Here is a 44,822-nt window from a genome sequence, read left to right as displayed (position 1 = left end):
GGTGGCGCGGGCCGGGGGGGATTTCGAGGTCATCGATGACGCGGGGGCGACGTTCCAGCGCAACCTGCCGCAGGTGGGACGGGCCGTGTCCACCTGGCTCCAGCGGCTCTCCGGCGGATGACCGATGCGCTGCAACCCACCGGACTCCTTCACATTTCTTCAGCCTCCCGCACTTGCACGCCGGGAGAGCGGACGTACAGACTGTCTGTGCAGACCCAATCGTTTCGCCGTTCGTTCGTAGGGTCTTCCGGAAGCGTGCCTCGTTCCTCAAGGAGTAGCCCGATGCGGATGGTGCGATGGACCCTGGGTGGCGCCGCGCTGGCCCTGGCCGTGACGGTAGCCCCTGCGTGCAAGTCCGCGGAGAGCGACGCCGAGCGTGCGCCCGCGCCTCCCGCCTCGCTCGAGAACCTGGCGGACGACGTGGATGTCGTCCCGCACGCCATCCTCGTGGACTTCAAGGACGGCACCACGCAGGCCCAGTTTGACGCCTGGGAGGCCGACTGGGGCGTGGACCTGGAGCTCAACTCCGTGGAGAGCGCCGACGAGGCCCTCACCCTGGCGGTGGGCGTGGATGACGTGCAGGGCGTGCTGGAGCGCATCCGCCAGCATCCCAGCGTCGAGGCCGCCGAGCCGCTGATGGAGGTCCGCGCCAGCTTCACTCCGAATGATCCGGAGTACGCGCAGCAGTGGAACCTCAAGATGATCGACATGCCCAAGGCGTGGGAGCGCAGCCGGGGCAAGGGCGTGGTGGTGGCGGTGCTCGACACCGGCATCGCGTACGAGGACCACGACGACTTCAAGCAGGTGCCGGACCTGAAGGGCGTGAAGTTCGTTCCGGGCTACGACTTCGTGAACGACGACGAGCACGCCAACGATGACCACGGGCACGGCACGCACGTGGCGGGCACCATCGCCCAGGCCACCAACAACGGCGAGGGCGTGGCGGGTGTGGCCTTCGAGGCGACGCTGATGCCGGTGAAGGTGCTCAACCACTTCGGTGGCGGCACCACGGCGGACATCGCGGACGCCATCCGCTTCGCGGCGGACAAGGGCGCCAACGTCATCAACATGTCGCTGGGCGGTGGCGGCTACTCGCAGGTGATGGCCAACGCGGTGGAGTACGCGCGCAAGAAGGGCGTCACCGTGGTGGCCGCGGCCGGCAACGGTGGGCGCGCGCGCGTGGAGTTCCCCGCGGCCTATCCCGGCGCGGTGGCGGTGTCGGCGGTGGGGCCCGAGGGCTCGCTCGCGCCGTACTCGTCCTACGGCAAGGAGCTGGATATCGCGGCGCCCGGTGGTGACAAGCGCAAGGGCGACCAGGGCGGCATCCTCCAGAACACCATCGACCCGAGAGACCCCTCGCGCTCCGTCTACGCGTCGTACCAGGGCACCAGCATGGCCACCCCGCACGTGGCCGCGGTGGCCGCGATGCTGTACGCGGCTGGCGCGAAGACTCCGGACGCGGTGGAGAAGGCGCTGTACGCCGGCGCGGCGAAGGTCGCGGACCAGGCATGGACCGAGCAGTACGGCCACGGTCTGCTCAACGCGGAGGCGTCGCTCGCGTCGCTGGGTGGCGGGATGTCGCGCTGGCCGCCGCTGTACTGGGCGCTGGGCCTGCTGGCCTTCGTGCTGCTGACCCTGCGGGGCCGCGAGCGTCCGGGCTACCTCAACGCGCTCCTGCGTCCGGCCTTCCTGGTGCCGCTGCTGCTGTCCACGGTGGGCGTGTACTTCGTGCGCACGTGGTTCGTGAGCTCCGCGGACGTGACGGGGAGCGTGGTGGAGATGGCGTCGCTGCCCATCCCCGACTGGGAGCGCATCATCTTCGGCCGTCGCACGGTGAGCCCGCTGTTCTACAGCGCGCTCATTCCCGTCCTGCTGTCGCTGCCGGCCATCGGCTGGAAGGGGCTGCGTCCGGCGGTGGGCGGGCTCGCGCTGGGCTTCGCGGGCTTCCTGGCGTACTCGGCGTGGGCCGGCGCTCCCGCGCTGTCGTGGATGCCCTTCACGTTCCTGGCGAAGCCGTGGCTGGGCTTCAACACCGTCCTCTGCATCGTCGTCGCCCGGGCCATGCTCAAGAAGGAGGATGTGCCTTGAAGCTGTCCGGGCGCGTGGTCTTCCGGGACGTCGAGACGGGCGTCTGGGTGCTGGAAGGCGACGACGGCACCACCTACCAACTGGCGGGTGGCGACCGGAAGATCAAGAAGGACGGCCAGCGCATCGAGGCCGAGGGCGACGTGGACCGTGACGTGCTCACCAGCGCCATGGTGGGCCCCGTGTTCCACGTCAGCTCGTATCGCTTCGTCTGAGGTGTGAGGGGCCGTGCTGCCCCTCTCGCCCGTCAGGGCTGCTTGGGGCCGCCCGCGCTCTTGTGGGCGCGGGCCTGACGCAGCCGCTCCTCGTGGTACGCCTCCATGGGGGCCGCGCCTCGACGAGCGGCGGCCCGCAGCTCCTCCAACGCCTCTCGCTCCGCCTGCAGCCCGGGCTCCGCGTCCTTCTTGAGCGGTGTCAGCGGATTGGCCACGTCGAAGAGGTTGAGGGAGATGCCTCGCCTGTCCACGACGCCCAGCAGGACGAGGGACACCGTCGCGGCCGTCACCCAGGGAAACAGCAGCGTCGGCAGGGATGGCACCGGCCGAGTCTCCCGGGCGCTCTCGTCGCTGTGTGGCGCGCCCACGCCCCAGACCGACGCGTGGTGGCGCGCGAAGGTCATCAGCCCCAGCAGCCCCACCCAGCCCAGTCCCGCCAGGGAGAGCACGGCCAGCGGCGAGGTGTCCGTGTCCGTCGCCCCCTGGTCCATCGCCTTGGCCGCGAGGAACAGCACGGAGGACACCAGGTTGTTGGCCGCGTGCGCGCCGATGCCTGGCCACAGCGAGCCGGTGCGCAGATAGAGCCAGCCGAACAGCAGGCCCAGCTCCACGCGCGCCACGAAGCCCACCGGGTCCAGATGGAACGCGCTGAACACCACGGCGGAAATCACCAGGGCCTTCACCGGTGATGCCGGAGGCCGAGGCGTGATTCCCCGCTGGAAGACGCCCCGGAAGAACAGCTCCTCGCAGAAGGGAGCGGCGACTGTCACGCCCGCGAGGATGACGGCCAGCTCCACGGGCGTCTGCTGATCGAAGAGGCGCGAGCCGTCGAACATCTCCGTCAGCCATTCGGGCGCGAGCTTCTGGGCAACGAACTGGATGGGCACCACCAGCGCGAAGAAGTTGGCCACGCCCAGCAGGAAGCCGAAGAGGGTGGGCAGCGCGGGCAGCGGCGTCAGCCCGGTGTACAGCGCGGGCTTCCATCCGCCCATCCGCGGCAGCAACCAGCCCAGGCCCAGGAAGATGAACACCTCGGTGAACCAGATTCCGAAGGCCGCGTTGAGGAACTGGACCGAACCTCCCACCGCGATGAACAGCACCAACGCCAGCGCCGCCCCCGCCAGCGCGAGCCTCCGTGGGCTCCCTGGCTCAGGGCGCTCCGGGGGTGGCGGCTCGGAGGGACCCGTCGGCTCATGAGGCCGGGCGTCGCTGGGAGCGGAATCTTCCAATTTGGCGTCTCCTTGGAGCGAAAAGCTGAACTGTCCGCACTTCGACTTCTCTATACTGTGCGCACCTTGACGTCCTTCATCCTGGCTCGAACGGCGCAGCGGACGTGTTGGAAGCTCTCACAATCCCTGGGTGTGTGGTGTGCCCTGGGCGTGGGGCTGGGAGCGGCGACGTCGCACGCGTCGGCGTTCTTGGTGGAAGCGCGAACCGAGGCGCAGGCGTACCAGATTCGTGCGTGGCGTGGCAGTACGCCGGACGACCCGGTGCTGCTTCCTCGGCGGCGAATCGTCCAGTACCTGGGCCTCAGCGCCTTCGAAATCGCCACCGGGCAGGACCTGGGCTTCGAGTCCAACCTGCGCATCTGGGCGGACTTCGGATTGCCCAAGGGCGAGGCCGAGCGCGTCGACGGCCTGAAGTCCGAAGACGCAGAGCTGTTGCATGCGTACGTGCGCTACGCGAAGGGCGGCTTCGAGGGGCGCCTGGGCCGACAGCTCTACACGGACGTTTCGGACATCCTCGCGTTCGACGGCTTGCGCGTGCGGTACATGAGCCGCCTGGGATTGGGCGCGGAGGTGTACGGCGGGCTGTGGGTGAAGGGCACGAGCTTCCTGGGCTCCTCCGTGTACCAGTTGGAGGGGACGCGGGAGAGCGACGCGCGGCGCCTGGACGCGGGCGTGACGGGCGCGGACTCGACGCTCGATGCGATGGAGCCCCTCATCGGCGCGAAGCTGCTGATGGAGGACGTGAAGGGCTTCCACGCGTCGGTCGGCTATCGCAAGGCGCTGGTGGAGGGGAAGACGAACCTGGAGCGCGCCACGGTGGAGGCGCGCTACGGCCGCGGGCTGGGGCTCAACGCGCTGGCGGGCGTGGACTACGACGTGCTGATGGGCAAGGTGGCGCAGGTGCGCACGCAGCTGCGCTGGGATGCCACGCGCTTCGCGGCCACTGCGGAGGTGATGCGGCTGTCGCCCGTGCTGGCCGCGGACTCCATCTGGTACTACTTCGCGTGGGCGCCCCGTGACGAGGCGCGGCTGCGCGTGGACCTGTTCACCCCTGGCGCGCTGCGCTTCTACGTGCAGGGCCTTGGCAGCAAGTACAACGAGAACGTCAACCCGGACCTCGCCATCGCCGCCCAGGTAGACGCCGAGGGTGCTCCCGAGTCCACCAGCGTCGGTGGCTCCGCGGGCGCGGCGTGGCGCTCGGGGTCCTTCCGGTCGGCGTTGGATGTGACGTACCGCACGGGCTACGGCGGCGACCAACTCTGGGGGGACCTCACCGGCGGCTACACGTTCGACCGGGAGCGCTTCACCCTGGACGCGCGGGTGTCCTTCGCGCGCATCTTCGACAGCTTCAACGCGCGCCTGGGTGGCAACTTCTACGGCGCCCAGGTGTGGGCCAGTCGAGCGCTGACGCGGGCGACGCGGCTCTCCCTGGTGGTGGAGCAGAACTTCAACCCGTTCACCGACTCGGACACGAAGGGCTTCCTGCTCTTCGACCTGAAGGCGAGCCTGTAGATGCTGCCGCACCGCCAGAACCGAAACGCGCTGCTCGCCCTGGCCGCGCTCGCCACCATGGTGGGCGCCGGCGTCGCCTGGGCCGCCACGGCTCGCGAGCGCAGCCTCGCCGTGTATCCCGCGCAGCATGTGCCCCTGCGCTTCGACCATGCGCAGCACCTGGAGGCCGGGGCTGAGTGCGCCACGTGCCACGACGCGGCCCGCGCCAGTCAGTCCCCCAAGGACGTCAACCTCCCGGGGCACGAGGAATGCGAGACGTGCCACGACATCGAGGCGGGGCGGAAGGGCAAGCCCACGGACCCGAAGTCGAGCTGCAACACGTGTCACCCGGGTTTCGACGCCACGGTGCGCAAGGAGCCCGCGAAGCTGTCCATGCCCACCGCCAACCTCATCTTCAGCCACCAGCAGCACGTGGACAAGAAGGTGGAGTGCTCGGTGTGCCACGGCGAGATGACGGACGTGAAGCTCGCCACGCGCAACCAGTTGCCGAAGATGGCCACGTGCTTCAAGTGCCATGACGGCAACGTGGCCTCCAACACCTGCGCCACGTGCCATCCGACGGAGCCCTCTGGGCGACTGAAGCTCGTCTTTGATTCGGGCCTGCTGCGTCCCATGCAGGGCAACCCGCTGGGCCTGGACCACGGGCCGCGCTACGAGTTCAACCACGGGGCGCGCGCGTCGACGGACCGGTTGACGTGCATGCAGTGCCACAGCGAGAGCTATTGCCAGACGTGCCACGACGGCATGCAGAAGCCGCTGTCCATCCACCCGAACGACTACATCACGCTGCACCCGGTGCAGGCGCGAGCGGGCTCGCCCCGGTGCGAGAGCTGCCACCGTGCGCAGTCCTTCTGCGCCGCGTGTCATGAACGGGTGGGCGTGGGCATGGACGCGGACAAGTCGCTGCGTCCGCGCAACCAGAAGGTGCACCCGGACTACAGGGCCTGGGTGGAGCTGCCTGGCCCGCAGCACCACGGCATCGCCGCGTCGCGGGATTTGACGAGCTGCATCTCCTGCCACCGTGAGGAGTCCTGCATGAGCTGCCACTCCGAGTTGTCGTCGCGGCGGCAGATCAACCCGCACCCGGCGGGCTTCGCGCAGACGTGCAAGAAGCTGGCGTCCGCGAATGACCGGGCCTGCCTCAAGTGCCACTCGGCGGAGAGCCTGGCGCAGAAGGGGTGCCGGTGATGCGCGCGCGCCAGACTTTCGTGAGGGGCACGCTGCTGGTGGCCTTGTCGGTGGCGTCGCTCTCGGGGTGTCTGGAGCCAGGGGACGCCATCTACGACCGACGCGACACGGTGCCGCCCAGAGTCATCTCCACCGACCCGGGGGGCGGCGGGGTGCTGGCGACGGATGGCACGCTGCGCATCACCTTCTCGGAGGCGATGGACGTGCGCAGCCTGCGTCCCGGTATCGCCGTGTTCGCCGCGCGCGATGAAGTCCCGCTCACCGTCCTCGCGCCGGAAGTTCCGGAGCTGGACCAGGACGTGGAGCGGGGCGACGTGGAGTACACCGTGGAGGCCAGGGTCGCCGAGGGCTCCACGCTGTCGCCGAACACGCAGTACACGCTGGTGCTGCGCGACGTCCTCACGGACTACGAGGGCAACCCGTTGGCCACCGAGGTGCGGGTGGTGTTCCGCACCGCTCCGTGAGCCGAGCGGGCTCGGCTACATCCGCGTGAAGTCGAAGTCCTGGGCCACGGCCTTGCCGTTCTCGTTGCCTTCGATTCGCGCGGTGAGGCGGCCTGCCGAGGGGCGCTGGTAGAAGATGCGCTTGGGGTGGTCGTTCTGGGGGTTCTCGAAGAGCGCGCCGTTGCTGTTGCAGCGCACCAGCTTGAAGTCCGTGCCCGGGCGGCCCATGGGCTGGGCGACGTAGTAGAGGCCGTCGGCGCGGGCTTCGATGCGCATGTACTCGAAGAACACCGTCTTGTTGCGGACGATGGCGCGGCTCACCCCGAAGAGCGTGCCGGCGTCCGCGTGCGTCCAGTGCTCCTCCACCGTGCTGCCTGCCTTGTCCTGACGCCAGCTCCCCGACATCCAGGCGAGGTCATGGATGGAGTCCCCGCAGGTGCGCGAGGGCGTCTCGCGCTCGGGTGGTGTCGACTTGCAGCCGAGGAGGGGGGCACCACAGAGTGCGAGGGCGAGGAGGGCAGGGCGGACGAGCATGTCCGCATCCTCACATGCCTCGCTGACGGGCCGCACCGCCGATGGCGACAGTGCGGCCCGCGTGAGTGAGGGTCAGCGCTTGAGGTACTCGCGGATGGCGTCGGCGAGCTGCCGGCGTGCCTCCGCGTCCGTGGCCTGCGGCCCCAGCTTGAGCTTCTTGTCCTCTTCGACGAGGAGCTTCTGGTCCTGCAGGTACGTGACTGCGTTCTCCAGCGTCACCTTGGCCAGGGACTCGGCGGCGGTGATGCGGCCGGCGTGGTACTCCGCGCGGCCCGTCTCCAGAGCCAGGCGGATGAAGGCCTTGCGGTCCTCGGCGACGCCGTTGGCCACGTCGTTGAGTGTCATGGCCGCCAGGAGGTAGGCCTCCAGGTAGTCGCGCAGCAGGTCGGCCAGGAACTCCAGCTCCGGCTGGGCGTGGGGCTCGGGGGCCACGCGCAGGGACTCGCCCTCGTTGATGACCAGGCCCATGCGGACCAGCCGCTCCACCGTCTCCGCGAAGATGGTGTCGAACGTCGTGTTCACCCGGTAGATGAACTCGACCTTGAACAGGCGCGAGAGGAACAGGGCGCGGGCCTTCACCGCGTCGTAGGGCGCGGGCGAACCGGCGGCCAGCATGGCGTTGGCCACGAGGCTGCGCGCCGAGACGAGGTTCATCAGCGTGTTCTTGTAGAAGGACATCTCCGGGCGGCGGTTGTCCTCCACCTGGTAGATGACGTCGCCCTTCGCCTCCTGCGTGCGCACCATCTCGTCGTCGATGAAGGTGCGCATCGCGTCCTGGATGGGGCCCATCGTCTCCGGGTTGCTGGGGGCGTTGCCCAGCTCGCGAGACTGGGGCGCGCCGTCTTCCTGGGCGATGCGGCGCAGGATGCTGATGCGGTCCGCCAGCTCCCGCTGCGTCAGGCCGCGGCGGCGGTGCGCCAGGAGGGACGTGCTCACCAGGGCATGGGGCGTCACGGTGGACACCTTGCTGATGCCGTACATGACGCGGTTGCCGAGCGCGCGGACCAGGCCCTTCTTCTGCTCGTCCGTCACGGGCTCGTCGGGGTTGAGGCCGCGCTCCTTCATGAACTCCAGGAGGGAGATGGGCTCATCGAAGCCCAGGTGGATGCGGCCGTAGCGCGCCGCGAGCACCTTGGGCGTGCTCAACAGGGCCTTGAGGTCCTCGGGCTTCTTCTCTCCGCCCGCCAGCTCCTTCGAGTAGCTGCCCGACTCGACGACCTTCTCGTAGTCGATGGCCACCGGCACGAAGAGCAGGTCATTGCGCGCGCCCTCGAGCACGGACTCCACCTGCCAGGTGAACATGCCCAGCTTGGGCGCCAGCAGCTTGCCCGTGCGCGAGCGGCCGCCCTCGGGGAAGAACTCCTGGTGGATGCCGTCATGCACCAGCTTGCGCACGTACGCCTTGAAGGACGCGGCGTAGACCTTGTCGCCCTTGAACGAGCGCCGCAGGAAGAAGGCGCCGCAGCGGCGGAAGATGCTGCCCAGGGGCCAGAAGGACAGGTTGGCGCCCGCGGCGACCAGGGGCACCGCGTAGCCCCGGTTCCAGAGCACCCAGCTCATCACCAGGTAGTCCACGTGGCTCTTGTGGCTGGGGCACAGGACGATGGGGGCGCGCGTCGCGGCCTTGAGCGCGCGGTGCAGGCCCGCCTCGTCCACGTGCATGCCGTCGTAGATGCGGTTGAACACCCACTCCAGCACGGGCGCGACGAAGGCCAGCGTCGTGGGGCTGGGCTTCGCGGCGATGGCCTCCAGATTGCGGCGAGCCTCGCGCAGCACGCTCTCCGGCTTGCGGTTGGACTCGACGGCCTGCTCGTCCACCACCTTGCGCAGCTGCCTGTCACGCAGCGTCTCGTCGATGACGCGCTCGTGGGGCTTGGCCGGAGGGCCGAACACCGCGCGAGTCTCCCGCGACAGGTGCACGTGCAGCGTGCTGCGCACCTTGCGCGCGAGCACCTCCACCGAGTCTTTCGGGTTCTCCTCGGCGAAGGCCCGCAGGTCGATGGGCTCTCCCACGCGGAACTGGGCGCGCTTGTAGTTGCGGAAGAAGGCCAGCATCGAGTGCAGGAAGCCCGGTGCCTCCGGGCTGCCGAACACCACGTCCACCCAGTTGGGCTTGAGCCGGGCGCTGCTCTTCTCCCAGACGAACAGCTCCGGCACCAGGTACACGGGCCGGTCCGACTTGCGCGCCAGCTCCACCAGCGCGGGGAAGGGGTCCTCGTGGGTCTCCTTCCCCGACGCGTGCATGAGCGCGGTGCGGCGCAGGAAGACCAGACCGCTGCCCCCGTTCTGCTGCGCGTACTCGAAGCGCTCCTGGAAGGCGCCGGACTGCTTCGTCTGGCGCCAGGGCTTGGTGAACCACGGGCGCAGGTTGGACACCGCGCGGATGGGCGGCAGCGTCCTGCGCACCATGGCCCAGGTCAGATAGAGGAAGTTCACCCAGGCCGTGGAGCGCATCACATGCACCACGAAACCCTTGGCGTGCAGGTTGCGCAGCTCATCCTCGGCCTCGGGCGGGAAGTGGACGCTCTCCAGATAGCGAGCACCCAATGCCCGGCCCATCGGGCCGAACTCGGCCTTCAGCAAGGACTCTCCCTGATTCGCAGACGGCGACAGCGCGGTTTCCAAGGCAGCCCCCGGGGCTACATGTTCTCGGGCGTTGGAATGCCCAGAAGTGTCAGACCCGCCGCGAGAGTAACCCGGGCCGCGTCCGTGAGGGCGAGTCGTGCGAAACGCAGCGCGTCATCGTTCTCGACGAGGATGCGCTTGTCCCGCTCCTGATTGCCCAGCGTGTAGTAGCGACTGAGGGCCGCGGCCACGTCCAGCAGCAGGCGCGCGACGAGGCTCGGCTCGTACTGCTCGGCCGCGTCCTTGACGACCTCGGGCAGCCGCATGATTTCGCGCACCAGGGCCTGCTCCTCGGGGAGCGTCAGCAGGCTCGCGTCGTAGCTCGCGGGCACGCCTCCACCCTTGCGCAGCACGTTGACGACGCGTGCGTGGGCGTACTGGAGGTACGGGCCCGTGTGGCCCTCGAAGCTGAGGACCTCGTCCCAGTCGAAGGTGTAGTCGCTGGCGCGCTTGTGCTTGAGGTCGCCGAAGGCGATGGCGCCCAGGCCGATCTGCTCGGCCAGCAGGTCCGGGTCATTCGACTGGAGCCGACCGGCCTCCTGGTTCTCCTTCACCTTGACGGAGGCGCGCTCCTTGGCCTCGTCCAGCACGTCGTTGAGCTGCACCACCAGGCCCTTGCGCGTGCTCATGCCGTGAATGCGGCCGAAGGCCACGTGAACGCAGCGGTCCGCCCACGGCTGGCCCATCGCGCTCAGCGTGCGGAACACCTGGCGGAAGTGCAGCGCCTGGTCCTGCGCGACGACGTAGAGCGCCTTGTCGTAGTGGAACCGCTCGTACCGGTCCTCGGCGGCGGCCAGGTCTCGTGTGGCGTAGAGCGTGGTGCCGTCGTTCTTCTTGAGGAGGATGGGCGGCTCGTTCTCCGCGTAGGGCAGGTCGACGATGAGCGCGCCCTGCGACTCCTTCACGCCGGGCTTCTTGGCGATCTGCTCGATGACCGCGTCCATCTTCCCCTGGTAGCGGCTCTCTCCTTCGATGTGCTCGAACTCGATGCCCATCCGCGCGTAGATGGTCTTGAAGCCGCGGATGCTCGTCTCGCGGAACTGGTTCCACACCTTGAGGGCCTCGGCGTCACCGGCCTCCATGCGGCGGAAGAAGTCGCGGGCCTTCGCGTCGAACTCGGGCTCTTTTTCGGCGCGCGTGTTCGCCTTGACGTAGACCTCCACCAGGTGGCCCATGTCGTCGATGCGAGCGGGGTCTCCGTACTCCTGGAAGCCCACGGCCACGAGGCCGAACTGCTTGCCCCAGTCGCCCAGGTAGTTGATGCCCTCCACCCGCCAGCCGAGCGCCCGGTAGATGTTGGCGATGCAGTGGCCCAGGAACGTGGTGCGGATGTGGTGGAACGCGATGGGCTTGGCGATGTTCGGCGACGAGTAGTCGACGGTCACCGTCTTGCCGCGTCCCGCGTCCGCGTCACCGCCGTAGGCCAGGCCCGCCGAGCGAGCGGCGTCGAGGACCTCCGCCGTGAAGGGCATGAGGGCGAAGCGGGCATTCACGTAGGGGCCCACCGCCTTGATTTCGAGCCCCGGCACGCTGAGCGTCTGGGCGAGTCCGGCGGCGATGGCGGGAGGCGCCTTCTTCTGGGCCTTGGCGAGAGGGAAGGTGGCGAAGCTCAAGTCACCGTGCGCGGCTTCCGCGGGCTTGACCTGGGGTTCGATGTCTGCGGCCGGCACGCCCAGGGCGCTGGCAAGGGCCTGGGCGAATGCGGCGCGGTGGCGGGAATAGACGGAAGAGCTCATGGGACGGCGCGGATACTAGCCAAGCAGAGGCGGCTTACGGCCACCTCTTGTTCGTTCCGCGGTCCATTCCTCCCCGTTAGGGGACAGCCGGAGCCCGGCGGCTGGGCCGCACCACCGCCGCCACGGTGTCCAGCAGCTTGGGCAACTGGAGTGGCTTCTCAAAGAAGCCGTCGATGCGCTCCAGGCCCTGTCCGGACGTGAGCGAGGCCACCTCGCTGGCACCCGAGATGATGTACACGACGATGTCCGACAGCGACTCGTTACCTCGGATGAAGCGGAGCACCGACTGCCCGTCCTCTTCGCTCAGCCTCAGGTCCAGCAGCACCATGGCCGGCCGGATGTGCGAGAGGATGGAGCGGGCCTCGGAGGCTCCCGAGGTGGCCATCACCCGGTAGCCCTCCTGCTCCAGGACCTGCTGAAGGACCTCCCGGCAGTCCGCGTCGTCCTCCACGAGCAGGATGCCGCCCGCCTTGGGGGCCGCCTGGTTCAGGTCCGGCGAGCTCACCGCCCCGGCGAACATGGGCAGCACCATCTCGAAGGTGCTCCCATCGCCCAGCACGCTCTTCGCCTCCACGCGCCCCCCGTGCAGCGCGATGATTTTCCCCACCAGGGGGATTCCCAGTCCCGCGCCCGGCGGCCGAGGCACGCCCGGCTGCGCCCGGTAGAAGGCATCGAACACGTGCTCCAGCGCCTCGGCGGACATGCCGGGGCCGCTGTCCTTCACCCTGAGTGTGGCGAGCCCATCCTCGGCGGAGACGCTGACCTCGACGGTGTCATCCGCCTCGCTGTGGTGGATGCCGTTCTCGACGAGGTTGTGGATGGCCTCGGCGATGCGCTCGCGGTCTCCGCGGACGAAGACCTCGGGGCAGGGTGGAATCGACACGCTGACCTTGCCGTGCTCGGCGAGGACGCCCAGGGAGCGGACCACTTCCTCGGCCACGGCCTTGAGGCCGAAGGGGCGCTGGTTGAGCTGCATCTTCCCGGACTGGAGCCGGGACATGAGCAGCAGGTCATTCACCATGCGCAGCATGCGGTCGGAGTTCCGGTCGCAGATCTGCACCGCGCGGCGCTGGGAGTCAGTGAGGGCTCCCAGCTTCTCGCGCCCCATCATCGCCAGATAGGACTTGATGGTGGTGAGCGGGTTCTTCAAGTCATGGGAGACGTTGCCGAGCAGCTCCTCGCGGTTCTGCTCCAGGCTCTTGAGGCCCGCGATGGCCGTCTGGAGGTCCTTGTTCCGGCGGGCGCTGTCGTCGCGGAGGCGAGCCACCTCGTACGCGGCGGCGAGCTGCGCGGCCAGTGACTGGAGCACCGTGTCGGAGACGGTGCGGCGCGCGCCGAGGACGACGAGGACACCCGTGACGCCGTGGGGGCTCTCGAGCGGCACGGCGAGCGTGTCCGCCTCGTGCAGCAGCTTTTTCTCGGCGAAGGCGCGTCCCACCACGCCCTCGCCCGGGACGGCGGCGACGACGCGGCTGTCGTAGCGACCGCGCACGTGCTCGACGTGGAGCTGCTCCCGGGAGGGGAAGTAGCGGGCCACGTAGCAGACCTTGGGTTTGAGCAGTGCGTGGAGCGTCTGGAGATGGGAGCGCAGCGCCTCGGTGGGGCCGGCGTTGTCGGTGAGGTGACGCGCCATCTCCAGGAGGGCGCGCGCGGTGGCGTCGGAGTCCGCCGGAGGAGGCGGTTTCACGGCGCGACGGGTGGACTTCTTCGAGGTGTTGGGGCGCAGCGGCACGACCTCTGCCAGGGCCCCTTTCTTCTTCGAGCGCACGGGAGAATCCTGCTTCAAGTTCCGAGCGCCTGGGAACGGCCCTGATGTGCAGGGCCATCCGGAGGACAGTGGCCGTGTCGGCTGCCCGACAGCCCGGCCTCAGGCGCGGCGCTGGATGCGGCCGTCCTTGTCCAGGACGAACGGTTCCACCAGGAGCGACTCCACCTTCGCCCGATGGCTCGCCACGCTGAAGCCCGAGTCCGCCAGGGCGGCAATCGCGGAGGTCTGCACCCGGCGGGCCGTCTCGTCGGCCGTCAGCAGCTTGAGCATGGGCTCGAGCGCCGGCTCGTACTTGAAGGAGGCGAGCGCCTTGAGGGCGGCGATCTTCACGTCGTCCGACATGTCCTCGAGGAAGGGGAGCACGGCGGGCGGCACGCGCGCGTCCTCGCGACCGGTGACGTGGTGGAGGAGGACGACCTTCTTCTCCGGGTTCTTCGTATAGGTGGCGGAAAGGTGCTGGAGCGCATTCACGCAAGCGCCCGTGGCTTCTTCCTCGGTGACCAGCTCTCCCAGGAGCCGGAGGGCCCAGGACGTGGCCTGCTCCGTCTTGCTGAGGAACTCGACGATGGGCGGGACGGCGGCGTCCTTGCCGAAGGCCTTCACCAGCTCGAACGTGTGCTCCTTCTCGTCCGCGTCCGTGGTGAGCGGGTCCACGGTGATGGTGAAGCGGGCGAGCAGCACGGAGACGGCTTCGGGATACTTCATCTCCCCCAGCTGCTGGATGGCCTTCTGCCGTGTCGCCGGGTCGCCGTACTTCTGGGTGACCTTGGGCTTGAGCTTGAGGGCTTTCTCGGGCCCCGAGCCGCCCGTGAAGATGTCGAAGAGGCCCATGTGCGCGTGTGCTCCGTTTCCTGCGGCGACGTGTAAGGAGGAAGAAGGTAGAGGGGCCGTCTATGACGGGGCGGCGCCCAGGACAAGAGACAAGACGGTCAGAGCGTCAGCTCGCGACGGACATCATCGCGGTAGGCCTTGGAAAGGGTCTCCGCGGCGGCCCGCGTCTCCGGGGTGTCGGTATCCGGCACCTTGACCTGGAGGTGAAGGTACAGGTCGCCCGGGGTTCCGCCCTTGAGGGATGGTACCCCGCGCCCCTTGAGCCGCATCTGCCGACCGGACTGGGAGGCTGACGGAACCTTGACGGTGACCTCGCCCTGGAAGGTGGGGACGCGCACCTCCGCGCCGAACATCGCCTCGGACACCGTCACGGGGAGGTCCACGTGCAGGTCGTCGCCCTCGCGGCGGACCAGGGGGTGCTCGAGCACCTCCGTTTCGATGAAGAGGTCCCCTGGTGGGCCGCCGCGCAGGCCGGGTGCGCCCTGGCCCGCGAGCCGCACCTTGGAGCCTGTCTGGACGCCAGCGGGAATCTTCACCGTCAGGCGGCTGGGCTCGTCCGGGCCGGTCCCTCCCCGTCCTGGCCGGGTGACGGACAGTGACCGCTCCGCGCCGTTGACGGCTTCCCCCAGTGTGACGCGAACCTGGGTGGACAAATCGTTGCCCCGCTCGGGGCCCATGGGGGGGCGTCGCCTGCCTCGGCCGAACACCTCTCCGGGGTCGAAGCCTCCGGGGCTGGAGCCTCCGGCGCCTCTGCGTCCCCCGAAGAGGTCGTTGAAGAGGTCGCCCAGGTCGAAGTCCTCACCCTCGTAGGGGATGCCGCCCGCCCCGCCACGAGAGGCGGCGGCCCGGTACTGGCGATAGGCCTCCGCCTTCTTCTCGTCGAAGCCGATCTTCTCCGCGTCCTCGCCGAACTCGTCGTAGAGCTTGCGCTTCTTCGGGTCCGACAGCACCTCGAAGGCGTTGCCGAGTTGCTTGAATTTCTCCTCGGCGCCCTTGTTGTTGGGGTTGACGTCGGGGTGGTACTTCCGAGCCAGCTTCCGGTACGACTTCTTGATGGCCTCCTCCGAGGCCGTCCGATCAACGCCGAGGATCTGGTAGTAGTCGTCCGCCATTTGTTCCCGCCGGGCTGTACGTGAATGAAAGTAACCAGTCGGTGGGAGTGCGCCAGCAAGGACTGTTCGGCTGGTCTCGGATGTATAAAGTCGCCGAAAGATGAGGGAGGCCATGGCAGTGCCGCGCCGAGCAGGAGCGGGGACCTTGTGGTTGGCGGGCTGGCTCCTGGTGCTGCCCGTCTCCGAGGCTCGGGCCCAGGGTGCCTCCAAGGAGGCGCAGGGCAGGGTGGTGGACCGGGTCGTCGCCATCATCGAAGGTCGGGTCCTGTCCTTGAGCGAACTGGAGTTCGAGGCCCGGGTGGCCCTCGTCCAGCGAGGCGGCGTCCAGGCTCTCGATGCCCCTCTTGACGAGGAGACCCTTCGAGGCGCCCTGGAGTTGGTGATCAACCAGCGGGTCCAGGTGCTCAACGCCGACCGGCTCCAGGCGTTCCCCGCCGAGCCCGCCGAGGTGGAGGCGCGGTTGGAGTCCTTCCGCGCACGCATCGGTGGCCCCGCGGCGCTGGCGCGGTTCCTGGCGCGCGGTGACGTGGACCTGGAGGGGCTCAAGGCGGTCCTGGCTCGGGGGCTGCGGGCCGAGCGCGTCCTGGACAGCCGCATCCGGCTGAGGGCCCAGGTGGGTGAGACGGAGATTCGCCGCTACTACGAGCAACACTCGGCGGACTACCCCGCGGACTACGAGACGGTGCGAGACGTCATCCGGGAGAAGCTCTTCCGCGAGCGGTATGCCGCCCTGGCGGTGGAGGAACTCGCTCAGGTCCGGGCCTCGGCGCAGGTGCGTCGGGTGGCGCCCTTCACGCGGGAGGTGAAGCGATGAGGCGGCTGCGGGAGGATGGCGCGCCCCATGGCTTCCTGATCCGTCAGATGACGGTGGACGACCTGGCCGCGGTGATGGCGCTGGAGCAGGCGGCCTTCAAGAATCCGTGGTCGCAGGAGTTGCTCAAGCGCGAGCTCCAGCACGAGTGGTCCACCATCCTCCTGGTCGAAGAGGCCCAGGAGTCCGGGCCACCGCTGCTCCTGGGCCTGGCCATCTTCTGGATCGTCCACGACGAGGTTCACGTGCTCAACGTCGCCACCGCGCCCCAGCATCGGCGGCGGGGCGTGGCGAGGGCGGTGATGGAAGAGGTGCTCGAGCGGGGCAAGGGGCGGCGCTGTTGCCTCGCCACGCTGGAGGTCCGCAAGAGCAACGAGGCGGCCATCCAGCTCTACCGCGCGTTCGGTTTCCGGCCGGTGGGCATCCGTCCGAACTACTACGCGGACGAGGGCGAGGACGCGGTGGTGATGGTCCTCGACTTCTGAGCGCACGCGGAGTAGAGGAGCGGCCTGTTGTACCCTGGGTTGTCGAGTCACTGGGAATGACCTCGCTGGCGCTGACCTGTTCGGGTCTGCGTCATGCCGTGCTTGACACGGTGGGGTCGGTCCCTATACTCGCGGCCCTTTTCAGTAGTCTGTAGGTAGATATGCGCCGCCCCGTGTCGTTGGGGGGAGGCCAACCCGAGGAAGAGGTATCAGTGCCGACCATTAGCCAGCTGGTCCGCAAGGGCCGCGAGAAGCTGAACATCAAGGGCAAGAGCCCCGCGCTCAAGGAGTGCCCCCAGAAGCGCGGCGTTTGCACCCGCGTGTACACCACGACTCCGAAGAAGCCGAACTCGGCCCTCCGCAAGGTGGCGCGTGTTCGTCTGACCAACGGAATCGAAGTGACGTCCTACATCCCCGGCGTGGGCCATAACCTCCAGGAGCACTCGGTGGTGATGATCCGTGGCGGTCGTGTGAAGGACCTCCCGGGTGTGCGCTACCACATCGTTCGTGGAACGCTCGACTCCGTGGGCGTGGCGGGCCGCAAGCAGAGCCGCTCCAAGTACGGCGCCAAGCGCCCGAGCTGAGAGCAGCAGACCACCTTCGTTGTTTCAGAGTTTGGACGTTGAGCCCCGCACCCTGGGGAGCGTCCTGGTTGTTTCCTTCAGCAGATCAAGAAGCCCCGGTTGCAGCGACTCTCCAAGGAGAGTGGGGCGTAAGGGAAGAGAGAAGAGATGCCTCGTCGTCGCGTAGTCGCCAAGCGCAAGATTCTTCCGGATCCGAAGTTCCAGGACCGGCTCGTCACCAAGTTCGTCAACGACCTGATGCGGAAGGGCAAGAAGTCCATCGCGGAAGGCGTCTGCTACGGAGCCTTTGCCCTCATCGAAGAGCGCGCGAAGGAAGACCCCCTCAAGACGTTCAAGAAGGCCCTCGACAACGTCAAGCCGGTGCTTGAGGTCAAGAGCCGCCGCGTCGGTGGCGCCACCTACCAGGTGCCCGTCGAGGTCCGTCAGGACCGTCGTGTTGCCCTCGGGATGCGTTGGATCATCACGTACTCCAAGGCGCGTGGCGAGAAGACCATGCAGGAGAAGTTGGCCGGCGAGATCATGGACGCCGCCAACAACCGCGGTAACGCGGTGAAGAAGCGTGAAGACACGCACAAGATGGCGGAAGCCAACAAGGCCTTCGCGCACTACCGCTGGTAGGTCTTTCGGCCTCGCGGTATCCCGCCCGGATGCAGAGGTTGCATCCGGGCGGTTTCTTTAGGTGAAGCAGGTTCTCTGAAATCGTCCGGGTGGGTACGTGAGACGGGGCCCTGTGCCCTCCCGCCCTCATGGAGAGGTACCGACGCAATGGCTCGCGAGCATCCCCTGGAGCGCTACCGCAACATCGGCATCATGGCGCACATCGATGCCGGCAAGACGACCACCACCGAGCGGATCCTCTTCTACACCGGCGCCATCCACAGGATGGGCGAGGTGCACGAGGGGAACACCACCACGGACTGGATGGTCCAGGAGCGCGAGCGCGGCATCACGATTACGTCGGCCGCCATCACCGCCTTCTGGAGTCGCGGTGAGCATCGCTACCGCGTCAACATCATCGACACCCCGGGGCACGTCGACTTCACCATCGAGGTGGAGCGTTCGCTGCGCGTGCTGGACGGCGCCATCACCGTGTTCGACGCGGTGAACGGCGTGGAGCCGCAGTCGGAGACCGTCTGGCGTCAGGCGGATAAGTACAAGGTCCCCCGCATCTGCTTCATCAACAAGATGGACCGGGTGGGCGCGGACTTCGAGATGTCCGTGAGCACCATCCGCGAGAAGCTGGGCGCGCGAGCGGTGCGGATGCAGCTGCCGCTGGGGGCCGAGGACAAGCACCGCGGCGTCATCGACCTGCTGACGATGAAGGCGCTGGTGTTCGTCGACTCGGAGCAGGGCAGTCGCTACGACGTGGCGGAGATTCCGGAAGACTACCGCGAGCAGGCGGAGGCGGCGCGCGCGGAGCTGCTCGAGGCGGCGGCGGAGCAGGACGACGCGCTGACGGAGAAGTTCCTGGAGGGCCTGGAGCTGACCGAGCAGGAGGTCCGCGCGGCCATCCGCAAGGGCTGTGTGGCGCTGAAGCTGTTCCCAGTGTTCTGCGGCTCGGCGTTCCGCCACAAGGGCGTGCAGCCGCTGCTGGACGCGGTCATCGACTATCTGCCGAGCCCGCTGGATATCCCCCCGGTGCATGGCAAGACGCCCAAGGGCGAGGATGCCATCCGCGAGACGCGGGACGATGCGCCCTTCAGCGCGCTCGCGTTCAAGATCATGAACGACCCGGCGTTCCAGTCCCAGACGCTGACGTTCCTTCGCGTGTACTCCGGGAAGCTGGAGGCGGGGACGGCGGTGTGGAACTCGGTGAAGGGCAAGCGCGAGCGCGTCAGCCGCCTGGTGCAGATGCGCGCGGACAAGAAGGACGAGCTCACCGAGTGCTACGCCGGTGACATCTGCGCGGTGGTGGGGCTGAAGCTGGCCAGCACCGGCGACACGCTCTGCGACGACAAGCAGCCCATCATCCTGGAGCGGATGGAGTTCCCCGAGCCGGTCATCGACATCGCGATTGAGCCGAAGTCCACGGCGGACCAGGACAAGATCATCCAGTCGCTCCAGCGCCTGGCGATGGAGGACCCGTCGTTCCGCGTGAAGACGAACGAGGAGACGGGGCAGACCATCATCGCCGGCATGGGTGAGCTGCACCTGGAGATCATCGTCGACAGACTGCTGCGCGAGTTCAAGGTCGACGCGAACATCGGCAAGCCGCAGGTGGCGTATCGCGAGACCATCACCACCCAGACGGAGTCCGAGGGGAAGTTCATCCGTCAGACGGGCGGCCGGGGCCAGTACGGCCACATCTGGCTTCGGGTGATGCCCAACGAGCCCGGCAAGGGCTTCGCCTTCGAGAACAAGGTGACGGGCGGCGCGGTGACCAAGGAGTTCGTGGACGCGGTCCGCGACGGCGTCGCCGAGGCCCTGCAGAACGGCCCGGTGGCGGGCTACCCCATGGTCGACGTGAAGGTGGAGGCCTACGACGGCTCCATGCACGACGTGGACTCCAGCGAGATGGCGTTCAAGATCGCCGGCTCCCTGGCCTTCAAGGACGCGGTGCGCGCGGCCTCCCCGGTGTTGCTCGAGCCCATCATGAGCTGTGAAATCGTCACGCCTGACGACTTCATGGGCGACGTGATTGGCGACCTCAACGGCCGCCGCGGCAAGGTGATGGGCATGGCGCCCCGGCCCGGCCGGTTGCAGGCCATCCAGGCGCAGGTCCCCCTGGCCGCCATGTTCGGGTACTCGACAGACCTGCGCAGCCGCAGCCAGGGAAGGGCGACGTACACGATGCAGTTCAGTCACTACGCGCCGGCGCCCAAGACGGCGCTGAACCGGTACTGACGGCCACGGCAGGTGGCCCTGCGGGCGATTTCAGTTGACGTTGTGGCGGGTTTGGAGCAGGACGCAGCACCTTCGCAGTGAGTTTTGCGGGATTCGAGACGCGCCGGGTGGTTGACCGGCTCAGCCCCGGTTGAGGAGTTGTCATGGCCAAGGAAAAGTTCGAGCGTAACAAGCCCCACGTGAACATCGGCACGATCGGACACGTGGACCACGGCAAGACGTCGCTGACGGCGGCCATCACGAAGGTGCTGGCGAAGACCGGCGGCGCCACGTTCCTGGCGTACGACCAGATCGACAAGGCGCCGGAAGAGCGTGAGCGCGGCATCACCATCTCCACGGCGCACGTGGAGTATCAGACGAAGAACCGGCACTACGCGCACGTGGATTGCCCGGGTCACGCCGACTACGTGAAGAACATGATCACGGGCGCGGCGCAGATGGACGGCGCCATCCTGGTGGTGTCGGCCGCGGACGGCCCGATGCCCCAGACGCGTGAGCACATCCTGCTGGCGCGCCAGGTCGGTGTCCCGTATATCGTGGTCTTCCTGAACAAGGTGGACCTGCTGGACGACCCCGAGCTGCGCGAGCTCGTGGAGATGGAAGTCCGGGACCTGCTGAAGAAGTACGACTTCCCCGGCGACTCGATTCCCATCGTCCCTGGCTCCGCCATGAAGGCGCTCGAGGGTGATACGAGCGAGGTCGGCGAGGGCGCCATCCTGAAGCTGATGGAGGCGGTGGACAGCTACATCCCGACGCCGCAGCGCGCGACGGACAAGCCCTTCCTGATGCCGGTGGAAGACGTGTTCTCCATCGCCGGCCGTGGAACGGTGGCGACGGGCCGCGTGGAACGTGGCATCATCAAGGTTGGCGAGGAAGTTGAAGTCGTCGGTCTGCGCGATACGCAGAAGACCGTCGTCACGGGCGTGGAGATGTTCCGCAAGCTGCTGGACGAGGGCCGGGCGGGAGACAACATCGGCGCGCTGGTGCGTGGTCTGAAGCGCGAGGACATGGAGCGCGGGCAGGTGCTGGCCAAGCCGGGCAGCATCAAGCCGCACACCAAGTTCAAGGCGCAGATCTACGTGCTGTCGAAGGAAGAGGGTGGTCGCCACACCCCGTTCTTCAAGGGATACCGTCCCCAGTTCTACTTCCGCACGACGGACGTGACGGGAACGGTGAAGCTGCCTGAGAACGTGGAAATGGTGATGCCGGGCGACAACATCGCAATCGAGGTGGAGCTCATCACCCCGGTGGCGATGGACAAGGAGCTGCGCTTCGCTGTTCGCGAGGGTGGCCGCACGGTGGGCGCCGGCGTCGTGGCGGAAGTGATCGAGTAGCAGGCCTCCTCCCGGCTCCCATGGACATCCCCTCGGGGAATTTCCAGGGAGCCGGAGGAAATCCAGTTGCATACACCGGGGCGGGATGGTAATCACCGCGCCCCTTCGTTCTGAAGAAACGGCTCTGTGACAACCAGGGGACGTCGGTCGTAGCGCCTCCCGGGGCGTTGGCACAAAGTTCGTTCTAAGAGGTTCTTGCGAATGGCGACACAGAAGATCCGCATCCGGCTGAAGGCATACGACTCGAAGCTCCTGGACCAGAGCGCGGGTGAGATCGTCGAGACGGCCAAGCGCACGGGCGCGAAGGTGGCCGGTCCGATCCCCCTTCCTACGCGCATCAACAAGTTCACGGTGCTGCGTTCGCCGCACGTGGACAAGAAGAGCCGCGAGCAGTTCGAGATCCGCACGCACAAGCGCCTGCTCGATATTCTCGAGCCCACGCAGCAGACGCTGGATGCGCTCATGAAGCTGGATCTGTCGGCCGGCGTTGACGTCGAGATCAAGTCCTAGGAAGCGGGTGGGCGTCCGAGTGGTTTCACTCCGACCCCCGCGAGGAAAGTGCCATGGCGAAGTTTGACGTTGTCGACCTCGATTTGAAGAAGGTGTCGGAGATTGAGCTCTCCGACGACATCTTCGGCGCTGAGCCGAACGCGCACCTCTTTTACGAGGTCGCGAAGATGCAGCAGATCAACCGGCGTCGCGGCACGGTGGGTGTGAAGAACACCTCGCTGGTCAGCGGCGGCGGCAAGAAGCCCTGGAAGCAGAAGGGCACCGGCCGCGCCCGCCAGGGTTCCATCCGCGCTTCCCACTGGGTGGGCGGCGGCAAGGCGATGGCTCCCAAGGCTCGCGACTACTTCTACCGCCCGCCCCGCAAGGTGCGTCGCGGCGCGCTGAAGTCGGCGCTGTCCCTGCGCGCCAAGGAGAAGACGCTCATCATCCTGAGCGGGTTCTCCCTGGACGCCCCCAAGAGCAAGCAGGCCTTCGAGGCGCTCACCAAGCGTCTGAAGCTGCAGAACGCCCTGGTGGTGGACGAGAAGAGCAACACCAACCTGCACCGCAGCGTGCGGAACCTGGCGAAGTTCGACGTGCTTCCTCCCGAGGGTCTCAACCTCGAGGCCGTTCTGAAGCACTCGCACCTCGTGCTCACCTCCGCGGCCGCGAAGACCCTCGAGGGGGCGCTCTCATGAATCTCAGCGACGTCATCAAGGGCCCGCTCATCACCGAGAAGCTGGACAAGGCCCGCGAGAAGTTCCGCCAGTACTCGTTCATCGTGGACCGCAAGGCCACCAAGCACGACGTGGCTCGCGCGGTGGAGACGCTGTTCAAGGTCACCGTCGAGGGCGTCAACACGAACGTCGTTCGCGGCAAGATCAAGCGCGTGGGTCGGAGCATCGGCAAGCGGCCCAACTTCAAGAAGGCGGTCGTCACCCTCAAGGAAGGCGACTCGATCGAACTCTTCGAGGGAGGGGCGGCCTGACGCTACGGCGTTGAGGTCAGCCTGAGGAACACACCATGGGCATCAAGAAGTACAAGCCGACAAGCGCCGCCCGCCGTCACATGACGGTGTCCGATTTCGCGGACATCACCAAGGACGCGCCCGAGAAGAAGCTGACCGAGCCGCTGAAGCGCTCGGGTGGCCGCAACGTGCACGGACACATCACCCGGCGTCACCAGGGTGGTGGTCACAAGCGCCGCTACCGCGTCATCGACTTCAAGCGTCGTGACAAGGACGGCGTGCCGGCCAAGGTCACCGCGGTGGAGTACGACCCGAACCGCACCGCCAACATCGCCCTGCTGACGTACGCGGACGGTGAGAAGCGCTACATCCTGGCCCCGGTGGGCCTGAATGTGGGCGACACGGTGTTCGCCGGCGAGACCGCCGACATCCGTCCGGGCAACTCCCTGCCGCTGCAGAACATCCCGGTGGGTACCATCATCCACAACGTGGAGCTGAAGCCGGGCCGTGGCGCCCAGGTCATCCGCTCCGCGGGAACCTCCGGACAGCTGATGGCGAAGGAGGGCCGCTACGCGCAGGTGCGTATGCCTTCTGGAACCGTTCGCATGGTCCTCATCGAGTGCCGCGCCACCGTGGGCCAGGTGGGTAACATCGAGCACGAGATCATCCGCATCGGTAAGGCGGGTAAGAGCCGCTGGCTGGGCATCCGCCCGACGGTTCGTGGTCTCGCGATGAACCCCGTGGACCACCCGCACGGTGGTGGTGAGGGTAAGTCCGGTCAGGGCAACCCGCACCCGGTGTCGCCGTGGGGCAAGAAGACCAAGGGTCTGACCACGCGCACCAACAAGCGTACTGACAAGTTCATCGTGAGCGGCCGCCGCCAGGGCGCGCGCAGCCAGTAAGAGGATTCGCAAGCCATGGCTCGTTCGATCAAGAAGGGTCCGTTCGTCGACGACTTCCTCGTCAAGAAGATCGAGGACATGATCAAGACGAACAAGAAGACTGTCGTGAAGACGTGGTCCCGCCGCTCCACCATCCTTCCGGAGTTCGTGGGTCACACCTTCGCGGTGCACAACGGGAAGAAGTTCATCCCGGTGTTCGTCACGGAGAACATGGTGGGCCACAAGCTCGGCGAGTTCGCCCCGACGCGTACGTTCGGTGGACACTCGGCGGAGAAGAAGGTCGCCAAGGCCCCGGGCAAGTAGCCTGGCGCATTGCCTGAGAGCCTGAGGAGATGACCATGGAGTCGACTGCACATCTGCGTTTCCTGCGCATGAGCCCCCGCAAGCTGTCCGTCGTTGCGGCGCTCATCCGGGGCAAGCCCGTCGAGGCTGCCCTCAACATCCTGAAGTTCACCAAGCGCGCCGCGGCCCTGCCGGTGGAGAAGCTCATCAAGAGCGCCGTGGCCAACGCGACGGACCTGTCCAAGGGTCAGGTCGACGTGGACACGCTCTACGTCAAGACCATCTCGGTGGACCAGGGTCCTACCCAGCGCCGGTTCATGCCGCGCGCCATGGGTCGGGCCACCCCGATCAAGAAGAAGACCGCCCACGTCCATGTGGTGCTGGCCGAGGCCAAGAAGTAGGACCCGTCGGGCCCAGCCCGGACGTTCAAGGAGATTCACGTTGGGACAGAAAGTTCATCCGATCGGGTTCCGGCTTGGCGTCATCAAGACCTGGGACTCCAAGTGGTTCGAGCACAAGAACTACGCGCAGTGGCTCCATGAAGACATCCGCATCCGCGAGTTCGTGAAGAAGTCGCTGAACCACGCGGGCGTGTCCAAGGTGGAGATCGAGCGCGCAGCCAACAAGGTGAAGGTCAACGTCCACACCGCGCGTCCGGGTATCGTCATCGGCAAGCGCGGCGCGGGCATCGAGACGGTGAAGAAGGACCTCCAGCAGTTCACGAAGAACGAGGTCTTCCTCAACATCGTCGAGGTCCGCAAGGCGGAGACCGACGCGCAGCTGGTGGCGGAGAACATCGCCACGCAGCTTGAGCGTCGCATCGCGTTCCGTCGCGCCATGAAGAAGGCGCTTCAGACTGCGATGAAGTTCGGAGCCAAGGGCATCCGCGTGGCCTGCTCGGGCCGCCTGGGTGGCGCCGAGATGGCCCGCTACGAGTGGTACCGCGAGGGCCGCGTGCCCCTGCACACCCTCCGCGCGGACATCGACTATGGCTTCGCCGAGGCCAAGACGACCTACGGCAAGATCGGCTGCAAGGTCTGGGTCTGCAAGGGCGAGGTTCTCCCGGGCAAGGGCGGCCAGGCCCCCATGCCTTCCAACCGCTAAGAGCCCTCCCGCTTTGGGCGCTCTCGAGAGAGGTCGCCCGGGGCAGGGCAGTGAAGGACAGCGACGATGCTTCAGCCTGCACGTACGAAGTACCGCAAGATGCACAAGGGCCGCACGCCCGGCGCCGCGCACCGTGGCAGCGACTTGACCTACGGTGAGTTCGGCCTGATGAGCCTGCAGCCGGGGTGGATTACGTCCCGGCAGATCGAGGCGGCTCGTATCGCGATGACCCGCCACGTGAAGCGCGGCGGCAAGATCTGGATCCGAATCTTCCCGGACAAGCCCATCACCAAGAAGCCCGCCGAGACCCGAATGGGTACCGGTAAGGGTGGCGTGGAGTACTACGTCGCGGTGGTGAAGCCCGGCCGCATCCTCTACGAGATGGAGGGGATGACGACCGAGGTGGCCACGGGGGCGCTGAAGCTGGCGCAGGCGAAGCTGCCGGTGCTCACGCGTATCGTGACGCGCACGGACCTGAGCCTCTAGGCACCGCGGCGGGAGCCGCCTTCGGGTGGGCTCCCGCACGCATGTGGAGATAGCAATGGCGACTGCGAAGGAACTGAGGGAGCTGTCGGCGGACGACCTGCAGCGGCGGGCGACGGAACTGCGTGAGACGCTGTTCCAGGACCAGCTCAAGCGGCGGACCGGCTCGCTGGACAGCCCGGCGGAGCGAACCCTGCACCGGCGTGACCTGGCCCGGGTGCTGGCGGTTCTCGGCGAGAAGAAGAAGGCGGCGAAGGCCTAAGGCCGACGTCGCGATTCCTCCAAGCGCGCTCGCCCGGAAGCGGGTGCGTGCGGCCATCCGGGACGCGAGAGCGCCCGGGTGCATGAGAGACAGTGAGAACAAAGATGGCTGAAACGACTGAAGCGCCCAAGGCAGAGACCTCCTCCCGCGGCCGTCCAAAGACGCGCGTGGGAATCGTCACCTCCAACAAGATGCAGAAGACGGTCGTGGTCACCGTCCAGCGCCGGGCTCCCCACCCGAAGTACGGGAAGATCATGAGCCTGCGCGAGAAGTACAAGGCGCACGTGGAGGACCACGACTATCCGAAGAAGATCACCATCAACGAGGGTGATCGGGTCCGGATCGCCGAGACCAAGCCTGCCTCGAAGGACAAGCGGTGGCGTGTGGTCGAGGTGCTGGAGAAGAGCAAGAACGTCTAGCACGCACCTCCACCTGCGCGGCCGTGAGGCGGTGTGGTGGAGTCACCGGCGATAGGAGATTCTCAGATGATTCAGATGACGAGCGTGCTCGACGTGGCGGACAACTCGGGCGCGAAGAAGGTGTTCTGCATCAAGGTGCTCGGCGGTTCGAAGCGCAAGTACGCGTCCATCGGCGACGTCATCGTCGTGTCGATCCGCGAGGCGCTGCCCAACTCGAAGGTGAAGAAGGGTGACGTGGCCAAGGCCGTCATCGTCCGCACCAAGCGCGAGGTGGGTCGTCCCGACGGCAGCTTCATCAAGTTCGATGGCAACTCCGCGGTCCTCATCAACAAGGACATGGAGCCCATTGGTACGCGCATCTTCGGGCCGGTGGCCCGTGAGCTCCGCGCCCGCAAGTTCATGAAGATCATCTCGCTGGCGCCCGAAGTCCTCTGAGAGGACCGCAGGCCGGACGGCGAGCAGCCAGAGAGACGAGGAAGCCATGCAGAAGATGAAAGTGGGAGACACGGTCCAGGTCATGGCCGGGGCCGAAGCCTCCGAGAAGAGTCCCGCGACGAAGCGCGGCAAGGTGCTGAAGATCGACCGCGAGGCGGGTCGCGTGACCGTTGAGGGTCTGCGCCTGGTCAAGCGTCACCAGAAGAAGACGCCCCAGAATCCCGAGGGTGGCATTGTCGAGAAGCCCGGCACCATCGCCCTGGCGAATGTCCAGGTCGTGTGCGCCAAGTGCGACAAGCCGACCCGCGTGGGGGTCAAGACCGAGGGCGAGAAGCTCCAGCGGTTCTGCAAGAACTGCGACGCGCTGATTGACTAGGAGTCCCTGTTGGGGCATGTATGCGCGCCCTTCTGCCCGCCCTGGTGGGCGGGTAGGGGGGCGTGCAGGCAACGAGGGCCTGGGTGGTTCCGGGGCCCTCGCGGTGTTTTCAGTTTCCAGATGAAGGACTGATCGGACGCGCTGGGTCCACAACGGCGCCCCGAAGCAGAGGATACGACGATGGCTGACGAGAAGAAGCCGGACCAGAAGGAAAAGAAGGCGAAGCGGGGCAAGAAGGAAGAGGCCAAGAAGGTTGGCTTCGCGGCGAACATCGAGGAAGGCCTCGAGAGCAAGCCGGCCCGCATGAAGGAGCGCTTCCGCAAGGAAGGGGTGCCCGCCCTGATGAAGGAGCTGGGCCTCAAGAACCCGATGGAGGTTCCGCGTCTCCAGAAGATCGTCGTCAACATGGGTCTCGGCGAGGCGCTCGCCAACAACAAGATCCTGGAGTCGGCGGTGGACCAGCTCGCGGCGATCACGGGTCAGAAGCCCATCGTCACGCGCGCTCGCAAGTCCATCGCGAACTTCAAGCTGCGTCAGGGCCAGGCCATCGGTGCCGCCGTGACGCTGCGTGGTACTCGCATGTACGAGTTCATGGACCGCCTCATCACCGTGGCGCTGCCGCGCGTGCGTGACTTCAAGGGCGTGTCCCCGAAGGCTTTCGACGGGAAGGGCAATTACACGCTCGGCGTGCGCGAGCAGATCATCTTCCCTGAGATCAACTACGACCAGATCGAGAAGGTGAAGGGGCTCAACATCAGCTTCGTCACCACCGCCGCGAACGACGAGCAGGGGTTGGCGCTGATGCGTCACTTCGGCCTGCCGTTCCGTCAGTAAGCCCTCGAGCCAAGGACCTCAAGACAATGGCCAAGCTCTCCAAGATCGCCCAGGCGAAGCGCAAGCCGAAGTTCGCCGTGCGCCAGTACAACCGCTGCCCGCTGTGCGGTCGGCCGCGCGCCTTCCTTCGCAAGTTCAAGATGTGCCGTATCTGCCTGCGCAACCGTGCGCTGCGCGGCGAGATCACCGGCGTCACCAAGTCGTCCTGGTAGCCGGAAGGGCAGGGTGCTGAGGGGCTCGGAAGGGCTCATCGGCACCCTGGGCGCGCTCCGGGAGGAGCTCGCTCAATCGAAGTTTCAACCTCAGCAGTGGCGGTCGGCGCGAACCCCCGGGATGGGCCCGGCAGGCGCGGCGGCCGCGAACGCGAGATGCTCGATGAGGGCTCTTGCTTGGAAGGTAGCTCATGCCGGTCAATGATCCTGTTGGCGACATGCTGACCCGCCTGCGCAATGCTTCGCGCGCGCGTCACGACAAGGTCGTCATTCCCCACTCGAAGCTCAAGCTCGAGATCATCAAGGTCCTCAAGGATGAGGGCTACATCGGGGAGTTCGCCGTCGCCACCCCCGAGGGCTCGCCGCAGAGCGAGATCACCGTGCAGCTCAAGTACGGTCCGGACCGCAGCCCCGCCATCACCGGCATCCGCCGCGTGTCCAAGCCGGGCCTACGCCGCTACTGCGGCGTGAGCGACATCCCGCAGGTGCTGGGTGGAATGGGTATCTCCATCCTGTCCACGTCCCGCGGCATCCTGGTGGACTCCGAGGCCCGCAAGCAGAAGGCGGGCGGCGAGCTGCTCTGCACCGTCTACTAGCCAGCTGCCTGGCGGCCGCGCCTCGCGAGAGTGCGCGCCCCGGGCATACAGGACCGAGGCAACCATGAGTCGGATTGGAAAACTGGCGATCAAGCTCGGCGACAAGACGAAGGCCATCGTCGCCGGCCAGCAGGTGAATTTCGAGGGCCCCAAGGGCAAGCTGTCCGTGAAGCTGCCCGCCCGGGTCAAGGTGGAGATCAAGGACGGCCAGGTCAGCGTGCTGCGCGAGGATGATTCTCGCGAGGCGCGCAGCCTGCACGGCCTGACCCGCACCATCCTCGCGAACGCGGCGAAGGGCGTGTCCACCGGCTTCGAGCGGAAGCTGGACATCCGCGGCGTTGGTTTCCGCGCCGAGGTGAAGGGCAAGGCCATCCACTTCGCGCTAGGCTACTCGCACCCGGTGGTGTTCAACCTGCCGGAGGGTGTGACGGCTGAAGTCGACAAGGCGGCCCGCACCGAGGACAGCCTCCCCACCGTGGGGCTGACGCTCCGCTCGGCGGACAAGGAAGCGCTTGGCGCAACGGCGGTGAACATCCGCTCGTTGCGTCCGCCCGAGCCTTACAAGGGCAAGGGCATCAAGTATTCCGAGGAGCGCATCCGTCGTAAGGAGGGCAAGACCGGAACGACCTAGTCGTTTCGTCTGTCCTGAGGGTTCCCAATCCCGTCGGGCCCGTGGGGTCCGACGGCATCATCCGGCGGCGGAAGTCCGCATCGCCGCCGGAAGGACAAGGAAGCAGCCATGCCGACGAAGATCGATTCGCGTCTCAAGAGGAAGAACCGCATCCGCAAGAAGCTCTCGGGCACCACCGAGCGGCCGCGGCTTTCCGTTTACAAGAGCCTCAAGCACATCTACGCGCAGGTGGTGGACGACACCACTGGCAAGACCCTCGCGTTTGCCTCGTCGCTGTCCAAGGACCTGAAGGGCCAGGACGAAGGCGACAAGAAGGCGGACGCGAAGCGGGTGGGTGCCCTGATCGCGCAGAAGTGCAAGGCTGCCAACGTCGAGGCGGTGGTGTTCGACCGCAACGGCTTCCCCTATCACGGGCGCATCGCCGCCGTGGCTGACGCCGCGCGCGAGGCCGGGCTGAAGTTCTAGCTTTCGAAAGGATTTCCAAGTGGCAACTCCGATCAATCCGAACGATCTGGACCTCACCGACCGCGTGGTGAACATCAACCGCGTGGCCAAGGTCGTGAAGGGCGGCCGCCGGTTCTCGTTCGCCGCCCTGGTGGTGGTGGGCGACGGCGCTGGACACGTGGGCGTCGGCCTGGGCAAGGCCAACGAGGTCCCCGAGGCCATCCGCAAGGGTGGCGAGAACGCGAAGAAGAATCTCTTCCGCGTCCCGCTCATGGGTCACACGATTCCGCACGAGGTGCTTGGGCACTTCGGCGCCGGCTGGGTGCTGTTGAAGCCGGCCAGCGAAGGTACGGGCGTCATCGCCGGTGGCGCGGTGCGCGCGGTTCTTGAGGCGGCGGGCATCCGCAACATCCTGACGAAGAGCCAGGGTTCGCGGAATCCGCACAACGTGCTGAAGGCCACGGTTGCTGGCCTGAAGCTGCTGCGGAGCGCGGCGCAGGTGTCGCGGCTGCGTGGCAAGGACGTCGAGTCGGCGAAGCTCGCCGGGGAGCAGAGGGGCTAGTCATGGCGCTCAAGGTGAAGCTGACGAAGAGCTACGCGGGCGCTTCCGAGGACATGCTGGCCACCATCCGTGGCCTGGGTCTGAAGAAGTTTGGTCAAGAGCGCCTGCTCAAGGACACCCCTGCCATCCGTGGGATGGCGTTCAAGGTGAAGCACCTGGTCTCCCTGGAGACGGTGAGCACCGAGGCGCCGGCGCCGAAGCGCCGCAAGCCGCGCAAGATCGCCCTGCGGGATCGCGCGCGCGCCTACCAGGCCAAGCAGACCAAGGCCTGAGCACGAGAGGACTGAGACAATGAGCACTCTGCACGATTTGAAGCGTCCCTCGCGCTCGTGGCACCGCAAGAAGCGGGTGGGTCGCGGCCAGGGTTCTGGCCTGGGCAAGACGGCCGGCCGCGGTGGCAAGGGTCAGAAGGCCCGTTCCGGCAACATGCGGTTCGAGGGCTTCGAGGGCGGTCAGAGCCCTCTGCAGCGCCGCCTTCCGAAGTTTGGTTTCAACTCCCCCAACCGCACGGTGTACGCGGTGGTGAACCTGTCGGATGTGGACACCCACTTCGACGCGGGCTCCACGGTGGATGAGGCCTCTCTGAAGAAGGTCGGTCTGGTCAAGGGTCGTTACCACGGCGTGAAGCTGCTGGGACACGGCGCGCTGACCAAGAAGGTCACCATCCGTGTCCACAAGGCCTCCGAGGCCGCGAAGTCCGCGGTCGAGAAGGCGGGCGGCGCGGTGGATGTCCTTCCGCTGATGGCCCACAAGCCCGAAGCGGCCGCGAAGGCCCATGCTGGCAAGGGCGTCAAGGCCCCTCGGCAGCCCAAGGCTTGAGCATGTTCGGCGCGCATCACTTGACGGTGGTGCGCGCCATTTCGCTTGTGTAGGCTTCTGCGCCCCTTTCCCGTCCGTGGAACAGGGGCGTTTTGTCGTCCTGGCAGAACCCTCACGAAGAGGATGGCTACCCCGTGGCTCTCAATGCCTTCGCCAACGTCTTCCGCATCGCGGAGCTGCGCAGCCGGCTTGCGTATACGCTAGCCCTGCTGGCCGTCTACCGCATCGGCATCTTCATCAATACGCCCGGCGTGGATCGGGCGGCGATGAACGCCTTCATGGACGCCCAGAAGCAGTCGGGCGGACTGGTGTCGCTGTTCAACCTCTTCTCCGGCGGCGCGCTGGAGCAGATGTCCATCTTCGGATTGGGCATCATGCCTTACGTCAGCGCCTCCATCATCATGCAGCTGCTGGCGGTGGTCATCCCCAGCCTGGAGCGGCTGCAGAAGGAGGGCGCCGCGGGGCGGCAGAAGATCAATCAGTACACCCGCTACGGCACCATCGTCCTCTCTGTCATCCAGGGTATCGGAATCTCCCGGTGGCTGGCGTCCCTCGGGCGCTCCGACGGGGGCCAGAGTGGTTTCAACCAGGTGGTGGTTCCGGACGACAGCGTCTGGTTCACCTTCATGACGGTCATCAGCCTGACGGCCGGTACGGCGTTCATCATGTGGCTGGGTGAGCGCATCACCGAGCGTGGCATCGGCAACGGCATCTCGCTCATCATCTTCGCGGGCATCGTCGCTGGCGTGCTCCCGGGTGCCAAGTCGCTGCTGGACCTGACGCGGCAGGAAGTCATCGCGGTGGCCGAGGTCCTGGCGCTGCTGGTCTTCATGCTCCTCATCATCGCGGTGGTGGTCTATGTGGAGCGCGGCATGCGCCGCATCCCCATCCAGTACGCCAAGCGCATGGCGGGGCGCCGGATGTTCGCGGGCCAGGCCACGTACTTCCCGATGAAGGTCAACACCGCCGGCGTCATCCCTCCCATCTTCGCGGGCGCGGTGCTGTCGTTCCCGGCCACGCTGGGCACGTGGTTCCCGTTCCTGCAGGACCTGCAGCGCGCCATCGAAGGCAACCTGTGGATCTACAACGGCCTCTTCGTGCTGATGGTCATCTTCTTCGCCTACTTCTACACGGCGCTGACCTTCCGGCCGGATGACGTGGCGGACAACATCAAGAAGCAGGGCGGCTACATCCCGGGCATTCGTCCGGGTCGTCAGACGGCGGAGTTCATCGAGCGAGTGCTGAACCGGCTCACGTTCGGTGGTGCGCTGTACCTGGCGGTCATCTGTGTGATTCCATCCGTCATCAGCGGCATGCTCAACGTTCGCTTCACCTTTGGCGGCACCGCGCTGCTGATCGTGGTGGGCGTGGCGCTGGACACGGTGCAGCAGATCGAGGGTCACCTCATCAGCCGCAACTACGAAGGCTTCGCCGGGCCGCGTGGCCCCCGCATCCGCGGCCGGGTGCGCGTGGCGGCCTGAGTCACGACGTTCCACGTCCCGGGCGCCTCTCCCCGTCGTGGGGAGGGGCGCCTCGTCGTTCCGGGATGGAGTCGTTCAAGGTATTCGGTGGTGCACATGGGGGGCGCTTGGAAGCTTCGTGGCCGACGACTTCCGTGCCTTCCTTGGGAGCTGAGAGGAGCACATGAACCTGATCCTGTTGGGACCGCCGAACGCGGGGAAGGGTACCCAGGCGAAGAAGCTCTTCGCCGACTTCCACATCCCGCAGATCTCCACCGGTGACATTCTCCGCAAGGCAGTGGCGGAGGGGACGGAGCTGGGGAAGGTCGCGGGTCCGTTGATGGCGGCGGGCCAGTACGTGCCGGACGAAGTCGTCATCGGTATCGTCGAGGAGCGTTTGAAGCAGTCAGACGTGGCCCAGGGCTTCGTGCTGGATGGCTTCCCGCGCACGCCGGGCCAGGCTGACGCGCTGGAAAGGATGCTGGGGCGGCTGGGCAAGCAGCTCGACGCGGTCGTCTCGCTCGAGGTGCCGCACAAGACGCTGGTGGAGCGTGGCTCCGGCCGGCGCGTCTGCCCCGTGGACGGAAGCGTCTACCACGTGGATCAGAGCCCGCCGAAGCGCGCGGGGTACTGTGACAAGTGCGGCACGGGGCTGGTGCAGCGTCCGGATGACATGCCAGACGTCATCGAGAAGCGCCTCCAGAAGTACGACGCGGAGACGGCCCCGCTGAAGGCCTTCTACGCGAAGAAGGGCGTGCTCAAGAGCGTGGACGGTGTGGGCTCGCCAGACGGCATCTACGAGGAGATCAAGAGCGCCGCGGGTCGGGGCAAGGTCTGATGCCCGGACGGGCCGGCGAGCGGACGTTGGGCGCTTGCGGCGCCCATTGCCGCTTGCCACCCGTTCTCCGTGCGCGGATGGCGCGCACGGAGCGCTGATGAGCCAGGTGGCGATCAAATCCCGGGACGAGATAGCCCTCATGCGCCAGGCGGGTCGGATTGTCTCCGACGTCCTGGATGCGCTGGAGAAGGCGGTCGCTCCGGGAATCACCACCTGGGACTTGGATGCCCTGGCGGAGAGGCTGACGGCGGAGCGGGGCGCCAGGCCGGCGTTCAAGGGCTACCTCGGCTTTCCGTGTGTGCTATGTGCCTCCATCAACGATGAGGTGGTCCACGGCATCCCCAGCAAGCGGCGGAAGCTGGCCGAGGGCGACCTCATGAAGCTCGACTTCGGGGTGTCGTACCGGGGGTGGTTCGGGGATGCGGCCAGGACGGTGGCGGTGGGAAAGGTGTCGGCCGAGGCGAGGTCCCTGTTGGACACGACGCGTGAGTCCCTCCACAAGGCCATCCAGGCCATGAAGCCGGGCAACCGGTTGGGGGATATCGGGCACGCCGTCCAGCGGCACGTGGAGGCTCGGGGGTACTCTGTCGTCCGGGATTTTACCGGCCATGGGATTGGCCGGAAGCTCCATGAGTTCCCCCACGTGCCCAACCATGGGCAGGCGGGGGCGGGGATGAAGCTCCGTCGGGGATGGTCCTCGCGGTGGAGCCGATGGTGAACCAGGGAACCCACGAGGTGGAACTCCTGGACGATGACTGGACGGCGGTGACGGCGGACCGGAAGTTGTCCGCCCACTTCGAGCACACCATCCTCATCACGGATGGCGGAGCCGAGGTGCTCACCCGAGGGGCGTGAAGGGGCCGGGACTGCGGGTGAAATATGAGGGTGTTATGGTGGGTTGGTAGGAATCCGAGTTTTCCCGCGCGGGACGCTTGCCACTTGCGGACCAAAGTGATAATCCGCCGCGCTTCCAGAAGGTTCGTGGTCCGGGAAGAGGGTTTGACGCTTGCCGAAGGATGATTCCATCGAAGTTGAGGGGACGGTGATGGAGCCCCTCCCCAACGCGATGTTCCGCGTGGTGCTGGATAATGGCCACAAGGTGCTCGCGCACATCTCGGGCAAGATGAGGATGCACTTCATCCGCATCCTCCCGGGAGACAAGGTGAAGGTCGAACTGTCTCCGTACGACCTGACGCGCGGACGGATCACGTACCGGGCGAAGTAGAAAAGGGCGCCGCTCTGGGACTAGGGTGGCGACCCTCATGACTTTTCATCTGTTCGAAGGAAGGAAGTTCGCTCCATGAAGGTTCGGGCGTCCGTCAAGAAGATCTGCGACAAGTGCAAGGTTGTTCGCCGCAAGGGCATCGTGCGCGTGATTTGCGCTTCCAACCCCCGGCACAAGCAGCGCCAGGGCTAACCGCCGACAGGCTGTTGGCTCCAGACCAACTCCACTCCAGAAGGAAGACCGAAGATGGCTCGTATCGCCGGCATCGACCTGCCGCCCAACAAGCGCGCCGTGATCTCGCTTCAGTACATCTACGGGATCGGCAACAAGTCCGCGCAAGACATCATCGAGGCGGCGGGCATCGATCCCACCACCCGGACCAAGGACCTCACCGAGGACCAGGCTCGCAAGATCCGTGAGATCATCGAGGCCAGCTACAAGGTCGAGGGTGACCTCCGGCGTGAAGTGACGATGAACATCAAGCGCCTGATGGATCTGGGCTGCTACCGAGGTCTCCGTCACCGCAAGGGCCTGCCTGTCCGTGGCCAGCGCACCCACACCAACGCGCGTACCCGCAAGGGTCCCAAGCGCGGCATCGTTCGGGCGAAGCCGGCCGCTCCGGCTCGGTAAACCGCAGCGCCGGCCCGTGAGGTGCCGGCGTCGATCACCTCCTCTCAGGAGCAGCAACTCACATGGCTGACGAGACCAATACTTCGGCTGCGGCGCCCACGGGCGCCGAGGGCGAGGCCCCTGCCGCGAAGAAGGCCAAGCGCAAGGGCAAGAAGAGCATTCTCAATGGCGTGGTCCACATCCAGTCCACGTTCAACAACACCATCATCACGATCACGGACGTGTCCGGGAACGTGATCTCCTGGTCCTCGGCCGGGGCGCGTGGCTTCAAGGGAAGCCGCAAGTCCACCCCGTTCGCCGCTCAGGTGGCCGCCGGTGATGCCGCGGCGAAGGCGATGGAGCACGGGCTGAAGAACGTGTCCGTGTTCGTGAAGGGTCCGGGCGCGGGCCGTGAGTCGGCGCTGCGCGCGCTGGCCGCCGCCGGTCTGAAGATCAACCTCATCCGCGACGTGACGCCCATCCCGCACAACGGGTGCCGTCAGGCCAAGCGCCGCCGCGTCTAACCCCTTCGTCCGGGCCGCCCTTCGCGCCACCGGCGTGGGGGCGGCTCCAGATCACCTTTAAGGAGAAGTCTGTGGCCCGTTACACCGCGAGCGCTTGCCGTATCTGCCGGCGCGAAAACCTCAAGATGTACCTGAAGGGCGACCGCTGCTACACGGACAAGTGTGCCATCGAGCGCCGCCCGTATCCCCCCGGCCAGCACGGCCAGGGCCGCGTGAAGTTCTCTGGTTACGGCGTGCAGCTGCGCGAGAAGCAGAAGGTCAAGCGCATGTACGGCCTGCTGGAGAACCAGTTCCGCGGCTACTACCACCGCGCGTCCGCCGCCAAGGGCAAGACGGGTGAGAACCTCCTGCAGCAGCTGGAGCTCCGCCTGGACAACGTGGTGTTCCGCATGGGCTTCGCGGATACCCGCAACGAGGCGCGCCAGCTGGTCCGCCACGGCCACTTCCAGGTGAACGGCCGCAAGGTCAACATCCCCTCGTTCTCCATCAAGCCCGGCACGTCCGTCGAGGTCGTGGAGAAGAGCCGCAAGGTGCTCCGCATCTCCGAGGCGCTGGAGACGGTGGACCGCCGTGGCGTTCCGCAGTGGATCGACCTGGACAAGAAGTCGTTCAAGGGCACGGTGCGCACGGTCCCCAACCGCGAGGACCTGACCATGCCCATCCAGGAGCAGCTCATCGTGGAGCTCTACTCCAAGTAATCGCCGCGCCAGGCCCATTCGGGCCTGGACGACGTAGTCAACGCCCTGGCCGACGAGGCCGGGGCGTCGTGCTTTATCGCAGTCCCCTACGTGGCCATCCTCCCGCCCTTCCGGTGGGTAAGTCGGTGGTGGCGCACGTCTCGAGGAGTCGTACACCATGGCTGATACGTACATTGCGAAGAACTGGCGTGACCTCATCAAGCCGCGCCGCATGGAGGTGGACCAGGACAGCCTGACGCCCACCTACGGGAAGTTCATCGCGGAGCCGCTGGAGCGTGGCTTCGGTACCACCCTGGGCAACTCGCTGCGCCGGGTGCTCCTGTCGTCGCTGCAGGGCGCGGCCATCACCTCGGTGAAGATCGAGGGCGTGGACCACGAGTTCACCACCATCCCCGAGGTGTCCGAGGACGTCACGGACGTCGTGCTGAACCTGAAGGAAGTCCTCCTTCGGATGCACACGAACGAGCCGAAGACGCTGCGCATCGAGGCGGAAGGGCCCAAGGAAGTGAAGGCGGGTGACCTCATCACCGACGCCGACGTGGAGATCCTCAACCCAGGTCACCACATCTGCACCATCTCCGAGGGTGGCAAGCTCCGCATGGAGCTGACGTGCCGCCGCGGCCGTGGCTACGTGCCGGCCAACTCGAACAAGGTGATCGGCGCGCCCATCGGCACCATCCCCATCGACTCGCTGTTCTCGCCCACCCGCAAGGTGAACTACCAGGTCACCAACGCGCGCGTCGGTCAGGTCACCGACTTCGACAAGCTGTCGCTCGAGGTCTGGACGGACGGCTCGGTGTCCCCTCAGGACGCGGTGGCGTACGCGGCGAAGATCATCAAGGAGCAGCTCACCGTCTTCGTGAACTTCGACGAGACGGAGGAGCCGGTCATCGCCGAGGCGCCGAAGGAAGAGGCGAAGCTGAACGAGAACCTGTTCCGCTCGGTGGATGAGCTGGAGCTGTCGGTGCGTTCCGCCAACTGCCTGCAGCAGGCGAACATCAAGACCATCGGCGACCTGGTGCAGCGCACCGAGGCCGAGATGCTCAAGACGAAGAACTTCGGCCGCAAGTCGCTGAAGGAGATCAAGGAGATCCTCGCGGAGATGGGCCTGTCGCTCGGCATGAAGCTCGAGAACTGGCCCCCGAAGCAGGCTCCGGCCCCGGCGGCGCCGAAGGCGTAGAGTCTTCGTGGTACTTTCCTCCGTGCCCGCGACACGGCAGCACGCGGCGCGGAGGGAAGGGGTCTGGTGCGGTTGACCCGGCTCAACCAGCAGTGGCGAGCCTCGTGTCGGGGTCGCCCTTCCCACCCGGTACCTGATACGGCCGGAGTGGTGGCCCCCACGCGGGGACCCGGAGCACGACGATGCGTCACAAGGTCGGACAACGAAAGCTGCACCGCACCACGAGCCACCGGCTCGCGATGCTCAACAACATGGTCACCTCGCTGCTCGAGCACCAGGCCATCCGCACCACGGTTCCCAAGGCCAAGGAGGCCCGGAAGCTGGCGGAGCGCATCATCACGCTGGGTAAGCGCGGTGGGCTCTCCAACGTGCGTCTGGCGGCTCGGACGGTGAAGGACCGCGACGTGCTGCAGAAGGTCTTCAGCGAGTACAAGGACCGCTACGCCACGCGTCCCGGCGGCTACACCCGCATCATCCGCCTCGGCTTCCGCCGGGGTGATGCCGCGGAGATGGCGCTGCTGGAGCTGGTGGACCGGCCCGAGAAGAAGGCCGCGCCCGCCGCCGACGCTCCCGCCGAAGAGACCAAGGCCGAGTAAGGCCCGTCTCCATGCCCCTTCGTGAGGAGGGGCTGGTGGAAACGCAGAGGGCGCTCTTCCCGTGGGGAAGGGCGCCCTTCGTGTTTGCGGGGCTCCTGGAAGCTACTTCGGCCCGAGCAGGCGCTTCCACTCGTTGAGCAGGTCCTCGGTGAGGTTCGCGCTGTCGTCGCTGCTGCGCATCTCCAGCGTGTTGAAGCGCAGGTCCGCGGGGGCGGCGCCGCTGGTGCCCATGAGCTGCTTGGGGGTGATGGTGATGAACTCACCAGCGCCCACCGAAGGCACGGCCGCGCGGTACTGGCCGTTGACGATGAGGGTGACGTCCTTCCACGCCTCCTTGCTCTCGTTCCAGATGGTGATGGAGGGCCGGTCCAGTTTGTCGCTGAGCACCAGCCGCGCGTCCATGTCCCCTGTCTGAACGGAGCTGCCGGGGCAGGCGATGGCGAAGCTCGCCACAGTCAACGCCAGCCACCCGGCGACGATGGACGCCTTGTACTTGAAGAAGCGATCCCGCTGACGGAAGTCGCCCGCGAACTCCTTCAGGATGGAGAGCGCATTGAGGGCCTGATTGGACGCCTCGCCCGCGAGCCGCTGTCCGAGGGCGCCGTCCTGCTTGCCCTTCTGGAGCGGCGCGGTGCGCGCGGCGGACATCACCCGCAGGGTGCCCGGATCCGTCGGCGTGCGAGGCATGCCTGGACTGCTCGGCGTCCGGGGCTGCGTGCCGGGATTGGTTGCCGTGCGCGGAGACTTGCGGCCATCACTCATCAAGCGCGAAGTGTAGAGGGCACGACCCGTTGGTGGCTACTGGCCCTTGAGGGATTGCAGCGCACGCGAGGCGATGGCGTTCTCCGGCTGCGCCTCCAGCACCTTGGAGAGCCAGCGCTCGGCCTCCTCGGCCGCCGTCTTCCTCACCTGCGGACGCGTGGACTTCATCGACTGTTCGGTGAAGAGCAGCCCCAGCCGCAGCGAGAACTCCACATTCTCCGGGTCCTTTTCGACCACGTAGCGCAGCTCACGTTCCGCGGCGGGGTAGTCGCCGTCGAGCTGGTACACGAGCGCGAGCTTTCCCCGTGCGGGGATGGAGTCGGGCGACAGGGACACCGCCACGATGAAGGCCTCGCGGGCCGCCGCCAGGTCCCTGCGATCGAGATGCAGGTCACCCAACCGGAACCAGGCCGCGTCCAGCAGCGGATGCAGCGCGACAGCCTTCTCGAACGACGCACGGGCCGCGTCCGGACGCTGACGGGAGGCGTAAAGCTCCCCCAGGTAGAGGTGGTTCTTCCCGTCGCGAGGAGCGCTTTCGATGGCCTGCTTGAACTCGTCCACCGCGCGGCCCGCGTCGTCCAGGCGCTGATAGGCGAGGCCCAGCAGCGAGTGCAGCACCGCCAGGTCCGGGTAGTCGTGCAGCACCTCCTCGAAGGCGAGGATGGCGTGCTGGGGGGCATCCAGGTCGTTCAGGTAGCGCAGGCCCTCTTCGAGCTTGGCCTCGGCTGCCTTGGGGATGCCACCGAAGGGGTCGCTGATCTGCTCCATCAGCGCGCGCGCCGTGGCCACGTCGGACGGGGCGGGCCGGCCTCGGACCACCACGCCCAGGGCCTCCACCGCACCCGCCGGGTCTCCCGTGCGGTGCAGCGCCTTGGCCAGGGGCAGGCGCCAGGCGGTGCGCTCGGGGGCCAACGCCGCCGCGCGACGCAGGGGCTCCACGGCGGCGGCGTACTGTTCGGACTCCAGGCGGGCGACACCCAGGCGGTGGTGGTACTCGGCGGTGTCCGGAGAGAGGGTGATGGCTCGCTCGAAGGCGGTGACGGCCGGCGCGCCGGCGTCCTTCGCCCGGGAGAACAGGGCCAGCCCGAGCATGTACTGGTCCACCGCCCGCTCGCTCGCGGCGATGCGCGCCTGGAGCTCCTCGATCCACGCGTCGGTGCGGCCCGCCTTCACCTGGGCCTCCGTGAGGGTGCGGGCCACGTCCAGGTCCTCGGGGGCCTTCGCGTGCAGGTCCTTCAGGAGCCCGAGCGCCTTCTGCGGCTGGTTCTCCTCCAGGTACGCCCGCGCCCGGGAGCGCTCGTCGGTGGGCAGGGGGGCGCCCGTCGTGGCCGAGGTGGTGTGGCCGCAGCCGGCGGCGAGCAGACCCAGGCCCAGTACGGCGGCGCGGGCCCAGGGGCGAAAGCGGAAGGCGGGAGTCGTCGTCACGGGAGAACGTCTCAGGGAGTGGAGGTGGCGCGGGCGGCGCTGATGCCTTCGAGGCCCGCGGCGGCGACGGAGTCCTCGGGGTCGCCACCCTTGCCGCCCAGCGCGAGGCTGTCGGCGATGATGACCTCTCGCACGGCGCGGGCGAGGCCCTCCCGGTCATTCTCCGCGAAGCCCGTGGTGTCGATGGGCTTGCCAATCTTCACGCGGATGGGGCCGGGAGTGATGTTCCAGCTGTCCTTGGGCATCAGGCTGCCGGAGCCCTCGATGGTGACGGGGCAGATGGGGACGCGGGCCTTGAGCGCGAGCGCGAAGGGGCCCTTCTTGAAGGGCAGGATGTGGCCGTCCGGGGAGCGAGTGCCCTCGGGGTACAGGAAGATGCTCGTCCCGCCGCGAATCTTGGCCGCCGCCGCGTCCAGCGAGGCGATGGCCTTGGAGCGGTTGCTCCGGTTGACGAAGACGTGACCGGCGAGCGCGAGATACCAGCCGATGAACGGCACCCACTTGAGCTGGTCCTTCGCCACGTAACGGAACGGCACGGGCACGGCCATGAAGTGCGCCGGGATGTCGATGGTGGACTGGTGGTTGGCCACGTAGATGGTGGCCCGCCGCGGGTCCACGTTCTCCTGGCCCAGGACCTCCAGCTTCGCGCCACCGGCCCAGAGCAACACCGGAGACCAGATCCTGCGAGCCACCCAGACGGAGTTGGCCGGCCTCAGCGTCAACACCATCGCCAGGATGGCCAGGACGAAGCTGATGGGGGTCCACACGCCCGCCGTCACGACACAGAAGAGCTTACGCATCCCTCAGCCCCCTCCTCGGGGCCGGTTCGTCGGGCCGACGGAAGTCGCGGCCCGAGGGCAGCCCCGCGGCCAGATGTCCTGTCCCGGACGGCCGGACAGGCGGCCGCACCCCGGGAGGTGGCGGCGCCCAGGGGCGCGGCGAGAGGGACGGCTCGGGGGCATGCACTTCTTCTACCACGAGCCTTCCTTACCTTGTTGCTGGTGCGCGCAGCTTGGCGGGGTTACAAGCAGGGGTGGCGTGGCCAGGAAAAAGTTTATCGCCATCGCGGGCAACATCGGCGCCGGGAAGACGGAGCTCACGTCGTTCCTCTGCCGGAAGTACGGGTTGACCCCGTCCTTCGAGCCCAATGACCAAAACCCCTACCTCGCGGACTTCTACAAGGACATGAAGACGTGGGCCTTCCGCTCACAGCTCTTCTTCCTGACGCATAAGTTCCGCCTCCACCGGGAGTTGGAGCGCACGCCCGGTACCGTGCTGCAGGACCGCACCCTCTACGAGGACGCGGAGATCTTCGCCAAGAACCTCCACCGCCAGCGGCTCATCGACAAGCGGGACTGGAAGACGTACTGCGAGCTCTACGAGACCATCTCCGAGTCGCTGCGTCCGCCCGACCTGATGATCTACTTGCGCTGCCCCGTGCAGACGCTGAAGGAGCGTATCGCCCTGCGCGGCCGCTCCATGGAGAAGGACATCCCCACCCGCTACCTCCAGCGCCTCAATGCCCTGTATGAGGAATGGTTCGGTGCCTACCGGTTGTCTCCAGTCCTGGTGCTGGCCACCGACAAGCTCGACTACCTGACCGACCTGGTGGACCGCGTGGACCTCTTTCAGCAAATCGAGAAGCACCTGTGATGGAGGTCTACCTCCTGGCGACCGAGCAAGAAGGGCCCGCACCGCTGGATGCCCTGCGAGCCTCTTTCGCGACGGACGAGGTGGAGTTCACGCCAGCCGAGGACGGCCAGGGCTTCGTGCTCCGGGCGGACAGCTCGGAGGTGCATGTCCGGCTGACGGTGGGCCCCGAGGGCCTGCCCAAGTTCAACAAGGCCGCGTACAGCGGCAGTCCAGAGGCCTTCACTCGACTGAGCAAGGCGAAGGCCTACTACCACCTGGCGCTGGAGCCGGGTGGGGCGCAGCCCACGCTGCCCGTGTTCGAGGCGCTGTGGGCCGTGCGCACCCTGCTGGAGCATGTGCCCGGGGTGCTCGTGGACCTGGCGGCCTTCAAGCTGCACGAGCCCGAGGACGTGGTGGAGATCACCGAGCTGGACTTCGACATCCGGGACCACGTCCACCTGCACGCGGTGGAGGTGACGGAGGGCGACACGCCGCTGTGGGTGCACTCGCACGGCATGGAGAAGTTCGGCGCCCGGGATTTGGAGATCTTCCACCTCGCGGAGCAGGACCTGTTGCCCGCGGAGAGCTTCCTGCACGAGCTGTGCACGGACCTGGCCTTCGGTCAGGGGCCCGCGCTGCGCTCCCAAGTGGGCACCAGCGAGGGGCAGGCGTTCATGGTGGTGCCCTCCGAGGAGGCGCGCGCCAACCTGCTGGGCGTGCCGCTGGAGACCTTCGAGGGGCATGAAGGCCTCTTCCTCACGGTGGTGTCCCCCCTGGGGCGCCACAACACGTCCCAGCTCCTGGCGCCGTACCGCGAGCGCTTCACCCAGGAGCCCGAGGAGCAGACGGAGTCCATGCGCCGTGAGGCCCAGGCGCTCTTGCCCTCCTTCCTCGCGCGCTTCCAGCGCCGGGGGCTGATGGAGCCGCTCACCTTCCTCGTCCGGGCCCCCTTCGACACCCACCCGGATGGAAACACGGTGGTGGAGAACCTCTGGCTGGAGCTCATGGCCCGGGACGACGGCACCCTCGTCGGCAAGCTCGTGGATGGCGCGGTGCACACCACCGAGTGGCGCAAGGGCGCTCACGTCGAGGTCGAAGAGACCCAGGTCAACGCCCTGGCGCTCAGCCGCGAGGGCCGGGCCCTGGATGAAGGGGAGATTCGGACCCTGTTGAACGCCGAAAGGCCGATGTAGGGCGACATGGCGGCGCTTGCCCGCGTCCTCGGGGACGCTAGGCTCCGCGCCCCATGCCCGCACTCCTGCTGCTCACTGGCCCGTCCGCGGGGCGCCGCTTCGAGGTGCTCTCGGACATGGCCATTGGCCGCAGCCCGTCCTGCGAAATCCCCCTGCGCGATGACCAGGTCTCCCGCAAGCACGCCCAGCTGACCGTCCACGAGGGAGAGGTCCGACTGACGGACCTGGGCTCTCGCAACGGGACGCTGCTGAACGGCGCGCGCATCAGCGGCGAGGTGGTGCTGCATCCCGGCGACCGCGTCCGGGTGGGTTTGACGGTGGCTGTCTTCGAGCCGCCCCCAGTGACGCTCGTGGAAGGCGGGCCGACGTCACCTGGCCACGTCCCGATTGAAGAGGTGCTGCCTCACGTGGGCGCCGCCGCGGCGCTGTACTCGGCGGGCACGGCGCTGCTGGGGGCCACCAGCGAGGCCATGGTGTTGCGGCGGCTGGCGGATGAAGTCGCTCGAGCCCTCAGCGCCGACCGGGCCGCGGCGCTGCTGGGAAGCAACACGGGGCTGCTCACCGCGGCGGTGTCGGGCGCGGAGTCCATGTCCGTGCCTCGCTCGCTGGCGCAGGTGGCGCTGGAGCGCAAGGAGCTGGTCCAGTCGGAGACGGAGATGTGCGCGCCGCTCGTGGCCTCCGGAGGGATGCCCTTCGGCGTGCTCTATGCGACGCGCTCGGACTCCTCGTTCACCGGTGGCGAGGGGCAGCTGCTCGCGGCGCTCGGGCGGCTGGGGGGCGAGGCCTATACGGCGGTGCGCTCCCGGATGGAGGCGGAGTCGCCCGCGCCCGTGCTCATCGGGACGTCCAGGCCGCTGCGCGCGCTGATGGACGGTGCTCGGCGGGCGGCGAACAGCGCCGCGCCCGTGGTGCTCCATGGCGAGTCCGGGACGGGCAAGACGATGTTGGGGCGGGTCGTCCATGCTCGATCGCCCCGGGCGCTGGAGCCGCTGGTGGTGGTGGACTGCCGTCAGCCCACCGAAGTCGTCGAGGAGGCCCTCTTCGGCCGCGCCAGCGCGCCTGGACAGCCTCCCGTGGCGTCCGCGTTGCTTCGCGCGGACCGGGGCTCGCTGCTGCTCCAGCACGTCGAGGCGCTGCCTCGGAGCGCCGCTGAGCGGCTGGCTCGACTGCTGGCTCGAAGGGTGGCGCCAGCGCGGCAGGGCGGCGAGGAGCCCGTGGACGTGCGGTTGCTCGTCACCGCGTCGGTTCCCGTGACACTGCTGGGGACCCACGGGGAGGTGGACGCGTCGCTCGCTCGGAGTTTGATGGGCTTCGAGCTGGAGGTGCCTCCCTTGCGCGAGCGCCGGGCGGATGTGCTGGTGTTGTTCGAGGGCTTCCTCGCGCGTGCCGCGCGCCGGGTGCGGCGGGAGCCTCCGGTGCTGGGCGCGGATGCCCGGCGCCTGCTGGCGGACTACCCGTGGCCCCACAACGTGCGGGAGCTGGAGCTGGTGGGGGAGCGGTTGGGGTTGCTCTACGCCGGTGGAAGGG

At 67.2% G+C, this 44,822-nt stretch carries 55 protein-coding genes; 45 read left to right on the top strand and 10 right to left on the bottom strand.

Features of this window, described 5'->3' with window-relative positions; all coding sequences use genetic code 11:
• Positions 1-282 precede the first annotated feature (282 nt).
• Together HR086_RS10450 and HR086_RS10445 are read left to right on the top strand one after the other, a co-directional pair.
• On the top strand, positions 283-2,088 hold the full coding sequence (locus tag HR086_RS10450) for a S8 family serine peptidase (RefSeq protein ID WP_174458673.1): 1,806 nt from the start codon (positions 283-285) through the stop codon (positions 2,086-2,088).
• The gene (locus tag HR086_RS10445) at positions 2,085-2,300 is read left to right on the top strand and encodes a DUF5818 domain-containing protein (RefSeq protein ID WP_141643979.1); all 216 of its coding nucleotides are present in this window, start codon (positions 2,085-2,087) and stop codon (positions 2,298-2,300) included. Before HR086_RS10450 ends, HR086_RS10445 begins: the two co-directional genes overlap by 4 nt.
• Positions 2,301-2,332: 32 nt before the next feature.
• Here HR086_RS10445 and HR086_RS10440 read toward each other — a convergent pair whose 3' ends face one another.
• Positions 2,333-3,529 (bottom strand): type II CAAX endopeptidase family protein, encoded by a 1,197-nt coding sequence (locus HR086_RS10440; RefSeq protein WP_254614551.1) that lies wholly within the window; start codon positions 3,527-3,529, stop codon positions 2,333-2,335.
• Between the two features lie 192 nt (positions 3,530-3,721).
• Here HR086_RS10440 and HR086_RS10435 point away from each other — a divergent pair, with 192 nt between their 5' ends.
• The 3 genes from HR086_RS10435 to HR086_RS10425 are packed head-to-tail and all read left to right on the top strand — an operon-like array spanning position 3,722 to position 6,693.
• Positions 3,722-5,041, top strand: coding sequence for a hypothetical protein (locus HR086_RS10435; protein ID WP_371817380.1), 1,320 nt, complete (start codon positions 3,722-3,724; stop codon positions 5,039-5,041).
• On the top strand, positions 5,042-6,229 hold the full coding sequence (locus HR086_RS10430; RefSeq protein WP_174465500.1) for a cytochrome c3 family protein: 1,188 nt from the start codon (positions 5,042-5,044) through the stop codon (positions 6,227-6,229).
• A complete protein-coding gene (locus tag HR086_RS10425; protein WP_174465499.1) occupies positions 6,229-6,693 on the top strand; it encodes an Ig-like domain-containing protein in 465 nt (154 codons plus the stop codon). The genes HR086_RS10430 and HR086_RS10425 overlap by 1 nt, the downstream gene beginning before the upstream one ends.
• Before the next feature lie 15 nt (positions 6,694-6,708).
• On the opposite strand, the gene HR086_RS10420 is transcribed toward HR086_RS10425, so the two are convergent.
• The 6 genes from HR086_RS10420 to HR086_RS10395 all read right to left on the bottom strand — a co-directional run bounded on the left by HR086_RS10420 (position 6,709) and on the right by HR086_RS10395 (position 15,278).
• Complete coding sequence (locus HR086_RS10420; RefSeq protein WP_174465498.1) at positions 6,709-7,206, bottom strand: DUF6265 family protein; 498 nt, start codon at positions 7,204-7,206, stop codon at positions 6,709-6,711.
• 72 nt (positions 7,207-7,278) lie between these two features.
• Positions 7,279-9,831 (bottom strand): 1-acyl-sn-glycerol-3-phosphate acyltransferase, encoded by a 2,553-nt coding sequence (locus HR086_RS10415; protein ID WP_174458676.1) that lies wholly within the window; start codon positions 9,829-9,831, stop codon positions 7,279-7,281.
• A gap of 14 nt (positions 9,832-9,845) precedes the next feature.
• A complete protein-coding gene (gene argS, locus HR086_RS10410) occupies positions 9,846-11,567 on the bottom strand; it encodes an arginine--tRNA ligase (RefSeq protein ID WP_174458677.1) in 1,722 nt (573 codons plus the stop codon).
• A gap of 76 nt (positions 11,568-11,643) precedes the next feature.
• Positions 11,644-13,335, bottom strand: a complete 1,692-nt coding sequence (locus tag HR086_RS10405; protein WP_174465497.1) for a hybrid sensor histidine kinase/response regulator — start codon at positions 13,333-13,335, stop codon at positions 11,644-11,646.
• Positions 13,336-13,434: 99 nt separating this feature from the next.
• Complete coding sequence (locus HR086_RS10400; protein WP_141643985.1) at positions 13,435-14,166, bottom strand: HEAT repeat domain-containing protein; 732 nt, start codon at positions 14,164-14,166, stop codon at positions 13,435-13,437.
• A 98-nt stretch (positions 14,167-14,264) separates the two neighbouring features.
• On the bottom strand, positions 14,265-15,278 hold the full coding sequence (locus tag HR086_RS10395) for a DnaJ C-terminal domain-containing protein (protein ID WP_174465496.1): 1,014 nt from the start codon (positions 15,276-15,278) through the stop codon (positions 14,265-14,267).
• Positions 15,279-15,390: 112 nt separating this feature from the next.
• Between HR086_RS10395 and HR086_RS10390 the strand changes: the two genes are divergently transcribed.
• From HR086_RS10390 to rplQ, 37 genes are all read left to right on the top strand, one after another.
• Positions 15,391-16,092 carry a hypothetical protein gene (locus HR086_RS10390; protein WP_174465495.1) on the top strand — a complete coding sequence of 234 codons (702 nt, stop codon included), beginning with the start codon at positions 15,391-15,393 and terminating at the stop codon, positions 16,090-16,092.
• Complete coding sequence (gene rimI / locus HR086_RS10385; protein ID WP_141643988.1) at positions 16,089-16,574, top strand: ribosomal protein S18-alanine N-acetyltransferase; 486 nt, start codon at positions 16,089-16,091, stop codon at positions 16,572-16,574. The genes HR086_RS10390 and rimI overlap by 4 nt, the downstream gene beginning before the upstream one ends.
• A 212-nt stretch (positions 16,575-16,786) precedes the next feature.
• Positions 16,787-17,158, top strand: a complete 372-nt coding sequence (rpsL, locus tag HR086_RS10380) for a 30S ribosomal protein S12 (RefSeq protein WP_043408969.1) — start codon at positions 16,787-16,789, stop codon at positions 17,156-17,158.
• 147 nt (positions 17,159-17,305) lie between these two features.
• A complete protein-coding gene (gene rpsG / locus HR086_RS10375) occupies positions 17,306-17,776 on the top strand; it encodes a 30S ribosomal protein S7 (protein ID WP_011553340.1) in 471 nt (156 codons plus the stop codon).
• Positions 17,777-17,923: 147 nt separating this feature from the next.
• On the top strand, positions 17,924-20,002 hold the full coding sequence (gene fusA / locus HR086_RS10370) for an elongation factor G (protein WP_141643989.1): 2,079 nt from the start codon (positions 17,924-17,926) through the stop codon (positions 20,000-20,002).
• A gap of 143 nt (positions 20,003-20,145) precedes the next feature.
• Positions 20,146-21,336 carry an elongation factor Tu gene (gene tuf, locus HR086_RS10365; RefSeq protein WP_141643990.1) on the top strand — a complete coding sequence of 397 codons (1,191 nt, stop codon included), beginning with the start codon at positions 20,146-20,148 and terminating at the stop codon, positions 21,334-21,336.
• Positions 21,337-21,537: 201 nt separating this feature from the next.
• Positions 21,538-21,846: a 30S ribosomal protein S10 gene (gene rpsJ / locus HR086_RS10360; protein ID WP_002633608.1), complete on the top strand. Its 309-nt coding sequence runs from the start codon at positions 21,538-21,540 to the stop codon at positions 21,844-21,846.
• A gap of 53 nt (positions 21,847-21,899) precedes the next feature.
• On the top strand, positions 21,900-22,523 hold the full coding sequence (gene rplD / locus HR086_RS10355) for a 50S ribosomal protein L4 (protein WP_141643991.1): 624 nt from the start codon (positions 21,900-21,902) through the stop codon (positions 22,521-22,523).
• Positions 22,520-22,813: a 50S ribosomal protein L23 gene (locus HR086_RS10350; protein ID WP_141643992.1), complete on the top strand. Its 294-nt coding sequence runs from the start codon at positions 22,520-22,522 to the stop codon at positions 22,811-22,813. The genes rplD and HR086_RS10350 overlap by 4 nt, the downstream gene beginning before the upstream one ends.
• A 35-nt stretch (positions 22,814-22,848) precedes the next feature.
• Complete coding sequence (rplB, locus tag HR086_RS10345; RefSeq protein WP_141643993.1) at positions 22,849-23,694, top strand: 50S ribosomal protein L2; 846 nt, start codon at positions 22,849-22,851, stop codon at positions 23,692-23,694.
• A 15-nt stretch (positions 23,695-23,709) separates the two neighbouring features.
• Positions 23,710-23,997, top strand: coding sequence for a 30S ribosomal protein S19 (rpsS, locus tag HR086_RS10340; protein ID WP_046714300.1), 288 nt, complete (start codon positions 23,710-23,712; stop codon positions 23,995-23,997).
• A 35-nt stretch (positions 23,998-24,032) separates the two neighbouring features.
• Positions 24,033-24,377, top strand: coding sequence for a 50S ribosomal protein L22 (rplV, locus tag HR086_RS10335; protein WP_141643994.1), 345 nt, complete (start codon positions 24,033-24,035; stop codon positions 24,375-24,377).
• 40 nt (positions 24,378-24,417) lie between these two features.
• Positions 24,418-25,080 carry a 30S ribosomal protein S3 gene (gene rpsC / locus HR086_RS10330; protein WP_002633602.1) on the top strand — a complete coding sequence of 221 codons (663 nt, stop codon included), beginning with the start codon at positions 24,418-24,420 and terminating at the stop codon, positions 25,078-25,080.
• A gap of 66 nt (positions 25,081-25,146) precedes the next feature.
• Complete coding sequence (rplP, locus tag HR086_RS10325; RefSeq protein WP_141643995.1) at positions 25,147-25,566, top strand: 50S ribosomal protein L16; 420 nt, start codon at positions 25,147-25,149, stop codon at positions 25,564-25,566.
• Between the two features lie 43 nt (positions 25,567-25,609).
• Positions 25,610-25,825 (top strand): 50S ribosomal protein L29, encoded by a 216-nt coding sequence (gene rpmC, locus HR086_RS10320; RefSeq protein WP_174459337.1) that lies wholly within the window; start codon positions 25,610-25,612, stop codon positions 25,823-25,825.
• Between the two features lie 92 nt (positions 25,826-25,917).
• Positions 25,918-26,244 (top strand): 30S ribosomal protein S17, encoded by a 327-nt coding sequence (gene rpsQ, locus HR086_RS10315; RefSeq protein ID WP_174459322.1) that lies wholly within the window; start codon positions 25,918-25,920, stop codon positions 26,242-26,244.
• 66 nt (positions 26,245-26,310) lie between these two features.
• Positions 26,311-26,679, top strand: coding sequence for a 50S ribosomal protein L14 (rplN, locus tag HR086_RS10310; RefSeq protein WP_046714296.1), 369 nt, complete (start codon positions 26,311-26,313; stop codon positions 26,677-26,679).
• 46 nt (positions 26,680-26,725) lie between these two features.
• Complete coding sequence (gene rplX / locus HR086_RS10305; RefSeq protein ID WP_141643998.1) at positions 26,726-27,055, top strand: 50S ribosomal protein L24; 330 nt, start codon at positions 26,726-26,728, stop codon at positions 27,053-27,055.
• 303 nt (positions 27,056-27,358) lie between these two features.
• Positions 27,359-27,889 carry a 50S ribosomal protein L5 gene (rplE, locus tag HR086_RS10300; RefSeq protein ID WP_174459338.1) on the top strand — a complete coding sequence of 177 codons (531 nt, stop codon included), beginning with the start codon at positions 27,359-27,361 and terminating at the stop codon, positions 27,887-27,889.
• A gap of 26 nt (positions 27,890-27,915) precedes the next feature.
• Complete coding sequence (locus HR086_RS10295; RefSeq protein WP_015350175.1) at positions 27,916-28,101, top strand: type Z 30S ribosomal protein S14; 186 nt, start codon at positions 27,916-27,918, stop codon at positions 28,099-28,101.
• 191 nt (positions 28,102-28,292) lie between these two features.
• Positions 28,293-28,697, top strand: coding sequence for a 30S ribosomal protein S8 (gene rpsH / locus HR086_RS10290; RefSeq protein ID WP_141644000.1), 405 nt, complete (start codon positions 28,293-28,295; stop codon positions 28,695-28,697).
• 64 nt (positions 28,698-28,761) lie between these two features.
• The gene (rplF, locus tag HR086_RS10285; RefSeq protein WP_174459323.1) at positions 28,762-29,328 is read left to right on the top strand and encodes a 50S ribosomal protein L6; all 567 of its coding nucleotides are present in this window, start codon (positions 28,762-28,764) and stop codon (positions 29,326-29,328) included.
• A 108-nt stretch (positions 29,329-29,436) separates the two neighbouring features.
• Positions 29,437-29,793, top strand: coding sequence for a 50S ribosomal protein L18 (gene rplR / locus HR086_RS10280; RefSeq protein ID WP_141644002.1), 357 nt, complete (start codon positions 29,437-29,439; stop codon positions 29,791-29,793).
• Positions 29,794-29,812: 19 nt separating this feature from the next.
• The gene (gene rpsE / locus HR086_RS10275) at positions 29,813-30,334 is read left to right on the top strand and encodes a 30S ribosomal protein S5 (protein WP_046714290.1); all 522 of its coding nucleotides are present in this window, start codon (positions 29,813-29,815) and stop codon (positions 30,332-30,334) included.
• Positions 30,335-30,336: 2 nt separating this feature from the next.
• Positions 30,337-30,606 (top strand): 50S ribosomal protein L30, encoded by a 270-nt coding sequence (gene rpmD, locus HR086_RS10270; RefSeq protein ID WP_141644003.1) that lies wholly within the window; start codon positions 30,337-30,339, stop codon positions 30,604-30,606.
• Between the two features lie 19 nt (positions 30,607-30,625).
• Positions 30,626-31,153 carry a 50S ribosomal protein L15 gene (gene rplO, locus HR086_RS10265; protein ID WP_141644004.1) on the top strand — a complete coding sequence of 176 codons (528 nt, stop codon included), beginning with the start codon at positions 30,626-30,628 and terminating at the stop codon, positions 31,151-31,153.
• A gap of 134 nt (positions 31,154-31,287) precedes the next feature.
• On the top strand, positions 31,288-32,634 hold the full coding sequence (secY, locus tag HR086_RS10260) for a preprotein translocase subunit SecY (RefSeq protein ID WP_141644005.1): 1,347 nt from the start codon (positions 31,288-31,290) through the stop codon (positions 32,632-32,634).
• A 163-nt stretch (positions 32,635-32,797) separates the two neighbouring features.
• On the top strand, positions 32,798-33,451 hold the full coding sequence (locus HR086_RS10255) for an adenylate kinase (protein WP_174459324.1): 654 nt from the start codon (positions 32,798-32,800) through the stop codon (positions 33,449-33,451).
• A gap of 97 nt (positions 33,452-33,548) precedes the next feature.
• Positions 33,549-34,169, top strand: coding sequence for a type I methionyl aminopeptidase (gene map / locus HR086_RS10250; RefSeq protein ID WP_305794059.1), 621 nt, complete (start codon positions 33,549-33,551; stop codon positions 34,167-34,169).
• The gene (locus HR086_RS49410) at positions 34,163-34,306 is read left to right on the top strand and encodes a hypothetical protein (RefSeq protein ID WP_305794058.1); all 144 of its coding nucleotides are present in this window, start codon (positions 34,163-34,165) and stop codon (positions 34,304-34,306) included. The genes map and HR086_RS49410 overlap by 7 nt, the downstream gene beginning before the upstream one ends.
• Before the next feature lie 151 nt (positions 34,307-34,457).
• Positions 34,458-34,676, top strand: a complete 219-nt coding sequence (gene infA, locus HR086_RS10245) for a translation initiation factor IF-1 (protein ID WP_002614803.1) — start codon at positions 34,458-34,460, stop codon at positions 34,674-34,676.
• Positions 34,677-34,751: 75 nt separating this feature from the next.
• A complete protein-coding gene (rpmJ, locus tag HR086_RS10240; RefSeq protein WP_002633586.1) occupies positions 34,752-34,868 on the top strand; it encodes a 50S ribosomal protein L36 in 117 nt (38 codons plus the stop codon).
• A gap of 54 nt (positions 34,869-34,922) precedes the next feature.
• Positions 34,923-35,306 carry a 30S ribosomal protein S13 gene (rpsM, locus tag HR086_RS10235; protein ID WP_141644008.1) on the top strand — a complete coding sequence of 128 codons (384 nt, stop codon included), beginning with the start codon at positions 34,923-34,925 and terminating at the stop codon, positions 35,304-35,306.
• A 62-nt stretch (positions 35,307-35,368) separates the two neighbouring features.
• Complete coding sequence (gene rpsK / locus HR086_RS10230; RefSeq protein ID WP_174465494.1) at positions 35,369-35,809, top strand: 30S ribosomal protein S11; 441 nt, start codon at positions 35,369-35,371, stop codon at positions 35,807-35,809.
• A gap of 71 nt (positions 35,810-35,880) precedes the next feature.
• Positions 35,881-36,507, top strand: a complete 627-nt coding sequence (gene rpsD, locus HR086_RS10225; protein ID WP_141644010.1) for a 30S ribosomal protein S4 — start codon at positions 35,881-35,883, stop codon at positions 36,505-36,507.
• Between the two features lie 157 nt (positions 36,508-36,664).
• Entirely contained in the window at positions 36,665-37,687 is a 1,023-nt protein-coding gene (locus HR086_RS10220) for a DNA-directed RNA polymerase subunit alpha (RefSeq protein ID WP_141644011.1), read from the top strand.
• Positions 37,688-37,869: 182 nt separating this feature from the next.
• Positions 37,870-38,283, top strand: coding sequence for a 50S ribosomal protein L17 (gene rplQ, locus HR086_RS10215; RefSeq protein WP_174465493.1), 414 nt, complete (start codon positions 37,870-37,872; stop codon positions 38,281-38,283).
• 102 nt (positions 38,284-38,385) lie between these two features.
• Here rplQ and HR086_RS10210 read toward each other — a convergent pair whose 3' ends face one another.
• The 3 genes from HR086_RS10210 to HR086_RS10200 form a co-directional block, all read right to left on the bottom strand.
• Positions 38,386-38,970, bottom strand: a complete 585-nt coding sequence (locus HR086_RS10210) for a hypothetical protein (RefSeq protein WP_246137287.1) — start codon at positions 38,968-38,970, stop codon at positions 38,386-38,388.
• 111 nt (positions 38,971-39,081) lie between these two features.
• Positions 39,082-40,470 (bottom strand): tetratricopeptide repeat protein, encoded by a 1,389-nt coding sequence (locus tag HR086_RS10205; protein ID WP_174459326.1) that lies wholly within the window; start codon positions 40,468-40,470, stop codon positions 39,082-39,084.
• Between the two features lie 11 nt (positions 40,471-40,481).
• A complete protein-coding gene (locus tag HR086_RS10200; protein ID WP_141644015.1) occupies positions 40,482-41,270 on the bottom strand; it encodes a 1-acyl-sn-glycerol-3-phosphate acyltransferase in 789 nt (262 codons plus the stop codon).
• A 238-nt stretch (positions 41,271-41,508) separates the two neighbouring features.
• On the opposite strand from HR086_RS10200, the gene HR086_RS10195 reads away from it, so the two are divergent.
• From HR086_RS10195 to HR086_RS10185, 3 genes are all read left to right on the top strand, one after another.
• The gene (locus HR086_RS10195; RefSeq protein WP_174459327.1) at positions 41,509-42,123 is read left to right on the top strand and encodes a deoxynucleoside kinase; all 615 of its coding nucleotides are present in this window, start codon (positions 41,509-41,511) and stop codon (positions 42,121-42,123) included.
• Positions 42,123-43,295, top strand: coding sequence for a DUF2314 domain-containing protein (locus HR086_RS10190; RefSeq protein WP_174462690.1), 1,173 nt, complete (start codon positions 42,123-42,125; stop codon positions 43,293-43,295). The genes HR086_RS10195 and HR086_RS10190 overlap by 1 nt, the downstream gene beginning before the upstream one ends.
• A gap of 53 nt (positions 43,296-43,348) precedes the next feature.
• On the top strand, positions 43,349-44,822 hold a 1,474-nt coding region (locus HR086_RS10185), incomplete at its 3' end, for an FHA domain-containing protein (protein ID WP_174465492.1).

Origin of the sequence: Myxococcus sp. CA039A (assembly GCF_013336645.1) — a bacterium.
GTDB classification, from domain to species: Bacteria; Myxococcota; Myxococcia; order Myxococcales; family Myxococcaceae; genus Myxococcus; species Myxococcus llanfairpwllgwyngyllgogerychwyrndrobwllllantysiliogogogochensis.
The sequence above is the reverse complement of the archived record's forward strand: the minus strand, read 5'-3'. Positions and strand labels throughout refer to the sequence as shown.

Coding starts and splice junctions, on each gene's coding strand:
- HR086_RS10190 (WP_174462690.1), top strand. CDS start 42,123: ATGGAGGTCTACCTCCTGGCGACCGAGCAAGAAGGGCCCGCACCGCTG.
- HR086_RS10390 (WP_174465495.1), top strand. CDS start 15,391: ATGGCAGTGCCGCGCCGAGCAGGAGCGGGGACCTTGTGGTTGGCGGGC.
- HR086_RS10350 (WP_141643992.1), top strand. CDS start 22,520: ATGAATCTCAGCGACGTCATCAAGGGCCCGCTCATCACCGAGAAGCTG.
- tuf (WP_141643990.1), top strand. CDS start 20,146: ATGGCCAAGGAAAAGTTCGAGCGTAACAAGCCCCACGTGAACATCGGC.
- rpsK (WP_174465494.1), top strand. CDS start 35,369: ATGGCTGACGAGACCAATACTTCGGCTGCGGCGCCCACGGGCGCCGAG.
- rplQ (WP_174465493.1), top strand. CDS start 37,870: ATGCGTCACAAGGTCGGACAACGAAAGCTGCACCGCACCACGAGCCAC.
- HR086_RS10450 (WP_174458673.1), top strand. CDS start 283: ATGCGGATGGTGCGATGGACCCTGGGTGGCGCCGCGCTGGCCCTGGCC.
- HR086_RS10430 (WP_174465500.1), top strand. CDS start 5,042: ATGCTGCCGCACCGCCAGAACCGAAACGCGCTGCTCGCCCTGGCCGCG.
- HR086_RS10400 (WP_141643985.1), bottom strand. CDS start 14,166: ATGGGCCTCTTCGACATCTTCACGGGCGGCTCGGGGCCCGAGAAAGCC.
- rpsH (WP_141644000.1), top strand. CDS start 28,293: ATGCCGGTCAATGATCCTGTTGGCGACATGCTGACCCGCCTGCGCAAT.
- fusA (WP_141643989.1), top strand. CDS start 17,924: ATGGCTCGCGAGCATCCCCTGGAGCGCTACCGCAACATCGGCATCATG.
- rplO (WP_141644004.1), top strand. CDS start 30,626: ATGAGCACTCTGCACGATTTGAAGCGTCCCTCGCGCTCGTGGCACCGC.
- rplX (WP_141643998.1), top strand. CDS start 26,726: ATGCAGAAGATGAAAGTGGGAGACACGGTCCAGGTCATGGCCGGGGCC.
- rplD (WP_141643991.1), top strand. CDS start 21,900: ATGGCGAAGTTTGACGTTGTCGACCTCGATTTGAAGAAGGTGTCGGAG.
- argS (WP_174458677.1), bottom strand. CDS start 11,567: ATGAGCTCTTCCGTCTATTCCCGCCACCGCGCCGCATTCGCCCAGGCC.
- rplF (WP_174459323.1), top strand. CDS start 28,762: ATGAGTCGGATTGGAAAACTGGCGATCAAGCTCGGCGACAAGACGAAG.
- rpsM (WP_141644008.1), top strand. CDS start 34,923: ATGGCTCGTATCGCCGGCATCGACCTGCCGCCCAACAAGCGCGCCGTG.
- map (WP_305794059.1), top strand. CDS start 33,549: ATGAGCCAGGTGGCGATCAAATCCCGGGACGAGATAGCCCTCATGCGC.
- rplE (WP_174459338.1), top strand. CDS start 27,359: ATGAAGGAGCGCTTCCGCAAGGAAGGGGTGCCCGCCCTGATGAAGGAG.
- HR086_RS10210 (WP_246137287.1), bottom strand. CDS start 38,970: ATGCCTCGCACGCCGACGGATCCGGGCACCCTGCGGGTGATGTCCGCC.
- rimI (WP_141643988.1), top strand. CDS start 16,089: ATGAGGCGGCTGCGGGAGGATGGCGCGCCCCATGGCTTCCTGATCCGT.
- HR086_RS49410 (WP_305794058.1), top strand. CDS start 34,163: ATGGTGAACCAGGGAACCCACGAGGTGGAACTCCTGGACGATGACTGG.
- rpmJ (WP_002633586.1), top strand. CDS start 34,752: ATGAAGGTTCGGGCGTCCGTCAAGAAGATCTGCGACAAGTGCAAGGTT.
- HR086_RS10295 (WP_015350175.1), top strand. CDS start 27,916: ATGGCCAAGCTCTCCAAGATCGCCCAGGCGAAGCGCAAGCCGAAGTTC.
- HR086_RS10220 (WP_141644011.1), top strand. CDS start 36,665: ATGGCTGATACGTACATTGCGAAGAACTGGCGTGACCTCATCAAGCCG.
- rplB (WP_141643993.1), top strand. CDS start 22,849: ATGGGCATCAAGAAGTACAAGCCGACAAGCGCCGCCCGCCGTCACATG.
- rpsG (WP_011553340.1), top strand. CDS start 17,306: ATGCCTCGTCGTCGCGTAGTCGCCAAGCGCAAGATTCTTCCGGATCCG.
- HR086_RS10200 (WP_141644015.1), bottom strand. CDS start 41,270: ATGCGTAAGCTCTTCTGTGTCGTGACGGCGGGCGTGTGGACCCCCATC.
- rplP (WP_141643995.1), top strand. CDS start 25,147: ATGCTTCAGCCTGCACGTACGAAGTACCGCAAGATGCACAAGGGCCGC.
- HR086_RS10395 (WP_174465496.1), bottom strand. CDS start 15,278: ATGGCGGACGACTACTACCAGATCCTCGGCGTTGATCGGACGGCCTCG.
- rpmD (WP_141644003.1), top strand. CDS start 30,337: ATGGCGCTCAAGGTGAAGCTGACGAAGAGCTACGCGGGCGCTTCCGAG.
- HR086_RS10420 (WP_174465498.1), bottom strand. CDS start 7,206: ATGCTCGTCCGCCCTGCCCTCCTCGCCCTCGCACTCTGTGGTGCCCCC.
- rpsJ (WP_002633608.1), top strand. CDS start 21,538: ATGGCGACACAGAAGATCCGCATCCGGCTGAAGGCATACGACTCGAAG.
- rplR (WP_141644002.1), top strand. CDS start 29,437: ATGCCGACGAAGATCGATTCGCGTCTCAAGAGGAAGAACCGCATCCGC.
- rplV (WP_141643994.1), top strand. CDS start 24,033: ATGGAGTCGACTGCACATCTGCGTTTCCTGCGCATGAGCCCCCGCAAG.
- rpsS (WP_046714300.1), top strand. CDS start 23,710: ATGGCTCGTTCGATCAAGAAGGGTCCGTTCGTCGACGACTTCCTCGTC.
- HR086_RS10425 (WP_174465499.1), top strand. CDS start 6,229: ATGCGCGCGCGCCAGACTTTCGTGAGGGGCACGCTGCTGGTGGCCTTG.
- rplN (WP_046714296.1), top strand. CDS start 26,311: ATGATTCAGATGACGAGCGTGCTCGACGTGGCGGACAACTCGGGCGCG.
- HR086_RS10255 (WP_174459324.1), top strand. CDS start 32,798: ATGAACCTGATCCTGTTGGGACCGCCGAACGCGGGGAAGGGTACCCAG.